Raw genomic sequence first — 57,671 nt, forward strand, 5'->3', positions numbered from 1 at the left:
GTGGCCGCCTGGATGCCTCGCGCAAGGAAACCGGGCCCGCAGACGCCCGGCGCGACTTGTTCGAGGCCATGAAACAGGTTTTGGAAACAGGCCAAGGCCCGACCGAACAAATCCCCAGCATGGGTTGCTCCATCAAATGGCGGGCTGAGGGATGACAAACCGGCCGGGGACCTATAAGGTCCCCCGGCTAACCGTTTCCCAATACGCCTGATACGAGGACCGTCCGTGGCCGAGAAAGAAAAAGACCCCGAACAGGACATGCTCTTTCGCGAAATCGATGAAGATCTGCGCGAGGAACAGCTTGCTACCTTCTGGAAGACCTGGGGCAACGTGATCATTGGAGCCGCCGTGGCTCTGGTGGTGGCCGTTGCCGGCTACCAGGGATGGCGCACCTACGACATCAACAGCCGCCATGCCGAGGGCGAGCGCTTTGCCAGTGCCTTGATTTTGGCGCGCACCGAGCAGACCGAACAGGCGATCAGTTCCTTTTCCCAGATGGGGCAGGATTCCCGCGATGGCTATGCCATGCTGGCCATGTTCCGCGAAGCGGGTCTGCTTTCCAAGAAGGGTGATCGCAAGGCCGCCTCCTTGGTGTTTGCCAAATTGGCCAACGATGGTCGGTTCCCGGATCTGTACCAGGACATGGCGATGGTGCTTTCCGTCCTCCATGACATGGACCAAGGGGATGCGGCGACCCTGGCACAGAATCTCGAACCGATTGCCGCCGACGACAATCCCTGGCGCCACAGCGCCCGCGAGTTGATTGCCGCTTTGGCTTTCAAGAGCGGCGACCGCGACCGAGCCCGGGACCTGTATAAGGGTCTCTCGGAAGAAGCGGGCACCCCCACGGGCGTGCGCAACCGCGCCACCGAAATGCTTGCCGTTCTGGACCGCTAGGAGCCTTCCCATGCGCCCTGCCCGTCTTTTTCGATCCTTGTCGGTTCTGGCTTTTTCGGCCTTGGCCTTGAGTGCTTGTGATACCTGGTTCGGCAAAGATGACGCTCCGCCCTTGGAAGGGGAACGAATCTCCGTGCTGCTGCACGAACGGACCATAGCGGCCGATAAGGATGCGGGAAAAATCGAAATCCTGCTGCCCCCGCCCAGCATCAACGAGGAATGGCCGCAATCCGGCGGCTACGCCAATCACGCCATGCATCACACCCTGAGCGCCGAGGTGCCGGTCCCCATCTGGACCGCCGACGTGGGTGCCGGTGCCGATGACACGGACCGCTTGGTATCCGAACCCATCATCGCCGACGGCAAGATCTTTACCCTGGATTCGGAATCCATGGTTACCGCCTTCGACGAAAAGACCGGTGAATACCTTTGGAGCCGCGAACTGACCCCTGATGATGAGGATGACGCTCACATCGCCGGGGGATTGGCCTACTATCGAGGCGGCCTTTTCGTCACCACCGGGTTCGCCGAGGTGTTTGCCATCAACGCCAAATCCGGCAAGGTATTCTGGCGCTATAACACCGGCGCCCCCATGCGCGCCGCCCCCGCCGCCCGCCATGGCAAGATTTTCGTCGTGACCATGGACAACCGTTTAATGGCCATCAGTGCCGCGACGGGAAAACTGGCCTGGACCTACGAGGCCTTGAGCGAGGAAGTAGGTCTTCTACGCTCGGCCACACCCGCGGTGGATCGGGGTATTGTCGTTGCCGCCTTTCTGTCTGGCGAATTGGTAGCCCTGCGCGCGGATAGCGGTCGTGAACTGTGGAATGAATCCCTGGCCTCGCGCCGCCAAGTGGGGGCTCTCTCCAACATGTTCCAGATCCGCGGCAACCCGGTGATTGATCGCGACCGCGTGTTTGCCATCAACCACGGCAGCCTTCTGGTTTCGGTGGATCTACGCACTGGACAACGAATTTGGGATCAGGAAATTGGCGGTGGCGAGATGCCCTGGGTCGCCGGGGATTTTATCTACGTGCTGACCAATGGCTCCGAACTTCTGTGTCTGTCGCGCAAAAATGGCGCCATCCTCTGGGTGCAGACGCTACCTCGATGGGAAGACTGGGAAGAGAAACTCGACGCCATTGTCTGGTCTGGACCTATTCTGGCCAGCGACCGACTGGTCATTGCCGGCTCCCATGGCATTGCCTTGGCTCTGTCGCCCTATGATGGACATATCCTTGGTCAGGTGGAATTGCCCGACCGGGTCACCATCCCCCCGGTGATCGCCAACGGCACCTTGTATTTCCTGGCCGACGACGCGACGCTGGTCGCCTACCGCTAAAAGGCCCCCCCCATGCCCCGCCCTTTTACCCTGGCCATTATCGGCCGCCCCAACGTGGGCAAGTCGACTCTGTTTAACCGCCTGGTTGGCAAGAAGCTGGCCTTGGTGGATGACACGCCGGGAGTCACCCGTGATCGCCGCGAAGGGGACGGCAGGCTGGCCGAGCTGCGCTTTCGGGTCCTGGACACGGCGGGCCTGGAAGACAAGCTAGACGATTCCATGGAAGGCCGCATGCGGCAGCAGACCGAAGCGGCCTTGGAAGAGGCCGATGTCATCTTGTTTCTGTTCGATGCCCGTGCCGGGATAACCCCTTTGGACGCCTACTTCGCCGACCATCTGCGTAGCCACAAGACACCGGTGATCCTGGTGGCTAACAAGTGCGAGGGCAAGGCCGTGCAGCCGGGTATTTACGAGGCCTACAATCTGGGCCTGGGCGACCCCCTGCCCTTTTCCGCCGAACATGGCGAGGGCATGAATGACCTGTATGAGTTTCTCGCCCCCTTGATCGAATCCGCGCCGGTGGAGGACGAACCGGCAATCGATCAGTTCGAGGCGTCCGTGGACGAGGAAGGCAATCTGGCCGACGGGGAAGAAGACGACAATCGCCCACTGCAAATGGTCATCGTCGGACGCCCCAACGTCGGCAAATCCACGCTGGTCAATCGCCTGCTGGGCGAGGAGCGCATGCTGACCGGGCCGGAGGCGGGCCTTACCCGGGATTCCATTGCCATCCCCTGGTCCCACGAGGGACGCCCCATCAAGCTTATCGATACCGCCGGGATTCGCCGCCGCGCCAAGGTGCAGCACAAGCTGGAGAAACTATCGGTGGCTGACAGCCTGCGCGCGGTTCGGTATGCGCAGATCGTGTTGTTGTTGATCGATGCCGAACGTCCCATGGACAAGCAGGACTTGACCATTGCCCGCCAAGTTATCGATGAAGGCCGGGCCCTGATTTTGGGTATTAACAAATGGGATGCGGTGGCCGACCGGACCGAGGCCATGGGCCGGGTGCGCGACAAACTGGAAACCTCCCTGCCCCAAGTGCGTGGCATACCGGTGGTCACCTTCTCCGCCAAGACCGGGCGCGGGGTTGATCGAATCATGCCGGCCGTGATCAAAGCCTATGGCACATGGAACCGGCGTATCGCCACCGCACCGCTCAATCACTGGCTGGCCGACATGACCGAAAACCATCCGCCGCCGCTGGTTAAGGGTCGTCGACTGAAACTGCGCTACATGACCCAGGCCAAGACCCGTCCGCCGACCTTCGTTGCCTTTGCCAGCCTGCCCGAAGACCTGCCGGAGTCCTATACCCGCTATCTGGTCAACGGCTTGCGGGAAGACTTCGATATGCCCGGCGTGCCGATCCGTTTTTTGATGCGCAAGGGGAAAAATCCCTACGCCAAGAAATGATCGCAGGGTCAACTTGACAGCCAACCACCATTGAGATGCATTCGCAGTAGCGCCCGGGCAAAATTCTGCGTACCTTGGGCATTATGCGCTAGTATAAGATGGAATCTTACTACCCGAACCAACGGGCAAAAAGACTCTTGCTGAGGAGCCCATGGCAAATTCAGCTTTTTACACAATTCACCACCCATTCTTGAGGGCCGGAATTGCAAAAACGGGTCGCCAAGTATAGTGAAATCCTGAGCCGGGGCTTCAATAGCCTTCGGACCGGCTTGGCGATTTTCGACGACGACGATCGACTGGTCTATTGCAATGAGCAGTTCCGGTTCTTTTTCGTTTCCTTTGAAGCCATCGACGACATCATCGGCTTTAGCTACGAGCAAATTCTGCGTCAAATTCTCCGCAACAAGGATATCCAAAATCAAGCGGCCTTGGCCGATCCCGAGCAATGGATTCAGCAGCAGTTGGCCCTGCACCGGGAATCTTTCAATGCCCGCACCGACCGTCTGGGTGATGGACGCTGGATCGATATCAAGGAGCGGAGAATCCCCAAGGGTGGCGCCATCGTGCAATGGACCGATGCCACCGACCGCATGCGCTATGATATTCGTCTGCGCAGCGCGGCCGAGAGCATTGCCGACGGGTTCGCCGTCTGGAATGCCGACGACCGCTTGGAACTGTTCAATGAGAACTATGCCAAGCACCATGCGCCCGGACTGGTCCTGCGCCCCGGCATCCAATACCGCGATGTCCTGGAAGTTCTGGCCCATTCCGGAGATCTCGTTTTGAAAACCAGACCGGATGAGTGGATCGCCCATCGACTGGCTCAGCGGCAGCTCTCCGTGAGCGAAGAGGTCTTTCAATACGTCGATGACCTCTATCTGGACGTCAAGGAACGGCGCTGCGAAGACGGCAGCGTGGTGGTGACCATGAATGATGTCTCGCTGCTGAAGCTGCAGGAGAAAGAGCTCATCTTTCGGGGCCAGACCCTGGAGAAGACCATCTACGACCTGGAAATGTCCAAGGACACCCTGGAAAGACAGGGTATCGAATTGGTCAATCTGAGCGAAGCCCTATCGCAAAGCCGCATCGAACTGGCCACGGTGAACGAGGACCTTGAAGACCGGATTCGAGAACGTACCGCTGACCTGGCCAAGAGCGAGGCCCGCTATCGACAGATGTTCGAAGGCAACCAAGCCGTGGCTTTGCTGGTGGATCCGGAAAGCAATCGGATTGTCGATGCCAATCAGGCCGCTGAATTGTTTTACGGCTGGACGCGGGATGAGTTGCTCTCTCTCGATATGTCGATGATCGATGCCCTTTCCCCCGCGGAAACCAATGCCGAGCACCTGCAATCCCAAGCTGAAGGCCGCGACCACAACTACCTCAAACATCGCCTGGCTTCGGGCGTGGAACGGGATGTGGAAGTTCATAGCGGCCCCATCGAGTTGGATGGTCGAACCCTTCTCTTCTGGATGATCCACGACATCACCGAACGTCGAGCGGCGGAACAGGAACTGACCGAAAAGAATGCCGAACTGGAACGCTCCAACGCCGAGTTGGAGGCCTTTGCCTACGTGGCCTCCCATGATCTGCGCGAGCCACTCCGCAACGTGACCAGTTTTTCGACCCTGTTGTCACGCAAACTGGCTGACCGCCTGGATGAAGACGAGCAGGAATACCTGCGCTTCATTCACGACGGGGCTTGGCGCATGGATCAGCTTGTGCGGGACCTGCTGGAACTCTCTCGTGTCGGGCGCGTCGGGGAACCCATCGGCGAAGTGCCCATGAAGGACGTGCTGGAAGCCGTGGCCGACCACATGCGCTCTCGCCTGGAAGAATTCCATGCGGAACTCGAGGTCCTCGGCGACATGCCCATCGTGATTACCAGCCGTGACGAGATAGAGCGGGTGCTGTTGAACCTGATTGGCAATGCCCTGAAGTACAGCTTTCCGGATCGGTCGCCCCGAATCACGGTGAGCGCGGAATTCGTGGATGGCGTGTGGCGGTTCTGTGTTGCCGACAATGGGATTGGCATCCAAAATGGGGAAGGCTACGAGGAACGTATTTTCAGGCTGTTCCAACGGCTGCATCTCCGTGACGAATACGGTGGCGGCACCGGCGTTGGCTTGGCCGTTTGCAAAAAAGTCATTGAGCGCCACGGGGGAAAGATCTGGGTCGAAAGCGAACAAGGAGAGGGAAGCCGTTTCTATTTCACCCTGCGAGGCCATATATAGCGATATGAATGATTTGCTCCGGTTCCAGAGATCGAACTCCACCGAACTTATGCTATATTGGTAAGATAAAACTGGAACATAAGATCCTCCAAGAGGCTCCGATCAGGTCATGGTGAACCAGGAAGACATAGCAACAAAACTGGCCCGTATTCAGGCTCGGATCGACCATATGGAGATAGATCCGGCAACCAGGGACAGCATCGCCGATACCCTTGATCAAGTTTTGCGGACTCTGCCTCTGTCCGATGGCGATAAAGAGTCCGTCCCCCTGCTGTTCGAAGACCTCTACAACAATGCACCGGATATGTTTGCCTCGGTCGATGCACGTACCAAGGTGATCTTGCAGTGCAATGACACCTTGTGCCGCAAACTTGGCTATGAAAAGAAGGAATTGATCGGACAACCGTTCACGATCATCTATCACCCTGACAGCTTGGAGAAGGTTTCGAAGACCTTCGCCAACTTCACGGTCACGGGCGAGGTCCATAACGCCGAGTTCATCCTGCGACGGCGTGACGGCCAGGTGATACCCGCTATTCTCAATGTCACCGCGGTGCGGGATGACACCGGCGCGATTGTCGCCAGCCGATCTATCTGGCGCGACATCAGCGGTATCGTTCTGGCGCGCGAAAACCTGGAAAAAAGAGAGCAGTATTTTCGCTCATTGTTCGAAAAAGCGCCGCTCGGATATCAATCGCTCAATGACGAGGGGAAGTTCATCGTTGTCAATCAGGCCTGGCTGGACATGCTGGGATATACCCGCGAAGACGTCATCGGGCGCCCTTTTCAAGACTTCCTCATTGATGAGGGGTTCGTTGAAACCAATTTGCCGGAGCTCAAGGCCAAAGGCGAGATCCAGCTTCCCGTCACCCGAATGAAATGTGCGGATGGGCAAGAGAAAATCGTCCATATCGACGGTCGGATCGGTTTCGATGAGGATGGAAATTTCCTCCAGACCCATTGCATGCTGACCGATGTCACCGAACAGAAAAAAGCCCGCGATGCCCTACTCAGAAGCGAATCCTTTGCCCAGTCAATCATCGAAAACGAGCCTGATTGCGTCAAGATCATCGGCACGGGCGGCAGACTCGAGTATATGAATCCTGCCGGTCTGGCGATGATCGAAGTGGACGACCTGAGCCAAGTGAAAGGCAAGTCGGTTTTTCCGATCATCACCGAGGAGTACCGCGAAGCTTTTGCGGATCTGACCCAGCGGATCCTGGCCGGTGAGGAAAAACTACGTCTGGAATTTCAAATTGTCGGCCTGAAAGGCACGCCCCGATGGCTGGCCACCCACGCGGTTCCCATCCGCGATGCCGACGGCCAGGTGGAGGCCCTACTCGGACTGACTCGCGATATTTCGGCGCAAAAAGAAGCTCAGGCCCAGGTGCAGAAAGCACTGACTGAACTCAAACGATCCAACGAGGAATTGGAGCAGTTTGCCTATGTCTCCTCGCACGACCTGCGTGAACCTCTGCGCATGGTCACCAGCTATCTCCAGTTTTTGCAGCGCAATCACGGCGAAAAGCTGGACGAGGAAGCCAACGAATACATAGGCTTTGCCATCGATGGCGCCCAGAGAATGGACTACCTGATCCGCGACCTGTTGGCCTATTCCCGCGTCAACACTCACACCAAGCCCGTGGAAAGGGTGGCAGCCAAGGCCGTAGCCGATCAGGCTGTGATCAACCTCAAACAGGTCATCGAGGATAAGGGCGCCACCATCGAGGTGGGCGAAATGCCAACCGTTATCGCCGACAAAAACCAATTGCTCAGCCTGTTCCAAAATTTGATCGGCAACGCCCTTAAGTATAGCTCAACGGAACGAGCCCCGGTCATTCGCGTCCAGGCGGAGCAACATGACGAGGAATGGCATTTTCAGGTCAGCGACAATGGCATCGGCATCGAACCGGCCTATTTCCAGCGGATTTTCGTCATTTTCCAGCGTCTGCACCAGCGCGAGCAATACGAAGGCACCGGGATCGGTCTGGCCATTTGCAAGAAAATCGTCGCTAATCACGGCGGAGAGATCTGGGTCAATAGCGACCCCGGACAGGGCACGACTTTTACCTTTACCATGCCTTTGCCGGACTAAAGCCTTTCGCGTTTCATATGACCCGTTGTGATGGTCTCCGGTGAGTCGAACCGCCAGGAAAGGTCCCGAAGGCGATGCGGCGCGCCACGCCTGCCCCTAAGGCAAAATGAGTCAGTCACAATGGGTCATATGAAACGCGAGAGACTTTAACACATCTAAGCAGGCAGGACAGCCGCCAGCCGGACTTCATCCGCGTGGTCATCGGCCACTTCCAGGGACACGTCCAACTCTTCGGCCAGACGCTGGGCAAAGTAACCCTGTACATTGCGGGCGGTCAGGTCGTCCAGAGTGGCCGCCGCGCTCATGGCCAAAGTCATGTCGTCTCGCACGCGGGCATTCTTGCCATGAGCGGAAATGGCCACGCCGAGACCTTCTTCGAGAAAACCAAACTGAACAGAGACCCTGCCCCCGGCAGGCAGACAATCAGCCGCCAATTGAATCATGTTGAGCATCAGGCGGGCCCCGCCTCGGGACACGTTGCCTTCACCACCGGGCCAATCCAGGCCGACCTTGCCGTCGGAGAGATAGCCATCAGCAAGCTTGCGGATATCGCCCAATCCGTGGCTGCCGTCCGCACTGCCCGCAAAACCAAAAGCCAGCCGATAGAATGACAAGCGCCGGGCGGCCATTTCGCCACTACGCCCGACGAGGCCCAGAGCCTCTTCGCGCAGTGCCAAGTCGCCCTCTTCAAGGAGTTCAATGCCGCTATTGACCGCGCCGACCGGGCTGATCAAGTCATGGCACAGGCGGGAACAAACCAGTTCCGTCACCTTCAGATCGACCATTACCGGCATGGCGCCCCGTCTCCTTTTTCCCACGCTTGATAAGGAATACCCTTGATTCAGTTACTAGATGATTAACGCAGAGATCGGATTTTGCCTTTTCAAATCAATTCATTAACCAGTATTTGCTGACCTGTTTTCACGCAATAGGTTGAAGAGCAAACCATTCCTCCGAAGATCCGGTCTTGGTCTCTCGCTAAACCCAATCATCAAAAGGTTTTTTTTGCCCCCTGTGATGCTTGTCACTTAGGGAAATGACGGCTACCTGCTAGGGTGCAGACAGCATTCAGGAAAGCGCCCTGGGACACAGGTCCCTTGGCAACCGGTAGACACACCACTTGGCATGGGATCGGAATTAGTCATATGAAAACCTTGGACATGGACTTCGGCGGCACTTCGGGCAACGGGAGCGCCTTTACCGCAACGGTCGACGCGGGCACCGAACAGGTTGTTCTGCCGACGGAATTCGGCATGGCCACGGCGGAATACGACCGCGAGGGCTCGGACCTGATCATGACCGGCAGCAACGGTGACAAGATGGTTCTGGTGGACTATTTCGCCCAGGACGAGGCGCCGGATCTGGCGACCGCCGACGGCGCGGTCATCACCGGCAGCGTGGCCAGCAAGCTGGCCGGGCCGCTGGCTCCGGGCCAGGTGGCGCAGAGTGAAATCGCCGCCATGGAGGGCATGGCCCCCATCGGCCAGGTGGATACCACCACCGGCACGGTGACCGTGACCCATGCGGACGGCACCAAGGAAACGCTTGCCAAGGGCGATTCCGTTTACCAGGGCGACATTCTTGAAACCGCTTCCGACGGCGCGGTGGGCGTCATTCTGGCGGACAATTCGGTATTCTCGCTGGGCGAAGGTGGCCGCATGGTGCTCGACGAGATGGTCTATGACCCGGGCAGCCAGGAAGGCTCGGCCTCCTTTGCCCTTCTGACCGGCGCCGCGACCTTCGTGTCGGGCCAGATCGCCAAGTTTGGCCAGGATGCCATGGTGGTGAACACCCCGGTGGCCACCATCGGCATTCGCGGCACCAAGGTATTCCTGGAAACCGATGGCGACTCCATTCAGGCAGTGAACCTGCCGGAGAGCACCCTGCGCGGCGAGACGGTGGGCGAGATCGTGCTGATGAGCCCCTCCGGCGACACCCTGGGCACCATCAACAACCTGGGCGGCGGCTGGAACTGGACGCCGTCGGCCTCGGCGACGCCGACCTCGTTCCAGATGGACTCTGCGCAAATTCAGAACATCGTCACCCAGGTGAGCACCATCCTGCCGCGCACCCTGGAAGAGAAAGCCCTGGACGTCATGGACCGGCTGCAGGAAATCCGCGCCAAGGCCCAGGAAGCCCGGGATAACGGCGACGAGGAAGCCGCACAGCAGTTGGAAGCCGAAGCCGAACAGGCGGCGGCGGAGCTGGAAGCAGCACTCCAGGAAGTCGAGGAAAACCTCGGTTACGACGTCAATATCGGCGAGGAAGTGGGCCTGGAAGAGGGCCTGGACGCCTTCGATACCGCCGCGGGCGGCGAAGAAGACGGTGGTCAGGGCGGAGACACCGCCGGCGGAACCGACGATTTGCCCATCGTGAACATAGGCGAGATTCCGCCGGCGCCAGCGGCTCCCGACATCCCGACAGAGACGGGTACATCGCAAACCCAAGGCGAATCAGAAGATGGGACCGATGGCGGCGAACGAGAAGAGACCGTCGAGGTCACGCCTCCCACGACCGAGCCCGTTGTTACCACCCTGGCCCTCTCCCAATATGCCTCCAAGGTCCTGGACTTCAGCACCGAATACGACCCCATGGACTGGGCGGCGCATCAGGTTCTGGGCGCTCCCAACACCTTCTACTACGATGACATCGAGACAGCCTGGGCCACCGAAAACTATAATGGTGACGGGACAGCGGCCGCTGATGAATTCGTCGCCGTTCAGTTCTTGAAGCCGGTTTACGCCACTGGCGCGACCATTCGCGAAACGCTGGGCAACGGGTTCGTCACCCAGATTGATGCCATTGATATCGACGGCAACTACCACACGGTTTGGGCCGGTACCGACACCAGTCCTTCCGGCACGCCCCATGACTTCACGGTCTCTTGGGCTGAAACCAGTTTCCTGACCACCGGTCTTAGAGTCCATGTCGATACCGACGCCGATCTCAATGACTGGGAGGAAATCGATAGCATCCAACTGCACGGCCAGTATGACTCCAGCCAAGGCATCCTGGATCTGACCGGCAGCGCCACCGACGATGTGCTCATGGGCTCGGATGTGGGAGATGTCATTGAAGGTCTGGGCGGCAACGACATCATATACGGCGGCACAGGCAACGACACCATGACCGGTGGCGATGGCACCGATATCTTCAGCTACGTAGCGAATGCGCTTGGCGACGAAGGGGGTGATACCATCACTGACTTCGATGTGGAGAATGATTTTCTGCTGTTTGAAATGGGAAGCGACCTGCAGTTCAACTCCGGGCTCATGTCGTTTGTCTCATCGCTGATGTATTCCAGCGAGAGTTCCGGTTATTACTATTCCTACTCATACAACACGGCCGCCGGCCAGTTCTATAATGCCGGGACCGGCATCAACGCCGGAAGCCTGGCCGACCAGTTCGACTACGGGTTTGGAGAAGGGCAAGCCATCTTCATGTTCGCGAGCGTTGGCGAGGACGACAGCCAAGGCACCCTCTATTACGGAACCTCCAGCTCCTACTCACAGGTCGCCACCATCCACTTTGGCAATGGTGGGAGTGCCGAAGACCTCAGTGCCGCCGATCTGGTGATACGTGGCTCTGGCGGTGGTGTTGGTGAACAGCTCTTTTAATCAACCGGTGACGGACGCCCTCCGGCCTCCGTCACCCCCCCTTGGCCATCGGTTGTTCAGCGACAATCCCCTGGGTCCCAGGGCCCGGGTACGATAGGATAAGGTCCTCGTTCCCAGTCGGACCCTTCCCATGCCAAAGTTCCTCTTTCTGGCGGCTTTTCTTATCTTCCACCTGAGCAGCCAGGGTCACGCGCTCCCCACACCGCCCGCCGATGTCCCCGCCTGCCCGGCCTATCACGATGGCCAGGGCATCTTCGTCCCCACTCTGCCGCCAAAGCCCTTGCCGGAAACCACCTTCGAGGGCTCATCGGGCCGACCGGTCTCGACCAGTCAACTGGTCGGGCGCCCGTTGCTGATCAATTTCTGGACCACCTGGTGCCCGCCCTGCCTGACCGAACTGCCGTCGCTGAACCGACTTCAAATCAAAGCGCGTGAGAGCGGTCTGCTGGTTTTGCCGCTTAATCGTGACAAGCCCACGTCCCAGGTGAAAACCTTCCTGGCCGACCGGGACCTAAAGCATTTGATTGTCGCCACCGACCGCTTCGGCAAGGCTTCCCACACCAATGATATTCCGTCAAAACTGCCGGTGACCCTTTTTGTCGATCGCCAAGGGTTGGAACGGGGGCGTCTGCTGGGCACCATCGCCTGGGACGAAGGCCCCCGCTTTGATCACCTGAAACGATGTCTGGACCTGCCATGAGCCTCGCCCTGCCCCGCCTTGCCCCCGCCGCCGTGATCTATACCGGGGATACGGTCGATACCAGCCTGCTGGCTCGGTTCGCCGCCGACCTGAAAGACAGGGGCTGGAGCGTGGGCGGCATCGTCCAGGAAAAGCTGACCGGAGAAGCCGGACAGGCCGTCGGTCGCGACCTGATCGACCTGACCGACGGACGGCGCATCCCCCTGGCCCGCCCCAGTCCCGGACAAATCGAAAGCGGTAGCTGCGCCATGGATGAATCCGCCTTGGCCGAGGCTGGCCCCTCCCTGCGCCGCTCCATGGACAACGGTGCCGATCTGCTCATCATCGAAAAGTTTGGCAGAATGGAACAAGAGCACGGCGGCCTGCTGGACGAGATCATGACCGCCATGGCCGAGGGCTTCCTGGTGCTGACCGCCGTTTCCGCCTCGGCGCTGGAACAATGGAGCCAATTGACCGGGGGCATGACCCGGCTTCTGGCCTGGACCGAAGCCGATCTGTGGCGCTGGTGGGGACCACACCGTTTGGCCCGCGAGTTGGAACTGTCGGTGGATCTTGACGCCGTCGCCGGGCGGGTGGTGCTGGGACGCAACTGGACCTTGGTGGAAGGCCCCGACGGCTGCGGCCTCGCCCAAACCCCCGAGCGGATGGGAAGCGCCGGACGCCCGCTGCGCGACGCCGGATTTCTTGGCGGTCGCAAACTGCGCGATCTGGCGGCCTGGATCCATTCCTGGGACCCGCTGGAGGCAGCGGTGGGCCTGGCGGCGATCAACGCCCATTGCAATCGCTATGACCTGCAAGGCCAGGACAGCGACGGCCTGGATCTGCTGGCCGAGACCGAAGGTACCGTGACCGCCATCGGGCGCTTTCCCGGACTGGCCACCCGATTGGGCCATCATCGCATTGTCGAGGACGATCCGCGCGATGGCGCTTATCCACCCGCCGCCGCCGGATGGCTGCTGCCCGATGGTCCGGCGGTGATCCATGCCTCGGCCCTGGTGGACCGGACCCTGCCCAATTTGCTGAGTGCCTGCCGCCAACCGGCTGTGCTGATGGGACCGGGAACCCCTCTAACACCTCGTCTGAAAGCCTATGGCATCGGTGCTCTGGCCGGGGTGGTGGTGACCGATTTGGAGAGGGTGGCTCAAGCGGTGGCCGAAGGGGGAAGCCTGCGCAGCCTGCGCCCCTTCTTGCGCAATGTATTAGTTTAAGGGACCATTATAATCCTTTGAGCTTCCGCAAGATCTTCCGGCGAATTGATGTTGAAAAACGGGTCTGGATCGCCGGAGAACCAGGTACTCTGGGCCCCTATTTCATCGACCCAGGCGGTCACCCGATGCTCGTCACGCTCCACCAGAAAATCCCGTAGTGCCTCGTGGCTCTCCAGCGGCCAGAGACCGACCACCGGATGCCGTCGCGCTCCCGACTGGGCCACCGCCGCCGGCGCCCCCGCCAAAATCGTCTCACGCAGGGTCGATACCAGATCGGTGGGAATGAACGGCGCATCGGTGGGCACCGAGACAATCCAGCGGGCAGCGGGCACATGACGCTCGGTCCACTCCATGGCGCTGAGCAGCCCCACCAGCGGCCCACCATATCCCGGCAGGCAGTCTGGAACGATATTAATATCTTTTGAAACAATAACTCCCAAAGGATTGTTAATGTTTAGTATCAGGTGAGAAACCTGCGGCTTCAGGCGTTCAGCGACCCGAGCCAGCAGCGGCTTTCCATCCAAACGCAGGCGCCCCTTGTCCTGACCGCCCATGCGCCGGGACAGGCCTCCGGCCAGCACCACGCCCACTACGTCATTGTCGTCGTACATCGCATTCGGACCTTGAATTGCGCCATCGGGACAGTATCACATGACCCTGTTGAGAACAGGGGCGAAATCCCCGGCCATTGGCGCTAAAGTACCACCATCATGCAAGACGCCTATCAACGTGCCATCACCTATCTGCGGGTCTCGGTCACAGATCGATGCGATCTGCGCTGCCGCTATTGCATGGCCGAGGATATGACCTTCCGGCCCCGGGATGAGTTGTTGTCCCTGGAAGAACTGGATCGGCTTTGCTCGGCCTTCGTGGGGCGCGGAGTGCGCAAGCTGCGTATCACCGGCGGCGAGCCGCTGGTCCGGCGCAACATCATCCATTTGTTCCGACGCCTGTCCCGGCACCTGGAAGCCGGATCCCTAGACGAATTGACCCTGACCACCAACGGCAGCCAACTGGCCCACCATGCCCGGGATCTGATGGACTGTGGCGTCAGGCGGGTGAATGTCTCGCTGGATACCCTCGACCCGGCGGAATTTGCCGACCTGACCCGCTTCGGGGACCTGAAAAAGGTGCTATATGGCATTGATACAGCTCGAAAAGCAGGCCTGAAGATCAAGATCAATGCGGTGGCCCAGCGCGGCCTGACCGAGCGCAGCGCCGACCGAATGGTTGAATGGTGCGGCGACCAGGGTTTCGATCTGACCTTCATTGAGACCATGCCCATGGGCGATATCGGCGGCACCCGCCAAGACAGCTACCTCCCCCTGTCGGCGCTGCGAACGCAATTGGACCGACGCTGGACTCTGACTCCGTCGGACCATGCCACCGGCGGCCCGTCACGCTATATGGACGTGGCGGAGACCGGACAGCGGATCGGGTTCATCACGCCACTGTCGGATCACTTCTGTGAAAGCTGCAATCGGGTGCGTCTGACCTGTACCGGAACCCTGTACATGTGCCTGGGTCAAGACGATGCCGCCGACCTGCGTGGTCCGCTGCGCGACCACCCGAGCGAGGATGGACCGCTGCTTCAGGCCATTGACGACGCCATCGCCCGCAAGCCCAAGGGCCACGAGTTTTTGATCGACGACACCCATGGCGATCCCGCTCTAACGCGCCATATGAGCGTTACCGGCGGATAGACTTCTCTGGCCTGGATCGATCCAGGGTCTATACTCATCCCAACCCGCATTGCAGGACGGAGGCCCACGTGCCCCACCCGGAATTCAAGATCGCCTTTGCCGCCGCCAGACAGGATCTGGCCCAGAAAGCCAAACGGGCCCTGGAAGACCTCTATTCCCACGTCCCTCAGGAAGAAGCGGAGATCATCGTCGCCTTGGGCGGTGACGGCTTCATGCTGCATGCCCTGCACAATCACATGGAGCGCAATATCCCCATCTATGGGATGAACAAGGGCACGGTGGGCTTCATGATGAATAGCTATCGGGTGGAAAACCTGATGGAACGGCTGGCCGCCGCCGAATCCTATCGCCTGCATCCATTGCGCATGCGGGTCCGCACCACTGACGGCCAAGAACAAGAAGCCCTGGCCATCAACGAAGTCTCTTTGCTGCGTCAATCGCGCATGGCGGCCAAGCTGCGTATCCATATCGACGGTGTGGCCCGCATGGAAGAACTGATCTGCGACGGCGCCATGGTCGCCACTCCAGCCGGCAGCACGGCCTATAACCTGTCGGTCTATGGGCCGATTCTGCCCCTGGGCAGCGATCTGCTGGCCTTGACTCCCATCAGCGCCTTTCGTCCCCGGCGCTGGCGAGGGGCGATTTTGCCGCGCACGGCCGTGGTCACCCTGGAAGTCCTGGATGCCGACCTGAGACCGGTCTCAGCAACCGCGGATTGGACCGAAGTGCGGCATGTAAGCGAGGTCCGAATCTTCGAGGACCCGGATACGCGGCCGATCTTGCTGTTCGATCCGGAGCACAATCTGGAAGAACGCATCCTCAAGGAACAGTTCCAGCCCTGAGGATCCGGGAAACATCTCAAAATTCGAATACAAGTAAAACTGAATATTCACCGAATCTTTTATAAACTAAATCTAATAAGTATTTTAATTACTTGACACTAAGGTACCAAAGAAATATATTTATTTTACACAGACACGGGGATTGCTCCTCCGAATTCCCCTAATTCCCGTGTCGGGATGAGGCCACAGCGAGTGGTTTCCTCCTCGTGCTCTTGGAACACACCCCTTAAACCGCGCAACGATTCCCCCTGTTGCGCGGTTTTTTTTGCCTATATTCGACCTAGTCTTGAGTTTGTCAGCGGCAATCGACACCAACGGCATCGCTCAACTTGGTGAAACCATCCGCGGTCAGTAGGTCCGACAGCTCCCGATTGATGCGCGCGGCCAGCCCCGGCCCCTCATAGATCATCGCCGAATAGATCTGGATCAGCGATGCCCCGGCACGGATGCGAGCATAGGCTTGTCGACCATTGGCGATTCCCCCTACCCCGATCAGCGGCAGCTTGCCTTCGGTCAGCTTGTACATATCCGAAAGCACCCGGGTCGCCAGATCGGTCAGCGGTTGACCGCTGAGGCCGCCGATTTCCGTGCGTGAGGCAGCAGACAGGCTATCGGGCCGGGTGATGGTGGTATTGGTGGCGATCAGGCCGTCTATGGCCAGATCCAGGACCACGGCGGCGGTATCCGCTTTGTCCTCGTCGGTCAGATCCGGGGCGATCTTGAGCAGCAGCGGCGGTTGAGTTTGCAGGCCATCCCGCGCCGCCTTGACCGCTGACAGCAAGTGGGACAGCTCCTCCCGCCCCTGCAAGGCTCTCAGGCCCGGCGTATTGGGTGATGAGACATTGACCACCAGATAGTCGGCCAAGGGCCCCAGAATCTCCACGCCGCGTATATAGTCGGCGGCTGCGTCGGGGCTCGTCTTGTTCTTGCCCAGATTCACCCCGACAATGCCGCGCCGCGGGCGGGCCGATAGGTTTTGCCGGGCTATTTCCAAGCCCTTACTGTTAAAGCCCATGCGGTTGATGACGCCTCGATCCTCGATCAGCCGGAACAGTCGCGGTTGCGGATTGCCCGGCTGCGGCTCGGGGGTAATGCTGCCCACCTCGGTAAAGCCGAACCCCAGGTCAAGCACCTGGTCGGGCACCTCACCGTCCTTGTCGAACCCGGCGGCCAGCCCCACCGGATTGGGGAAGTCGAGACCCCATAATGTCCTTTGTAGGTTCTCCGCGACCACCGCCGCCGGGCGGGGCGTCATGCCGCGCCGCAAAGCGCGCAACGCCATACCATGAGCCGATTCCGGGTTCAGTTGTCGCAACAGGGGCCAGGCAACGCTGTACCAGTCGGCCATCAGAAGTCCTCCGGAAAAAGATCCGCCGGAAAAAGGTGCCCGGCTTGGTCATTCAGCGGCAGCGGATCGACCCGCTGTACCAATTTGATACTTAGCGCCTCATAGAGGTGTGGAAATAAGGCACCGCCTCGAGACGGCTCCCATTGCAGGGCGCCCCCCAGGTCTTCGGCATGAACGGTCAGCAGCAACAGGTCGGCCTCCCCTGCCCGGTGCTTGCGGGCGCTTTCGCGGATCTGCTCAGGCGTGGAGAAATGCAGGAAGCCGTCAGCCCGGTCCTGAGCCGATCCTTCGTATCGGCCGGTCTGTTGAGCTTGGGCCCATTCCCCGGCCCGGGCCAGATGGTGGATGCGAGTCGTCATGGCGCCAGATTAGCGCACTGGCCAGCCGGACTCATCAGCAAATACCCTCAATAAAAAAAGTGTTTTCAGGGACTGCGAATGCATATTAGAAATATTCTCGATTGCTGATGTGCTCATCACTTTCAATTTCCAGAGCCGGGCGACCGGTTCTCCGTTCTCCCCCTGGGCCCCTTACGTGGGTCCATCCCTCGGTCCAAGATCCGACACCTGGCCGGGGGATTTTTTTATCTGTTTTCAGCGGAATGGCGGGGCATACATCAGCCCGCCTCGGGTCCAAAGGTCGTTCAGCCCCCGTTGCAAACCGACTTTGGTATTCGGACCGATATTGCGCTCGAAGATTTCGCCGTAATTGCCCACTTGTTTGATAATCCGATAAGCCCACTTGGGGTCCAGCCCAAGGGCCTCCCCCAGTTCGGCGGTTTCGCCCAGGAACCGGCGGTTGGCGACATCCTCGCCGGCCAGGAACGAATCGATGTTTTGCGATGTGATGCCCCGTTCTTCGGCCTCCACCGTCGCAAACAGAGTCCACTTGACGATATCGAACCATTGATCGTCGTCATTACGCACCACCGGACCCAGAGGTTCCTTGGAGATGGCCTTGGGCAAGATGACGTAGTCCCCAGGCACCGGCGCGTTGTAGGCGCGGATGGAAGCCAGCCCGGAAATATCCTCGGCATAGGCATCGCATTTACCCAAAAACACGTTGTTCTTAAGCACATCTTGGGAGGCGAACAGTCGGACCACGAAATCCAGATCATGGGTCTTCGAATACTCCACGACGTTCTTTGATCCGGTGGTATGGTCGGCGACGCAAACCACCCGCCCTTTGAGGTCGGCGACTTTTTCGGCGCCCAAGGACCGGGGCACCATGAAGCCCTGCCCGTCGTAGAAATTCACCCCGGCAAAATCGAGCCCCGGGAGAGAATCCCGCCCCAGGGTCCAGGTGGTGGTGCGATAAAGCACATCCACCTTGCCTTGCTGAACCATGGGCAGCCGCTGTTCGTTACTGACGGGGAAAAACCGGGCCCGCATAGCATCACCGAGAACCGCGGCGGCGATGGCGCGGCAGAAATCCACGTCAAAGCCTTCCCATTCACCTGCGCTGTTGCGTAGGACAAAACCCAGATGGCGCTCCCCGGCCCCGCATTTCACGTAGCCACGTTCGCGCACCGAGTCGAGAACCGCACCGGCGCTAGCCTGTGTCCCACCCAGGGTGGCGATCAAAGCGCAAAATAGCCATGTGATCAGGATGAGACGCATTGCAAAGTGAATCCTTTGTCTATCCGAGGTTAATGCTAAGGTATAGGATCCTTGCCCCGGAACACAAGGCGCAAATCACTAGGAAACATGGCGAAACACCAACAAACAAGCGTTGAATATCAAGTTCTTGGCGGTTTTTTGCTGGCCTTGGCGGCGGTCATCGTAGCGGGTTTTCTGGCCTATACGACCTTTCGGGATGTCCGCGAAGACCTGCGCGATATCACCGAAACAAGGATGGCCATCATTTCCGAATCCCTTGAGTTGGCCGAACAGGTTGGTTCCCTGGGCGCCTTGACTCCCTTGATGATCGAGGCCCGGGACTTTGGGCGTCAGGATCTGATCTATCAGACCATCCGCGACCGCACCCGTTTGATCGGTGATCATATTGCCCAACTGGAGAACCTGGGGGCGGAACACAAGTACCTGAACGAACTCCGCAATGATGCTGATTCCTTTGGCGGCATGGCTCAGGAGCTCCGGGGTTTGATCAGTGACCGCAATAAGATAGAGGAAGAAAAGGCGGCTCAATGGCGGGCACTTTTCAAGCTTTTGTCTCGCTCTTTGGATCGCGCGCCGAGTTCGCTTCAATCCAGTTCCGATCTACAACGCGATCTCAATGAAGCACTGGGCAAAACCATCGAAATTCAACAAGCCCCCACCATCTTCGATCACGAACGTTTGGCGACTCAGGTCCGTCAACATCTGAAGCGTTTAATGGAACGCATGAACGAGAAAACGCCTGAATCCATTCGGGAAACGGGCCGGGAACTTTCGGCGCTGGTGGCGACCGGTAGCCTATCGGCCCGTGAGAGGGAACTCAGCATCGCACGCCGGATCGATGCTCAGACCATGGCCTTCAAGCAAATGGGGGACCAGTTGATTTATGGCGCCAACGCCATCTATCGCAGCAGCAAGGACCGCGCTGAGGCGGTGGCCGAGACGACCCGGCGCGACATCGATACTCAGCTACCGCTGCTGGCGGCCGCCGTCATTTTTGTTCTCCTTGGGCTGACCGCCTCGTTCTACCTGATCCGCGTGCGGGTGACCCGACGAATCACCGGCCTGGCGCGGGCGGTCCATCTGCATACTCAGGGCCGCCGCCAGAGCTTTCTGGTCGGCGGAAGAGATGAGATTACTCAAGTAGCGGAAGCCTTGCGCGACCTGGTGGAAGCCAATGACAGCCGAGAGGCTTCAAAACAACGCGCCCTTGAGCAAGCCGAGGCCGCCAGTCTGGCCAAAACCCGTTTTCTCGCCGCGGCAAGCCATGACTTACGCCAGCCTCTTCAAGCGGCAACTCTTTTCCTCGCCACGCTGGGCGAACAGGATCAAGACCCGGCCCACCGCAAGATCGTCGAGAAAACAGGCGATTCCATCGCCAGCCTGCGATTCCTGCTCGACGGCATTCTCGACCTGTCAAAACTGGATGCGGGCTTGGTGGAAGTGCGCGAGGAGGTGTTTCCACTGGCCGACCTGTTCACCAAGCTGGGCAATGAGTTTTCTCAATTGGCCGAACACAAGGGTCTTAAGTTCAATATGGTTACGCCATCGGTTCTGGTTAGGACGGACCCGCGCCTGTTGGAAACGGTACTGCGCAATCTGCTGGACAACGCCATCAAATACACCGATTCCGGCGGGATTTTGCTGGGCTACCGCAAACGCGGTCCGGTTCTTCGCCTCGATGTGGTGGATAGCGGACAAGGCATTGCTCCGGAGGTGCAAAAGCGGATTTTCGAGGAATTTTACCAAGTGGGTAACCCGGAGCGCGATCGTCGCAAGGGCCTCGGCCTGGGCCTGGCCATCGTGCGCCGGATCACCCGGCTGCTACGCAGTGATTTAAGGATCGCTTCCGAGCATGGCCGCGGGTCCCGTTTCTCTCTGACGCTGCCGTTGGTAGCCAACCGGCCCCTGCCCCACACCACGGAAACGCAGCCCGCCCCCTTTGAACGACAGTCTACCATTTTGCTGATCGAAGATGATGGAGAGGTGCGCGATGCCACCGAGACCCTCCTGCGCAGTTGGGGGCATCATGTCTTTTCCGATTGTTGTGCCAATCCGGGAACACCGGCGTTCGCCGACCTTATCCAATCCGTGGATCGGGACCCAGACCTGCTGATCATCGATTTCCGGCTTCCCGACGAACGCACCGGCGTGCAGGCCGTCCAGGCCCTGCGGCAAGCCTGGGGCAAGACCATCCCGGCGCTCATCGTCACCGGCGAGACCAGCCCACAAAGACTCAACGAAATCGACGACAGCGGACTGCCTGTACTGTACAAGCCCGTGGACCCGGAACAACTGCGCCAGGCCATCCTTGACCTGGAAAAACAGCCCCGCTCAGAGTGAGGCCGCGGTCAGCGCCTTGGCCTGGCGACGGGCCAGTTCCCCCACATCGAAGTCGCCGATCAGCTCGTGGAACAGCTGATACCAGTTGATTTCCGCTTTCAGGTGCAAAAACACACTGCCCAGGCCAATGGCGGCCCGGTCCATGAGAACGAATTCGCGGGGCGGCTTGACCCCGCCCACCCGGCGCAATTCCCGGTGCACCTTGGCCGCCACTTCGGCGCCATAGACTCCAGAATTTGTTTCCTGGATCCGTCGCGACCGGTCTTCCATCAATGGTGCATAGACGAAGTTGGCCCACAGATTCAGCACGTCGATCACTTCCGAGCGCAGGTCCTTGAAGCCCCATGTCTCGTACGCATGCACGGCCAGCGCCGGATCGTCGTCTCGCAGTGCCTTGTAGAGATTGATGACACCTTCCACAAAACTCGGCTCGAACACGCGAATGCAGCCGAAATCCAGCAGGTTCACCGTGCCATCCGGACGCACGGTATAATTGCCCAAATGTGGATCCCCATGGATTACCCCATACTCGTAGAACGGCACATACCAGGCCCGAAACATATTGTAGGCCAGGGTGTTGCGCATGTCCTGATGGTGTTTGGTGAAAGACAGCAAGGGCTCGCCATCCAGCCAGCTCATGGTCAGCAGCCGGTCGGTTGTCAGCCCGTCCACCGGTTCCGGCACTTGCACTCCCGGCTCCTCGGCCAGCATGGCTTGGTATAGCCTCATGTGACGCGATTCCCGACGGTAATCCAGCTCTTCACGCAGGCGTTCCGACAGTTCCGCATGGATGTTCGAAGAATCCAGCGCCTTGTCGTAGCGGTGATAGATTCCCAGCACCAACTTCAGCTGTTTCAGGTCCGCCTCGACCACCGACGCCATGTCCGGATATTGCAGCTTGCAGGCCATCGCCCGCCCCTGCTCATCGGTCGCGCGATGCACCTGTCCCAGAGAGGCCGCCGAAACCGCCTCGCGGGTGAAGCTGGCGTAGCTGTTTTGCCAATCGCGTCCGAGTTCGGCGGCCATGCGCCGCTTGACGAACGGCCACCCCATGGCCGGAGCGTTGCTCTGCAATTGCGCCAATTGCAAAGCGTATTCCTCCGGCAAGGCATCGGGGATGGTGGTCAGAATCTGGGCCACCTTCATCAACGGCCCTTTGAGACCGCCCAGGGCCGCGGTCAGTTCCGCCGCGTGGATGCTCTGATCGGTTTGAATGCCGAAGATCTTCTTGCCGGCCATCTTGGCGGCCATGCCGCCCACCGCACCGCCGACCTTGGCATAGCGTTGCACCCGCCGCCCCAGGTTATCCTGTTCGGGGGTGCGTGCCATGGGATCAGGCCTCGGCTTCCAATTCGTCGATAAACCCGGCGATTACGTCCAATCCGCGCCGCCAGAAAGCCGGGTCACCGGCGTCCAGGCCAAACGGCGCCAGCAGATCCTTGTGTCGCAGAGTGCCCCCGGCCTTCAGCATCTCCATATATTTGGCCTGGAATCCCGGATGGCCATCTTGGAACACCGCATAAAGGGAATTCACCAGGCAATCGCCGAAGGCATAGGCATAGACATAGAACGGCGTATGGACGAAGTGCGGGATATAGGCCCAGAAATGCTTGTATTCGTCATGGAAGCGGAATGCCGGACCGAGGCTCTCGCGCTGCACATCCATCCAGATGCCGCCCAATTGCTCCACGGATAGTTCGCCCAATTGCCGCTCCCCATGCACCCGCTCCTCGAACTGATGGAACGCCACCTGACGCACCACCGTGTTCAGCATGTCCTCGACCTTCGACGCCAGCAAAATGCGCCGCCGGGCCGGGTCGGTCTCGTTGTCCAACAGAGCACGGAACACCAGCATTTCGCCGAACACCGAGGCGGTCTCGGCCAGGGTCAACGGCGTATCGGCCATCAAGGTGCCCTGATCCCCCGCCAGCACCTGATGCACCCCGTGGCCCAGTTCGTGGGCCAGGGTCATCACATCGCGTGACTTGCCATGGAAATTGAGCAACAGATAGGGATGGACCGAGGGTACCGTCGGATGGGCAAAGGCCCCCGGCGCCTTGCCCGGTCGGGGCGGCACATCAATCCACCTGTTGTCGAAAAACGGCTCGGCGACCTTGGCCAATTCCGGCGAGAAGGTGCCATAGGCCGTCATCACCGTCTCGCGGGCCTCGTCCCAGGAAAACAGCCGGTCGGCATCCCCGGGCACCGGCGCATTGCGGTCCCAGTAATCCATCTTGTCGAGTCCGAACCACTTGGCCTTCAAGGCATAGTAGCGGTGTCCGAGGCTGCCATAGGCTTTCTGTACCGACGTGACCAGCGCTTCGACAACTTCGTCCTCGACCAGATTGGCCAAATTGCGTTCCGCCGCCGGATGCGGGTATTGGCGCCAGCGGTCTTCAATCTCCTTATCCTTGGCCAGGGTGTTGGTCACATGGGCAAACAGGCGGATATTGTCGCCTAAGACCTTGCCCACTGATTGGGCCGCCGCCTTGCGTTTGGCGCCATCCTTGTCGGATAGAAGATTTAGCGCATCGGAAACCGGCAGTTCCACGCCATCCACGGGGAATCGTAGATGGGCCATGGTCTCCTCGAACAGCCGGGTCCAGGCGGAACGCCCGGCGACGGATTTCTGGTGCAGCATCTCTTCCAATTCATCGGACAACTGGTGGACACGAAACACCCGATTGTCCCGAATCCAGGAGGCATAGCGACCGGTACGCGGATCTTCCAGCTGCCTGTCGAGCACCGCATCGTCCAGCCGGTTCAGTTCGAGGGTGAAGAACAGGGTCTTGGAAGAAATGTCCGTGAGCTTCTCCTGCAGGGTCTGACGGAAGCGGCCGATATTGGCGTCAGACACATCCCCCGCGAATTGCAGGTCGGCATAACTGTAGAGCCGATGCATGATCTCGGTCAGGCGCTCGTAGTCCTCGATGGCGGCACCCAATTGGTCACCGGTGAGTTCGGCCAGTTTTCCTTTGAACGAGGAAGCAAAAGAATCGGCCATGGCGTCGATCCTGGCGAGGTCGGTCTGGATCTCCGGCGCCTCCATGGAGGGATAGAGATCGCTCAGGTCCCATTCGGGTAGGTGTTCGACAGCTTCCAGCGGCATCACTTGCTCCTTGAATATGAACGCCATATGGGGCTGGATAGACCTCAACGCAAGAACCGGCAAGTGCACATTCGGGGGAGAGCAAAGAAATGGCCACCTATCCCTGGCCCAATCTAGCGGCCATGTTCTTTGATCAGGCGCAACGCCTGGCCGATAAACCCTTCCTATGGGGAAAGCAGGACGGTGTCTATGTGGCGCTGACCTGGGGTGAATGCGCCCATCACGCCGAATCCCTGGCCCGTTCCCTGCGCGCCCATGGAATCGGGGATGGTGATCGCGTGATGCTGGCGGCTGAAAATCGCCCGGAATGGCTGATTGCCGATATCGCCATCATGGCCGCCGGAGGCATCACCACCCCGGCCTATGTGACCAACACGGTCGACGATCATTTGCATATCCTGACCAACAGCGGCGCCAAAGGGGTCATCGTCTCCACCCGCCGCCTGGCGGAGCGCGTGCTTCCCGCCGCCCATCAGGCGCCCGATGCCCGCTTTGTGGTCGCCATGGAAGAGCCGGTCATTGATCAATCCTTGTCCGTGGATGTCCTCGGCTGGGATCGTATGATTGCCGAAGGCACCGCTTCGGATTTCGACGTGGCGGCCCGGGTCGCCGCCCTGACATCCGAGGATACCGCCTGCATCATTTATACCTCTGGCACCGGCGGTCTGCCCAAGGGGGTCATGACCGCCCACCGGGCCATCTTGCATAACTGCATGGGTGCCCGCGACGCGCTGCTGGAGCTGGGTCTGGACGATGAAGTTTTTCTCTCGTTCCTGCCCCTATCCCATTCCTACGAGCATTCCGCCGGACTGCACTTCCCTGTCGCCATCGGCGCGCAGATCTATTACGCCGAGGGAGTCGAGCATCTGGGCCGCAACATGGTCGAGGCGCAACCGACCATCATGACCGCCGTCCCCCGGCTTTATGAGATGATGCATCAAAAGATCATGCGCGGAGTGGAAAAGAACGGCGGCTTTAAGGAAACGCTGTTTCACAAGACCGTTGCCCTGGGACTGGCCCGACAACGGGGCGACTCCCTGGGTCCGATCGGGTGGATCTTGGACAAGATCCTGGACAAACTGGTCCGGTCCAAGGTCAAGGCCAGCTTCGGCGGACGCCTGAAGGCCTTGGTGTCCGGTGGCGGGCCGCTCAATCCGGACATCGGGCGATTCTTTACCGCCCTGGGCCTGCGCATTCTGCAAGGCTACGGGCTGACCGAATCCGGTCCGGTGATCAGCGTCAACCGCCCGCGCAAAGTGAAAATGGATACCGTCGGTCCGGTGGTCCTGGGCACCGACTTCCGTCTGGCCGAGGATGGGGAAATCTGTTGTCGCGGCGATTTGGTCATGCAGGGCTATTGGCGCAATGATGAAGCCACCGCCGAGTCCCTCAAGGACGGCTGGCTGCATACGGGCGACATCGGCGAAATAGACGAGGACTGCTACATCCGTATCACCGACCGAAAGAAGGACATCATTGTCAATTCCGGTGGCGATAATATTTCGCCGCAACGGGTGGAGGGTCTTTTGACCTTGGAGCGGGAAATTGCCCAGGCCATGGTCTATGGCGACAAGCATCCGCATCTGGTGGCGCTGATCGTCCCCGACGAGGACTGGCTGAAAACATGGGCTGGTGCCAATGGCAAGCCGGCGGACTTGAAACAACTCACCGCCGACGAGGATTTGCACGACGCCCTGCGCCCGGCCTTTGACCGGGTCAACGCCCAGCTTTCAAACATCGAGAAGGTACGTCGCTTCTGTCTGGCCCGCGAGCCCTTTGGGATCGACAATTCCCAGATGACTCCGACCATGAAGATCCGCCGCCATGTGATCCGCGAGGTCTATGGCGCACGGCTGGAGGGACTGTACGGATAAGGCTCCCCTACTCCACCCAGGGAATATGCAGGGTATTGGTGGCGCCCGGCGTGCCAAAGGGAATGCCGGCCATCACCACCAGACGCTCGCCCGCCTCGGCGAAACCTTCGTCCTTTGCGATGGACACCGACTTCTGGATCATCTCTTTCAGATTGAGGATATCCGCCGTTAGCACCGGATGGATGCCCCAGACAAGTGCCAACCGGCGCGCCACGGTGACATTGGGTGTCAGCCCCAAGATCGGCGCTTCGGGCCGTTCCCGGGCCGCGCGCAAAGCGGTGGAACCGGAAAAGGTAAAGCTGACAATCGCCGAGGCGGTAATGGTCCGGGCCACCTGGGCGGCGGCCGCGCTGATGGCATCGGCGGCGGTGGCTTCGGGTGCGGAATGGTCGCGGTGCACATGGCCGGGTTTGTAATGATCCCGTTCCACCCGCTGGATAATACGATCCATCATACTCACCGATTCCACCGGGTAGTCACCCACCGCGGTTTCAGCCGACAGCATCATGGCGTCGGCGCCGTCATAGACCGCCGTGGCCACATCCGAAGCCTCGGCCCGGGTCGGTGCCGGAGCACGGACCATGGAATCGAGCATCTGTGTGGCCACCACCACCGGCTTGCCCGCTTTGCGGCAGGCGCGGATGATCTGTTTTTGCAAGGCCGGGACTTCCTCTGGCGGAAATTCCACGCCCAGGTCGCCACGGGCGATCATCAATCCATCGGACAGATCAATGATTTCGTCCAGGTATTCAATGGCCGTGGGCTTTTCCAACTTTGCCATGACGGCGGCACGACCCGCGACGATCTTGCGCACCTCGGCAATATCCTCGGGCTTTTGCACGAAGCTCAGCGCCACCCAATCCACGCCCATCTTCAAGCCATAGTCCAGATCCTTGCGATCCTTGTCGGTCAGCGCCGACAGGTTCAGCATGGCATCGGGGACATTCACCCCTTTGTTGTCTGACAGCTCGCCCGGCGTAATCACCTGGGTATCGACGAAGTCGTCGCCCCTATGCATGACCCGCAGGCGAACCTTGCCGTCATCCAGCAGCAAATCATGGCCTTCTTTCAAAACCTCGAAGATTTCCGGATGCGGCAGCATGACACGGCGCTGGTTGCCCGGTTCCGGCAGCAGGTCGAGACGGAATGGCGAGCCGGTCTGCAACCGAACGGCGCCGTGGCCGAACTTGCCGACACGCAGCTTCGGTCCCTGCAAGTCCATCAAGATGGAAATGGGGCGGTTGTTTTCTTGCTCGGCCTGGCGCAGCAGGTCATAGCGGCGTTGATGATCCTCATAGCTGCCATGGCTGAAATTGAGCCGGAACACATCCGCTCCGGCATCAATCAGTTCCTGAAGACGGGGACGAGTTGAGGTCGTCGGCCCCAGGGTGGCGAGGATTTTGGCTTGGCGTTTTCTTCTCATGATGGCCCGAGGTATAGAAGCAAACGGTCCATTTCGCCATAAGTTTTCCCATCATCACTAAAAATTCACTCCTGGCGCCATAGGGTTGCGGCTTGATACACTGCTCTGCCCCCAACGGATTGTCCTCGGTTATGGCCTTTCTCAGCGACGCCCTGCTTAGTCTATTCATGGAAAAGGAAGCCCGCCGCGAATTGCGCAAGGTGCGGGCCCGCCAGGATATCGCCCGCCGCCTGCGCAGCGTTGGACTCGTGGATCGGGAAACGCAAATCGCTCAATTGCGCGCCCAAGGCGGTCAAAAGGCCCAGGAAAGCCGCAGCAACCTGATCGCCCAGGCCAAGAAAATCCGCAACAAGCGCCAAGATGTATTCAACGAGCTTTCCCCGGAACAAAAGGAAAAGCTGCGGACACTTGCCCAAACCATGATGGGTGTCGGCGGCGAGGACAAAGGATAATTGCCTTTCCCCCCGCTGGGCGGGTAAGGTCGCTTCCCGTATCGATCCAGTCCCGAACAATCGAGTGAGGACCATGCTGAACCGTTTTTTCCGCCTGTTTGCCATTGCCATGCTAATGATGGGAGCCCTGACATTGACCCAGGACGCCACCGCCGCCGATCCCGAAAACACCCTGATTCTTGAACTGCGCGACGGCAAGGTCACCATCGACCTGCGCCCCGATCTCGCGCCGCGCCATGTGGCCCGCATCAAGGAGCTGGTGCGCCAAAACTTTTATGACAACCTCACCTTCCACCGGGTGATCCGCGGCTTCATGGCCCAGACCGGCGACCCCAGTGGTGACGGCACCGGCGGTTCCGGGGTTAAGTTGGCCGCTGAATTCTCCGACGCCTCTTTCGAGCGCGGGACGATCGGCATGGCCCGCAGTTCCAATCCCAACAGCGCCGATTCCCAATGGTTCATCTGCCTTGGGCGCGCCGGTCACCTGGACGGCCAGTACACCGTCTGGGGGCAGGTTTCCTCGGGCATGGAATTCGTCGACAACATCAAGAAGGGCGCCAGCCACGCCAACGGCAAGGTGCGCAATCCCGACCGCATCATCACCCTGCGTGTCGCCGCCGACGTCAAATAAGGACAAGACACCCCTTAAGGGGTTATTGGGCCGGTCCCGCTTCAGGGGCCGGCTTTTCCTTTTGCCAGATCACCTCGTGACCGGGTTTCGGCAACGCTGGAACCAGCAATGACAGCCCCAGGGACAAAACCGCCATCCCGGCGCCGATCAAGAACACATAGCTGGGCGAGACCAGCCAGATCAGACCGAAGGTGGCGGGGATCACCACCGCCGCGATATGATTGATGGAGAAGCTGACCCCGGCGGTGGAAGCCATGTCCGCCGGATCGGCAATCTTTTGGAAATAGGTCTTGATGGCGATAACCATGGCGAAAAACAGGTGGTCGATCACATAGAGCCCCACCGCAATCCAGGCCGTATCCACAAAGGCATAAGCGGTAAACACGCAGGCCAGCCCGGTGTATTCCAAGATCAACGCCCGGCGTTCTCCCCAATGGGCGATGAACTTGCCGATCTTCGGCGCGATAATCGTGTTCAGGGCATGGTTGGCCAGCAGCATGAGGGTCATCTCGGCGACCGTGAAGCCGAACTTCTCGACCATCAGGAATCCGGCGAACACCACGAAAATTTGGCGCCGGGCGCCGGACATGAAGGTCAGGGCGTAAAAGAGCCAATAGCGCCGCCGCAGGATCAGCGTTTTGTGTTGCTCCACCGCCTCGGGGAATTTCGGGAACCAGACCCAGGCCAACAGGGTGACAACAAGGGTCGCGCCGCCGCCCAGCAGATAGACCCACTGCATCGGCAGGCCACCGAAATCCACCGCCAGATAGATCAATCCGAAAGCCATCAGCGTGGCCAGGGATGCCACCGACATCAACCGCCCCATGACCACCGGCGCCCGTTCCTTGCCGATCCATTGCAGGGTCAGGGACTGGCGCACGGTCTCGAAATAATGAAAGCCGATGGACATCAATACCGTGGTGGCATAGAGCCCGTATTCGGTCGGAAAATAACCGGTCATGGCCGTGCCGATGCCAAGCAGCAACAGCGACACCAAGGCCAACCGTTGTTCTCGCAGGATCAGCAGCACGAACACCACGCCGAAAGAGAGAAACCCGGGAATTTCGCGCAAGGACTGCAAGATGCCGATCTCGCGCCCGGTGAATTGCGCTTGCTCGATGGTGAAATTATTCAGCAAGGCCATCCAGGTGGCAAAAGCCAACGGCATGGCGATGGAGACCAAAATCAAAAAGCCCTCGGGAGACCGCTCGGTCAGGGCCTTTCGCATCAGGTTGCGGCCAGGGCGGCTTCGATAGCCGCCAAAGCTTCGCCTCCCTTGGATCCGTCGGGCCCGCCCGCCTGGGCCATATCCGGGCGACCGCCACCGCCCTTGCCGCCCACCGCCGCCGATCCGGCGCGCACCAGATCCACGGCACTGATCTTGCCAGTCAGGTCGTCACTAACCGCGACCACCAGGGATGCCTTGCCGTCATTGGCGGCCACCAGGGCCACCACGCCGGAACCGATCTGCTTCTTCACCTCGTCGGCCATACCCTTGAGTTCCTTGGCCGGGACCCCATCCAACAGGCGCGGGGCAAAGGCAATGCCGCCCACATCCTTGCTGTCGCCGCCGCCGCCCCCGGACGCCCCGCCCGTGGCCAGCTTCTTGCGCAGGTCAGTGATTTCCTTTTCCAAGCGCCGCCGGTCCTCGACCAGGGTCTCGACGCGGCCCGCCACATCGCCTGGCGCCACTCTCAACAAAGCGGCGGTTTGCAGCAACAGGGCTTCTTGTTCTTCCATATGGGCCACAGCGGCCGCGCCGGTCAGCGCCTCCACCCGGCGCACCCCGGCGGCCACGGCGCCCTCGGAAACCACCTTGAACAGGCCGATATCCCCCGTACGGCGCACATGAGTACCGCCGCAGAGTTCCGTCGAATAGACAGAGCCATCGGCGTCGGCGCCCATGGAAACAACGCGAACCTCGTCGCCATATTTCTCGCCAAACAGCGCCATGGCACCCTGCTCAATGGCTTCATCGGGGGTCATCAGGCGGGTCACCACGTCGGCATTGCGGCGTACCTGATCATTGACCCAGCTCTCCACCTCGGCCATTTCCTCGTTGGCCACCGGTTTGGGATGGCTGACATCGAAGCGCAATCGATCGCCGGACACCATGGAGCCTTTCTGGGTCACATGATCGCCCAGACGGCGGCGAAGGGCCTCGTGCAACAGATGGGTCGCCGAATGATTGGCCCGCAAAGCGGCACGACGGACCGCATCCACCGTCAGACGCACATCATCGCCCACCGCCACCCGGCCTTCCGCGACAGTGCCCATATGCACATGCATATCGCCGAGCTTTTTCTGGCAATCGGTGACCTGCACGCGGCCACCACCGGCCAACTCGATCACCCCATGATCGCCCATCTGGCCGCCGGATTCGCCATAAAAGGGCGTTTGGTTGACCACGATGGCCACCTCGGTTCCGACTTCGGCCACCGTCACTCGGGCGCCATCCACCACCAGCGCGGTAACCACGCCTTCGGCGCTTTCATTCTTATAGCCCAGGAACTCGGTGGCACCGATTTCCTCGCGGGTCTCGAACCAGATCTTGTCGGTGGCGGCATCACCGGAGCCTGACCAGGCAGCACGGGCTTCGGCTTTTTGCCTTTCCATGGCCGAATCGAATCCGGCCTCGTCCACGGCGATACCGCGCGGCTTGAGGGCGTCCTGAGTCAGATCCAGAGGGAAGCCATAGGTATCATAGAGCTTGAAAGCGACCTCGCCGGACAGTTCGGCGCCCGTCTCCATGCCCCTGGTTTCCTCGTCCAGCAGGCCGAGGCCGCGATCGAGCAACTTCTTAAAGCGGGTTTCCTCCAACTTCATGGTCTCTTCGATCAACGGCTGCGCCCTGTTCAGTTCCGGAAAGGCCTGGCCCATTTTGGCGGTCAGGGCCGGAACCAGACGCCATAGCAACGGGTCGGTCGCGCCCATCATGTGGGCATGACGCATGGCCCGCCGCATGATCCGGCGCAATACATAGCCGCGCCCCTCGTTGGAGGGCAGCACCCCATCGGCGATGAGAAACGAACAGGCCCGCAGATGATCGGCAATGACCCGGTGGGAAATCTTGTGATCCCCGTCGGGGTCGGTGTTCGAGGCTTCCGCCGAGGCCTCTATCAAGGCCCGTAGCAGGTCCACATTGTAATTGTCGTGGGTGCCTTGAAGCAAGGCGGCGATGCGCTCCAGACCCATGCCGGTGTCGATGGAGGGACGCGGCAGATCCTGACGGTCGTCCGCCGTGATCTGTTCGTACTGCATGAACACCAGATTCCAGATTTCGATGAATCGGTCGCCGTCCTCGTCCGGCGAACCGGGAGGCCCCCCGGGAATATGATCGCCGTGATCGTAAAAAATCTCGGAACAGGGGCCGCAAGGGCCGGTATCACCCATGGCCCAGAAGTTGTCGGAAGTGGGAATACGGATGATCTTGCTGTCCGATAGCCCGGCGATCTTCTTCCACAGGTCGAAGGCCTGATCATCCTCGGCATAGACCGTGACCAACAGCTTTTCAGCGGGCAGGCCATATTCCTTGGTCACCAGATTCCAGGCCAGTTCGATGGCCCGGTCCTTGAAATAGTCACCAAAGGAGAAATTGCCCAGCATCTCGAAGAAGGTATGGTGGCGGGCCGTGCGCCCGACATTTTCCAGATCGTTATGCTTGCCCCCGGCCCGCACGCATTTCTGCGAGGTGGTCGCCGTGGAATAGGGCCGGGATTCATTGCCGGTGAACACATTCTTGAACTGTACCATGCCCGCGTTGGTGAACATCAACGTTGGATCGTTGAGCGGCACAAGGGGGCTGGAGTCGACGATCTCGTGACCGTTCTTATGAAAGAACTCAAGGAACGTGCGGCGGATATCGTTGGCGGTCTGCATGGCGGAATCCCGGCAAAGCCTCAATGTTTCGAAAAGCAGGAAACGCTTTTACCGCGCCCGCGAAGACCTGTCCAGCGGACCGGACCTTGCCCCTGGGCCCCGATCCGACCAATATGGCCGAATTCCGACATCAAGGAGGTCATCCCATGAGCAGCGGTTGGGGCTGTCCGCACGAATACAAAGGCCAATGCACCAAGGTCCATGGCCACCCCTGCGACCCGGCCATGAAAGGCTGTGTGCTGTTCGGAAAGTTCAAGACCGCCAATCCGGAAAAGGCCAAGCCGAAGGGGTTGAAGCTAAAGCGGGCAAATGCCCGCCCGGCCCCCTCGGATCCAAAAGAATAGCCAAAATGGAAAACGGGGAGCCAAGCCCCCCGCATCCAGGTCACAAGCCTGACCGATTTCGAGCGCCCTACTCCGCCGCCGGAGGCTCGTCGGTCTCTTTGTCGGCATCCATCTCGCCCGGACCGGCCATCATGGCTTCCGACAGGATGCCCGCCGACTGGCGGATGGCGGTTTCGACCTCGTCGGCGATTTCCGGATTGTCGCGCAGGAAGCCCTTGGCATTCTCGCGGCCCTGGCCAATGCGTTGATCGCCGTAGGAGAACCAGGAGCCGGATTTCTCGACGATTCCCGCCTTGACGCCCAGGTCCAGCAGTTCGCCGTTTTTGGAGAAGCCTTCGCCATACATGATGTCGAACTCGGCCTGCTTGAACGGTGGCGCGACCTTGTTCTTGACCACCTTGACCCGGGTTGAGTTGCCCACCACTTCGTCCCGGTCCTTGATTTGGCCGGTGCGGCGGATTTCCAGGCGAACCGAGGCGTAGAATTTCAAAGCATTGCCGCCGGTGGTGGTTTCCGGATTGCCGAACATCACGCCGATCTTCATGCGGATCTGGTTGATGAAGATGATCAGGGTATTGGAGCGCGCCACCGAGGCGGTCAACTTGCGCAACGCCTGACTCATCAGGCGGGCCTGCAAACCCACATGGGTATCGCCCATCTCGCCTTCCAATTCCGCCCGGGGCACCAAGGCAGCCACAGAATCGATCACCAACACGTCCACGGCACCGGAACGCACCAGGGTATCGGCGATCTCCAGCGCCTGTTCCCCGGCATCCGGCTGGGAAATCAGCAGGTCATCCAGATTCACGCCCAATTTGCGCGCATAGCCCGGATCCATGGCATGTTCCGCATCGACAAAAGCACAGGTACCGCCAGCCTTTTGCGACTCGGCCACCACATGCAGGGCCAGGGTCGTTTTGCCAGAGCTTTCCGGCCCATAGATCTCGACCACCCGCCCTTTGGGCAAGCCGCCAATACCCAAAGCGATATCCAGCCCCAGTGAACCGGTCGAAATGGACTCGATATCCACCGCGCTTTGCCGCTGGCCGAGCTTCATGATCGACCCCTTGCCGAACGACCGCTCAATCTGAGCGACGGCGGCCTCCAATGCCTTATTTCTATCCATAGTATCCTTATCCACCAGGCGAAGTGCTGTCTGACTCATGTCATCGACCCCTTATTTCACGCGGTTCATTGCGATGCAAGCTAACACCAAATGTACCGTCTTTGTTCCATTCTGTAAAGGGCTTTTATTTTGTTTAATTACAGCATATTAGATCACTTATTCGCAAAACGTTCTCCACACCTATTATGGGTGTTATTCAGAACCATTGAAATCTTGTGGTGCCGCAAAAAAGGGGAATCAATCGGCCGCCGGGCCTTCCATCACATCCTTGACCTTGGCTGCCAGCTGTTTGAGGCTGAAGGGCTTGGGCAGGAAGTGAATGCTCGGGTCGCGCCCGATTTCCTCGGGGATGGCGTCTTCCGCATAGCCGGAAATGAGAATGGTTTTGACCGACGGCATTTCGTGGCGGACCAGCTTGATCAGAGTCTGACCATCCATGCCCGGCATCACCACATCGGAGATAATCATATCCAAAGGTTCGTCCAGTCCCTGGACGATCTCCAATGCCTGCTCCCCGTCGGCGGCTTCGAGCACATCATAGCCCTTGAGGCTCAGTGCCCGAGCCCCGAACAACCGCACCGCTTCTTCATCCTCCACCAGTAACACCCGTCCGACCCCGCTCAGGTCGGCTTCCTCCACTTCCACCATGCGGCGGCGCAGGGGCACGCCGGACCCGGCGACAGGCGCTTCGAGCAGTTGTTGTTCGTCTTCGGTTTCCGGCTCGAAACGAGGCAGGTAGATGATAAAGGAGGTTCCCTCCCCTTGCGCTGAATCGACAAAGATGAACCCGGCGGTCTGACAAACGATGCCATAGACCGTGGAGAGTCCCAGGCCGGTCCCCTTGCCCACTTCCTTGGTGGAGAAGAACGGCTCGAAGATCCGCCCAACATCTTCCTTGGTGATACCGGTCCCGGTATCCACCACTTCCACCACCACATAGGGCCCGGCGGGCATGATCTCATGGCCGCGCGCCACCGGTTCGTCGAAGTCCACCGTCTTGGTACGGATGATCAGATTGCCGCCGCCGGGCATGGCGTCGCGGGCATTGACCACCAAATTGACCACCACCTGATCGAACTGCCCCGGATCAACCCGCACCAGAGCCGGCGCCACGCTGGGTTCCAACACCAGCTCGATGGTCTCGCCCAACAGACGCCGCAGCATCTTGGACAGTTCCGACAGGCCGTCGTTGATGTTCATCAGCCGGGGCTGCAAGGTCTGACGACGGGAGAACGCCAGCAGCTGACGCACCAGATCCGTGGCCCGATTGGCGTTTTGTTTGATTTGCATGATGTCTTTGAACGACGCATCGCCGGGCCCATGACGGGTCAGCAGCAAGTCGCAGAAGCCGATCATGGCGGTGAGCAAATTGTTGAAATCATGCGCCACGCCCCCGGCCAACTGGCCAACGGCCTGCATTTTCTGAGACTGGTTGAATTGTTGTTCCAGAACTTTTTGCTCGGTGGTGTCGATGAAATGCAGCACCGCGCCCATAGGATCCCCCTCGGCATCGACCATCTGGCTGGCATAGACCGCCGCGGAAACCTCCCGTTCGTTGAGGCCGGGCATGCGCACTTCGAAATGGGTCGCCTTCATGGTTCCCATGACCAGCTTGGAGAGTTGCGCGGCCATGTCGCCTTGGTCCTCGCGAACAATCCGATCCGACAAAGGCCAGCCCACCACCGCCTCGCGATGCAGGCCGATCAACCGGCGGAATGCCCGGTTACAGTCGAGCACCTGTCCACCGTGATCAATGAGCACAATGCCCACCGGCGCATCCAGAAACAGCCACCGCTGACCCTCGCGCAGATGGCGGAAAGCGAAACCCGCTTCCTCGTCGTCGCTGGCTTCCACGGTTTTGGCCTGCAAGGACCCGCGCGGCACCAGATCCTTCAAAGCGACCGACCGGCTGTAGACGAAGTTGCCGTCCTCGGCCTCCCGGCTGGATTGATGCAGATAAATCTGGAACCGGTCACCCGTGGCACCTTGCAGGGTTACTTCGCCATGCTGACCTTCGCCTTGCTCGCCATCGTAGCTGCGCTGCCCCAGGGATTCTTCGGAGATATAGCCCGCCAGGCCAGAGGGGTCCTCCAACAACGTCCGCACCGGCCGCCCCAGCCAGTCGGCCATGGTGGAATTCACGTAGCGGAATCGTCCATCATCGCCGATGGAAAACACCCCCACCGGCAGATTGTCCAAAAGGTCTCGGCGCAGGGCTCGGGCGCCGCTGTCTTCAGTATCCAGTTCAACCGGCGGCGCTGGGCGTTCCCGCACGGGGGCAACCCGCCACAAGGCGTAGCCCGGAAAACCGCTCTCGGGCGGCAAAGGAGTCACTGTCAGTCGTCGCCCTTCGACGGCACCGCCCGGCGCGCGCACCCGCATTTCCGTTTCCCCGGCCCGGCCTTCATCGATCCCTTCGGCCAGACGATTGAAGGCGGCCAGCGATGTGGCATCGGCAGCCAGTCTTTCGGCCACGGTGTCCATGGGAACGTCCGGATCATCTTCATCCTCGGGACGGCTGCTGGGGAACAATTGCTCGAAAGCCAAATTGGCATGCAAGATCCGCCCTTCCGGATCGACCACTCCCCAGCCTTCGCGCTCAGCCTCCGCGGCCGCCAGCAAAAGATCCGATGGCGACGGTCGAGACGGGTCGGAGACAGGACCGGCCGACACAAGCACCAGGATTCGGGCCAACAGCCCAAAGGCCAGCACACCGGGGATAGCCGCCGCCATCCAGGTATTGCGCGCGGAGGGCTCGTATCCCGCCTGCTCCAGAATGGGTTCTGGATATAACAGCACCGCCGCCGCGGCCAACCCCAAGATCATGAACCCCAGGGTCCAAGGCCATAGGGACGGGGCTTTGTCCTTAGCGACCACCTCGGGTGTCACTTCCAACCAGGGGTAGGTCTTTGCCTCTTCCCCGCCGTTCTGCTCCAAACCGTTTCCCCCGTCCTTGCGGACCACATTCACGATACAGGTCCCTCCGCCGACGCTGCCGCAGGCTGGGCTCCCTTCATTCTCATAACATATCCGATAACTTCAGCCACAGCCTTGTAATGTTCGGGCGGCACTTCCTCATCCAATTCCACGGTGGCATACAGGGCCTGGGCCAAAGGCGCGTTTTCTATCAAGGGCACATCGTTTTCCTCGGCTACCTCCCTGATACGCAAGGCAACTTCGTCGATTCCCTTGGCCACCACCACGGGGGCGGCCATATCTTCCATATCGTATTTCATGGCCACCGAATAATGAGTCGGGTTGGTAATCACCACGTCTGCCTGCGGCACCGCAGCCATCATTCGTTCCCGCGCCCGCTGCATGCGCAGACTGCGAATCTTGGATTTGACCTTGGGATCGCCTTCGGTCTGTTTGTGCTCGTCTTTGACCTCCTGCTGCGACATGCGCAGCCCCTTCAGGTAAGACCAGCGCTGAAAAGTATAGTCCAGAGCCGCGATAACAGCCGTCACCACGACCGTCGCCCCAAGCATGGTCAATGCCAGTTCTTTCAGGCGGTCCAATAGAATGGGCAACGGCATGGAAGGAATGACTGCCATATCGGTCACCATGGGCACGACGAAAATGACCGATACGAATGTCACCACCCCGATCTTGAACACGCCCTTGACCAGTTCCATTACCGCCTTCAAAGAGAACAATCGCTTGAACCCGGCGATGGGGGAAATGGTGCTGAGCTTCGGTTGGATCTTCTTCGGCGCCCAAATCAAACCGGTTTGGACGAGATTCACGGCCAAGGCAACCAGAACCAGAATGATGAAAAGCGGCCAAACGGCTCCCACGACTTCCTGACCCGTGCGCACCAGCATCAAATGGATATGGGGGAAATCAAGGGGAATGCTGGAAGAGGATTCGATGAACTTCCGCAAGACCTCCTTAATGTCGTCGAACATGCCCGGGGCGACGGTCATCATCAATAGGGTTCCGGCCGCCAAAATGCCCCAGCTTTTGATTTCCTGGGACGATGCGGTTTGGCCTTCTTCGCGGGCCCGACTGAGTTTTCGGTCTGTCGGTTCTTCTGATTTTTCTGAGTCGTCTTCGGCCATTTCGGATTCCCTATGCCGCGACCCTTAAGATAGCACGTTATGGCTCCATAAAGGCGGTGAAGGTTGCCTGAAACTCCGGCAGATAAACCAGCATAATTCCCGGCAACACGACCATCATCAAGAAGATCGACCCCAACAATTGCAGCGGCATGGCGACAAAGAACACCGGCAAGGACGGCATCAAGCGGGTCATCAACCCAAGCCCCAGGTTATAGGTGATACTGAGCACCAAATAAGGCCCCGCCAATCGCACGCCAAGCACAAAGGCCTCGGCGACCTTGTCGGTAACCAAATTGGCCATATCGCCAACCGATGGGGTCACTCCTGGCAGAAACAGCGTATAGCTATCGACGACCGCAATCAGCATCAAATGGTGCAAATCCGTCACGAAGATCAAGGTCATGGCCACGGTCATCAGGAAACTGGTCACGATGGCGCCCTGCTCTGCCGTAACCGCATCCATGGTAAAGGCATTGGCCATGGCCGACGTCAGCGAGACAATCGTGCCCGCTGTCTGCAACGCGCCGATGATGATCCGGGACATTACCCCCATGAAAACCCCCGCCAGCAATTCGATTCCCAACAGCCGAAACATCTCTCCGGGGCGATTGGGCAGCGGTGGCAGTAGATCCGAGACCGAGAAAACCACCACCAGACTGATCATCAATGTGACCAGAACCCGCACACGCATGGGCACATAGGTGGCACTAAAGCCGGGGAATAACATGATCGCGCCGCCAATGCGGGCCGCAACCATGAAGAAATGAAAGATATTAAGAGATATTAGAACGTCGAGCATGAAAAGTCCGGCGCTCCGGTGAGGACGGCGCTATAGCGAGATAATGATATCGAAAATCTTGTTCCCGAACTCGATCATGGTGGTCATCATGAACGGCAAAAACATGACCAAGGCTGCAAAAATCACGACAATCTTCGGCACGAATGTCAGGGTCATTTCCTGCAAAGAGGTCAGTGCCTGAAACAGAGCAATCACCAACCCGATGCCCATGCCCGCCAGCATAATGGGCAGCGCCAGTTTGAAGATCACGTACATGGAGTCCCGACCCAGTTCCAGGACAGCAGTTTGGGTCACGGCCCGGCCTCCTTTACCAAATTCGGCCCCTACATGGGCGTCCGAAGGATTTCCTTGTAGGCCTCGACCATCTTGTCGCGTACCGAAACAACGGTCTTCAGGGTCACTTCGGCCTCGGCAACTGCCGTCACCACCTGATTGACATCAGCCTTGTTAAAAGCCGCGGCGACAGACAGTTGTTCCGTCTGTTTGCTTTCATGCACCGCCTCGCGAATGGCACTCTTGACCAAGGATGAAAAGTCATCCTGCCCCATTTCAGCAGCGGAGCCCCCGCTCGCAGGCGCGGCGTCGCGGATGGACTGAGCCTTGTTACCGTATGCGCTGATGGCATTGCTCATGGCGGTGGGATCGATCGGCATAATCTTCTCCTTTTATTTTCCGGCTTTCTGCTAGCGGAGAATATCTAGTGTGTTGTTCAACATGCGGCGCGACGACTTAATGACGTTCAGATTGGCGTCGTATGACCGTTGCGCTTCGCGCATGTCCATCATTTCAATTAAGGTATTGACGTTCGGCACCTTGTGGTAGCCATTCTCATCGGCTGCCGGATGCTGCGGATCGTACTTCAATTTGAATTCCCCACGGTCCTCGTGGATCCGATCCACCTGCACCATGTGGGCGTTCATATCCCTGTCGAGTTCGTTCTTGAACGTGACCAGTTTGCGACGATAGGGTTCGTCGCCAGGATGAGTCCCATGGGAGTTGACGTTCGCGACGTTTTCCGACACCACCCGCAGCCGCGTGCCTTGGGCTTTCATGCCTGCCGCGGATATATTCATGGATTTGAGGAGATCATCCGCCATCATCAACCACCCTTGCCTGCTGCCGTCTTAATCATCATCAGATGCTTGCGATACAGCTGCGACGACATTTTTTGCGTGAATTGGTTTTGCCCCATCTTCATCATCTGCTCTTCGAGCAGAACCTGGTTGCCGTCTGGCGAGGTTTCATAGGGCTGCTGCTCTTCGGCGCGGTAACGGCTGCTTCCCAAAGTACCCTGCATATGGTTGGAATTGGTCTGCTGCACCGGCGTGATCTGCAACTTGTTGCGCACCATGTCCTCGAATTCCATGGGCTTGAGGTCTTTGGGACGATATTCGGGCGTGTCCGCATTGGCAATGTTCTGCGACAGCAAAGATTGCCGACTGGCAGCCCATTTCATGCGCTCCTTCAAGGCCTTGAAGGTCGTTATCCCGTTCAATCCAAGGGTGACGTCCGCCATTGGGACTCCTCGCACAGTCAATCATCCATTTCCGAGTATGCCCGAAACCCTCTTAAAGAACAATGAATCTCTTTCCGGCAAGGAAACGAGTGCATTTAAGATTCGTTTAATGTCATCCTCTTACACTGAGATATTGGACCGGTTTCAATGGACGGTAAGGACCGCGTCGCCATGGCAGACGAAAATGCCCCCCATCCCGGCGAAGAAAAAGCGCTGCCCATAGCTGTGGCGCTCAAGCATGATCGTTGGAACGACCGCGCACCGACGGTGATTGCCAGCGGCCAGGGAGCGGTGGCCGAACAGATCTTGGAAATCGCTTTTGCCGAAGGGGTGAAAGTCCGCGAGGATCCGGATCTGGTCCAGCTTCTCGCCCTGGTGGACGTGGACAGCGAGATCCCCTTGGAAGCCTTTGCCGCCGTTGCCGAGATCTTGGCTTATGTCTATCGAGCCAACGGAGATTCTCCGCCTTTGTCGGGCTTAAAACCGGGCACGGCGCCTCCCCTGACGGAGACTCTCGACCCATGAGCGAATCCCCCAACGAAATGGAACAGGCGCTTGACGCGGTGAAGACCCTGTTGGAAGCTGTGCGCCAGGAAATCGCTGATGGCAAACGGGTCACCCTGAAAACCATGGAAGACATGGTCCTTGATGCCTGTCGCATGCTACAGGATGGCGACCGGGAACAAGCCAAGGCCCTGCGCGGTGACGTGGAAGCCATTATCGCCACCCTGGATGAACTGGAAAACATGTTGCTCAGGCAGCTCGAAGGGAACGACAAGGCGTGAATATCGAAGAATACATCCAGTTTGGCGCTGCCTTGGTCTTCGTGCTTGGTCTGATTGGCCTGCTTGCCCTCATCGCCCGCAAGTTTGGCATGGGCAACAAGGTGCCATCGCGCGGCGCCGGACGCCGCAAGCGGCTTTCCTTGGTGGAAGTCATGCCATTGGATGCCCGGCGGCGGTTGGTTTTGATTCGGCGCGATGACCGAGACCATTTGATCTTGCTGGGTCCCGCCAATGGCACGGACCTGCTCATTGAGCGAAATATCCCGGTCCAGGGCATGTCCAGCCCGCCAAAACCCGCCGAGGACGCCAACAAACCGCTTCCCATCGGCGCACGCAAGGAACCGTCCTTATGATCCGCCATTTCGCCCTTGGGCTTCCGGTGCTTGCGATTGCCCTGACCACGACCTTCGACCCGGCTTGGGCCCAGTCGTTCAATTTCGACCTGGGCCAGGGTGGCGGCAGCGCCACCAACCGCATCGTCCAGTTGCTCGTCTTGATCACCACACTCAGCGTCGCGCCGTCGCTGTTGCTGATGGTCACCTCGTTCACCCGCATCGTCATCGTGCTGTCGCTGGTCAAGATGGCGATGGGCACCCAGCAGACTCCGCCGGCCCAGGTTTTGGCCGCGTTGGCCTTGTTCCTGACCATGTTCATCATGGCGCCGACGTTCGAACAGGCTTGGGAAGCGGGCATCGAACCCCTGATCAACGAAGATATCGAAGAAGTTGAAGCGCTGGAACGGGCAGCCCAGCCATTCCGGGATTTCATGCTTAAGCATACCCGCGAAGAAGATCTGATGCTGTTCATGGACATGGCCAAGCTCAGCGAAGAGGAAGTGCGTGAATTACCCCCCTATCGGATCGTCGTTCCGGCATTCATGATCAGTGAACTGAGGCGGGCATTCGAGATCGGCTTCCTGTTGTTTCTGCCGTTCCTGGTCATTGACATGGTGGTCGCATCGGTCCTGATGGCCATGGGCATGATGATGCTGCCGCCCATTATCGTGGCGCTGCCATTCAAGATCATCTTTTTCGTGCTGGTGGATGGCTGGCACATCTTGGTGGGCAGCCTGGTACGCGGTTTTGGAATTGAATAATTCCGGTTAGAGGCAGATTTAGAAGTATCCTTTAGATATCAAGGCAGTAGATTTTTGATCTGGCCAGGAAAGGCCGACGACACGGGGCGGCGCCCCGTTAGGAGGTCTTGACGCCGCCAGAGCGGAAATATACGCCCTTGAGATCAAAGGAATACTTTTGAATCCGCCTCTTAGGCTTGGTCCATCATATCGGTGATGTAGGGCGGCAAGTGCAAGCTGCCCCAATGGATGCCCGGCGTGTAATAGCGCGTCGTGATCCCGGACGCCACAAAGCGCTCCACCAGATCCTCCACCGGTTGATGACGCAAGGACGGATCATCGGTGGCCCAGGCAAGGGTCATCATGCCTCCCACATAGGTCGGCACCGGTGTCTGGAAGAACCACACATCCTCGAAAATGGGATTCAGGCGGCCATAGGTGGTGGTGACCTCCTCCGGCTGGAAGAATGGCACGCCATTTTGCGTTGCCAGCAGTCCGCCGGGCTTCAAACAGCGCTTGCAGTCCCGATAGAACGATTCGGAGAACAGCACTTCGCCCGGGCCCACGGGATCGGTGGAATCGACGATGATGATATCGAACCGCTTGTCTGTCTCGGCCACGTATTTCAGCCCGTCGGCAATCACCAGATCACAGCGCGGATCATCGAAGGCCCCGGCACTGACCGAGGGCATATACTTGACACAAAGATCCACCACCGCTTGGTCGATTTCCACCAGGGTCGCCTGAACGCCGGGATGGCGCAGCACCTCCTTGAGGGTGCCGCCGTCACCGCCGCCAATGATCAGCACCTCGGTCACCGCCCCATGGGCGATGATGGGCAGATGGGCAAGCATTTCGTGGTAGAAGAAATTGTCGGCTTCAGTCACCTGAACAATATTGTCCAGGGCCAGCACCCGCCCATGAGAGGGCGATTGAAAGATGACCAAGTGTTGCAGGTCGTTCTTTTCCTCGAACAGCACCTCTTCCACTTCGAAACTCTGCCAATAGCCTTTGTGCAGCAGTTCGTCGAAGCGGGTCACTTGACGATGCCTCGGCGCTCCTCGCCGATCAGCATTTCCGCCGGCTTGAAGGCGGCTTCCAGCACCGGCAGGGTATCATGCGGATCACAGTCGCCGCACATGAAGATATCCAAGGCTGCAAAGTCCCGTTCCGGCCATGTATGAATGCTGATATGAGACTCGGCCAATACCAGGACGCCGGAAATCCCGCCGTTGGGGGTGAAGTGATGCAGGTGGCAATGCAAGATGGTGGCGCCAGCGGCCATGGCCGCGTCGCACAAGGCCTTCTCGATATGCTTCAAGTCGTTCAGGTGGCTGGCGCCCCACAGATCGACGAGCAAGTGCAGGCCCGCAAATTTCTGACCATCCACTTCAATGAAATAGTCTTTGTCATTGTCGAATGAGCCGGTCGAACAGGCACCGCCGGATTCATCACGGTGATCCTTGGCTTGTTCCTGAGTCCGCGTTCCCCAGTCGGTTAGGGCGTCAAAGGACATTCGTTCCCTCCAAACCAGCAGATGAAGGCGCGTTTTCTAAGTCCTGCTCGTCATGAAGGCAAGGGAAATTCGACTATTTGTGACGAAAAAATTTCAGTGTGAATTTTTATCTTTTTATTTCAACAAATTAGGTTGAGAAAGATAACACTCAGATAACGTCAAATCAGTTGATTTCGCTCAGTTCGCCCTGCTTCAAACGTTCCTTGTAGGACGCCATGAACGCTTGAAAATTCTGCCCCTCTTGCACCTTGTCGGCGATGGTCCGGTAGTCCACCAAACCTTCCGGATCGGGCGATGTAATCAGCCGGAAGGCATCCTTGAAGGAGCTGATATCCATGGCTTCTTGGAAATTCTCCCGGCTGCGCTCCAAGGCCCTTTCATTGCCGCCTAGATTCAGGGCGACGGCCAAATTGAGAACAGTCCGGGCATCCTCTTCAGGCAGAACCTCCGGTCGTCCCCGGACCCCCTTGGCCACCAGGACCTCCTGCAACGACTTGGCCACAGAGGCCCAGCGACGGGTTTCCCAATGGATGGCCGCCCTAAGCAAAGAAGCTTGGATGGATTTATCATCCACCAGGAGATTGAGCGCTTCTTCGGTCTCGCCCTGGTCCGACATGGCACGGGCTCGCAGATGCAGGCGTTGAGCCGCGACCTCCGGCGACAACTTGGACATACCGCTTTTGTTCAGGGTCTCCAAGGCTCTCTCCGGCTGCTTGGAGAGGATGTATACCAACGCCAGGCGGGCCCCGACTTTGGCTTTTTCCTCGCCCTTCAAGCGATATTGAACCTGGCTTTCCAACAGTTCCGCCGCCCGATCCAAAAGGTCGACGGCCGCCAGACGGTCGGCCAGACGACGGATCATTTCATCGCCCTTCGGGCCCGCGGGGGTGAGCTCCTTGAATTCATCGAACAGGGCAATGGCCGCAACCGGCGGCATGGTATCGGCCTTGTCCTCCAGATACAGCGCCTCGAAGGCATCGGCCATTTCCTTGGTGACGTCCTTGGTCTTGGGATTCTCACGGAAATACGTGGCCAATTGCCGCAGAGTACGCAACCCATTGCGGTAGTCATCAATCCCCATGTAGAGCTGCCCCAGGCGCTGCAACAGATTGTATTCAAAGGAATCACCGCGCCAGGCGAAACGAAGATTCTCCATCTCGTCAATCGCTTCCTGGGGCGTTATTTTCTCGGTCTTCAGCAACAGTTCCGCCCGACCAAAGGCGGCATGGGCCCGCACCTTGCGCAAACCTGCCGCCTCCGCCGCCTCGAAGCTGCCGATGGCCTTGTCATAAGCGCCCGACATCTCCATCAGCTTGCCCTCAAGCAGATCCAGCTGTGCTTTGTCGCGTTCGGAAGGCTCTTCGGTCTTCAACAGATTGATAAACCGGCGGGCTTGCTCTGGTCGTCCGGCAAGAATACCCCCTTCTGCCGCCATGAGCCCAAGGCGCATCTTCAACCGCTTGGGATAGGGCCGCAATACGCCGCCGATTTGAGGCAGATTGGTCACGGCTTCGTCGGCTCGTTCCTGGGCCACATGCAGTACACCGCGCCAAAACAGCGCTTCATCGTTCTCGTCCAGGCTCGCATCATCCAAGTCGCGGGCCGCGTCGTCATAGTGAGCCATCAAGAGGTTCGCCCCGCCGCGCAGCAACCGCAATTCCGCCGGGAACGTTTCCCCCTCCTCCACGTCCTCCGCCAACAAGGTGATGACCCCCAAAGCCTCGGCACCGAATCCCTGGGACAGATAGAAGCGGGCCAGATCCAGCCGGGCAGCCCGGCGCGGCTTGCGGGCCCGGGTTTGGGAAACCTTGTCGAGCAGGCGCCCCTTGGTCTCGTTGTATTGGTCCAGACCACCGCGCCAGGGACTGAAATCAAACATCCGCACCAAAGGCCGAGACGATTCCAGCTTCATGGCCGCTTTCAGTTTTTCATCGACACTGGACAGCCTGAGAGTACTGGCCGCCGTCAATTCCACGCCTTGGCGCAAGGGGCGGACGCGCAAATCATCGATCCAGGGCTTGACCACCACGCCCTGTGCCGTGGCCAGCAGCGAGACCTGCGGATAGTCCACCTGCCCGGGCACGCCATAATCCAAGGGAATGATCGGCACGACAATGATGTTGTCGCCTACCGCCGGATCAAGGACCGCCATGGCCAATCCCGGTTCAGCCACCGGCAAAAACAGCCGCGCTCCGGCAGCGGAATTGGGTTCCGCCCGCACATCGATCCGAAGCTTTGCGTCCAAGCCCTGCCGTCCCAGATCAACGATCCAGGCCAGACCATCCCGGCGCAGAGAGGGGTTGACCCCCGGCGGAGTCAGCATGCGCAGGACCAAGCCCTTTTCATGGGGAACCTGTTCGATATCGCGGATCATGCTCTTGCCCATTTCCCGCAGCAGCGGAATATCCGCCGCATGGGGTCGGTCAAAGACCAGCCAGACGGTTCCGGCGCGGCGGAACAGCGCTGCCGCCACCGGTTCATTCCATTCGAAGCGCAAGCTTTCCATGCCAGGCAAAGGACCGGAGCCGATCGCCGCGGGCATGCTGTCAGCGGCCATGGATCCCGGCTGAGTCAGTGGCGTGGGTTGCTCTTCCGCGGGAACTTCGGGGGCTTTCACCGTCTCGGTCGGCACCAAGGGTGTCGGCTTGGCTTCTTCCGCAGGCGTGCCGGCGACTTCAGAGGCGGGTTCGGGGGCGGGTTCGGTCTCAGGCATGGTGGTGGGAGCCGGCGTTACGCTCTCGGCGGGTTGCTCGGCGGGTTGCTCGACGGCTGGCTCGGCAGCGGGCGCCTCGGCATCCGGTTGTGGCGCTTTCGGTGCTTCGGCGACTATTTCCGGCTCCGGTTTCGGCGCGGACTCGGGTGCGGGCTCGGGTGGCTTTTCTGCTTGGGCCTCAACGGGGCTCAAGGGCGGCAGACCCGGTGCGATATCCAACACGACCTTGGGTCCGGAGAGGAAATGCTTAATCCCCACATTGTCGGCCAGGGTGAGAGTGACGCTACTGGCGTCGCCGTCGGTGGTCGCCTTGGCGCCCTTCACATGACGCGGCGGGTCTCGGCGCAGGGCATTCAGATCCAGGTTGGCGGCCCGTTCGAAGCGCAAGGTTACCTGGCTGCCCGAGCCATCGACCTGATAGTTCACCGCACGCGGCCAGTCAAACACCACCCGGCTAAAATCCTTGTGCTCGCCCACGCGAACACCGATACGGGGTGCGGTGGTCCGCGCCGAGGCCGCCGGGGCCGCCGCGACGGGTTCATCCTCTTCGCCATCGTCCAACAGATCGACAACGATGGAACTCCCCAAATGGAAGCTGCGCAGTCCCGGGGCCCCTTTCAGACCGAAACGAACCGAAAGGCCGCCCTCTCCTGGGGTCGCATTGCGCAAGTACTTGCCCAATCGACGCACCACCGGGCCATAGTCCACGTTGACCGGCTGCCCGAACTGGAGGAATAAACTGCCGCCTTCCATACTGGATTCATAAGGAATGGGAAAATCGGCGGTGATTACCATACGGCCATAGCCGTCATGCATGGCTGATTTGATCGTCACTTCCTGGGCATGGGCTCCAGGCAGCGCGATGACCCATCCAAGCAAAAACACAATCAGCGGGAATATCGACCGGCGCATCAGTCTTCTCCCACATTGGGCATGATGACAATATCCACCCGGCGGGCCAGCTTGCGCTTTTCCACGTCGGGCAGGTCGGGCAAGAGATTATAGCGCGAAGAGGCGAAGCCCTGGGCCGGAATCTCTTCGGTGTAGCCCGCCCGGCGCAATGCGTTGGCCACCGCCACCGCGCGCCCGATGGAAAGCTCCCAATTCGAGGCATATTGCCCACCTTGCGGCGGTACCGGGTCGGAATGGCCTTGCACCATCACCTGATTGTTGATGTTGCGCAATACACCGCCCAATTCGAACAAGGCCTCGCGGGCCTTTTCGGACAACAGCGCGCTATTGGGGCCGAACAACAGATCCCCCGGCAGCGACACGATCACCCGATCCGACAAATGCAGGAGTCGGCTGCTGGACAGCAAGTGATCCTCGGCCATTTTCTCTTCCAACACCGCCATCAGGTAGTCCAGATTGATCGCCCGTTCGCGCAGCACCATGCGGATGTTGTAGGTGGAGGTCGGCTTGATGGTCTGTACTTCACGGGTGGGGTTGAGGGTTTGGCTAAGGGTGTCGATCATCTCCTCCCATTTGTCCACTTGCACGCTGGACATGGAAAAAAGCATGACAAAAAAGGTCAGCATCAACGACACCAGATCGGTGAAGGTTACCATCCAGGCCTGGCTATTTTCTTCCTTGTGAGCCGCCACGGGGGCCAGTTCATCGACGGGAACGCGATAGGTCATGGCGCGCCCTCCTCGACTTGATTGGTGGGAGCGGCGGCATCGCGAACCACTTGCTCATCATTAAAGCGAACCTGCGCTTCATTGCGGCCCCGTACATAGAACCAGATAACTACCTGATCCGGATTACCCGGCTTCAACCCCACCGACAGGCTATCGGGCGGCACGCCCCGACCGAGCATGGCGCGGGCCAATTCTCCGGCCCGGCGCATGGACAGGGTCTGACCGATGGGCAGCGAGGTGCCGTCGGTGTATTTGCTGCCAATCAAGAAATCCATATCGAAGCGCAAGGCTTGCGGACGCCCGCTCAAAGAAGAAACCAACCGGTCCAGCAAGGCCCCCTGGGCCCGTCGGATCACCGGCTCGTCTGGCATGAACAGTTCCTCGGCATCCATGGACAAACGCATGGACTTGCCCGGCTGGACAATCTCGACCTTCACGGCTTTGATATGGGTGGTGAACACCCCCTCGATCTCCCCTTGAAACTCTTCAGCGCCAATCACATAGCCTGTCTTTGACGTCAGATCCGTCAGATCCATGTCCGGCGGCAGAATGGTGGCAAAGGTGGATGTCAGGCTATCCATCACGGCCTTGGATTTGACTTCCTCGATGGTGGAAATGCTGACCAGGATAATGAAAAAGGCCAAGACCAGCAGATACAGGCCCAAAAACAGCGCAATAGAGCCCTGCCCGCCGCCTTTGGCGGCCATCACCCGCATCACATCATAGTCGTCCTGTTCCCGCACCGGCCGCCTCACATTGGTTCCGGATCCACCTCAACCGAGGCTCCAATCTCCATGATGGCCTGAAAACCTTAAAATTCTCCAATCACACTGGCCATTTTTCCGCGCAGGGTCTCGGCGTTGAAAGGCTTGACGATATAATTGGAAACACCGGCCTGCTTGGCGGTGACCACATTCTCCGTCTTGCTCTCGGCGGTGACCATGATGAAGGGAATATGTTTCAGGTTGTCATCGGCGCGCACCTCGCGCAGCAACTGAAGGCCCGTCATGGGCTCCATGTTCCAATCGGAAATGATCAGGCCGCAATCATCATGCTGATGCAGATACTGCAATGCCTGGGACCCGTCGGAAGCTTCGTGGATATTCTTGAAGCCAAGCTGCGTCAAAAGGTTGCGGATGATTCGGAGCATGGTTTTGTAATCATCGACGATCAGGACGTTCATGTTCTTATCGACGGACATCAATCACTCCAAACTCTGCCGCGCCAGGCCCAAAGGGGACCCGGTCCTACTTGGTATCTTGTTGATAATCCACCAGCGCCCCTTAAAGCAATACTAAAGCCTTTTGCATTTAATATGACCCATGCTGATGGCCTCCGGTGAGTCGAACCGCCAGGAAAGGTGCCGAAAGCGATGCAGCGCATCGGTGAGGGAGCTTGACGCCGCGGGCGGCCACCGGAGACCACCCTGCGGGCCGATCCTTTTGCCTAAGGGGAGCGTCGCGACCCTTGATCGTAGCCCCGCTACGCCCTGCGCGCCGCTCCTGCCCCTGCGGCAAAATGATTCGGTCAGAATGGGTCATATTAAATGCAAAAGGCTTTAATACCCTATCTCGGTGAGGGTTTTAGAGCTCGTTTTATGAAGTTCACTTCACCATCGGGGCGACCGTTTAGCATCCTATGGAATTGAATGGAAGACGTGGAATGCGTTGATTCTAAAGCCTTTCCCGTTGGACTGAATTCGAACGGACGACAGGTGATCTCGGCCGCTGACTCACAAAACGGATGCAACTGCATTCGCTCTCTTCATCCGAGGACGCACCATGGCGGGTGCGCAAGGCACTGTTTTTATGAGTTTATTGCCTAACCACCCAGTTGATCACCGGTGCGCGGCAGTTGCCGCAGGCGATAAAGCTCCTCGGTCATCTCCCGTGCCTTGCCCGGCGTCATTTTGGCCATGATCGCCGCCAACTTCCGTTCCTTCATGCGCTCGGCCACCAGCAACAGGGTATCCATTTCAAGTTGCTCGAAGATTTTAGAGGCATCCTTGGGCTTCATGTTTTCATAGATCTTCACAAGACTAATCAGCTTCTCGTCTTGTTGCTGATCATACTTCTTGATGAGATCCTCAATGGTGGCCTTAAGGGTTTGCAGTTGGTCCACCTTGGTGCCGATCTTGGTCTCGGCGGCCTTCATCATGGCCTCGCGCTGATCGAGCTCCATTTCGCGATTATCCAACTGGTCACGACGTTCCGCCAGTTGCTGCAACAGATCAATCTCGGCTTGAGTAAACAGAGTAGGATCGTCGGCGAGAGACGGACGACGACGTCGAATTTCCTGGGCTGCTTCGTCCGCGGCCGCGGCCTGAGCCTCGGCGGCCTGTGCATTGGCCTCGTCCTCGCTGGCGGCCATATCGGCCTCGTCTTCCGCCGGTGTCTCGGCACCGGCATCAGCGGCGGTATCGGCCTCGGCGGGTGGCTGGCCCTGTTGCTCTTGAGCCTCTGCCCCGGTCACCGCGATGGGGGCGCTGCCAAGACCATCCACGCCATCGAGGATATCTCCGACACGCACGGTCAGCATCAGAGCCGCCGCGAATATGGTAATCGGCAGCAGCCTTAAGCGGGGAAAGTTACTGGTCTCGGCCATGGTTCTCACCTATGTGTTATTTGACCGATTGCAAGGCCTTCAACAATTCCAATTCAGCCTCGGATCGGGCCGGGACTTCTTCTTCCTCTGGCAACCCGGCCGGTTCAACACCGACCATTTCTTCATCCGGATCCATTTCCGGCAAGGGATCCTGAGGCATATCCTTTCGGGTCGTCCGCACCGACGATTCCAGCTTGTCGGCCACGGAATTGGCCCGGTCGATCAGATAGTCCAGGTCTTCCTTCAAGCCCTGGGCCTTGCTGATCCGGGTATCCATCATGGCGCCCAGTTCATCGGCCGTTCCCTTCAGGCGCCGCACGCCTTCATCGGCCCGGACGGTGGCACTGGCGAATTCCGCCGCCAACCGTTCCAACTCATCCCGGTCCTGGCGCAACACGGCCAAACGCCGGTTGAGTACCACGGCATACCCGATGGTCATGACCAACAGGATCGCCACAATGATATCAAGAAACAGCGAAATGGGCACGGCTAACGTTTATCCTTTCGCATTCGACCATCGATTTTGATGGCAATGTGGTCGCCCTTGCGACCCATTTTCCCACGATACAGCGGAATCTCCCCGCAGAGAAGCGATACGGGAGAATCAGGCGTGGCGTTCAACATAATCCGCGACCCGACCTGCAAATCAAAAACTTCCGTCAGACGCATGGTCTGCGAATCGAGCACCGCTTCCAGATCCAGATCGGTCAACCAAAGCTCTTCCGCCAAGTGAGTTTCCCAGATGGAATCCCGACCGAACTTTTCACCCAGAAACATCTGCAGCAGCAGTTCGCGAACCGGTTCCAGGGTCGCATAGGGGATCAGCAGTTCCAAGCGCCCGCCGCGATCCTCCATATCGATCCGCAGCTTGGCCACGATGGCGGCGTTGGAAGGCCGCGAAATGGTGGCAAAGCGCGGGTTGGTCTCCAAACGATCAAAGCGGAAGGTCACCGGGCTCAACGGCTCGAACGCCGCCGACAAATCGCCCAGCATCACATGGATCATCCGCTCGACCAGATTGCGTTCGATGGTCGTATAAGGGCGTCCCTCGATGCGCATGGCCGCTGTCCCGCGGCGTCCGCCAAGAAGCACATCCACGATGGAATAAATCAGGGAGGAATCGACGGTGATCAGACCGTAGTTGTCCCATTCTTCCGCCTTGAACACCGACAGCATGGCCGGCAGCGGAATGGAATTCAGGTAGTCACCGAAACGCAGCGAAACGATATTATCGAGCGATACTTCCACGTTGTCCGACGTGAAGTTACGCAAGGAAGTGGACATCATGCGAACCAGGCGGTCAAAGACCACCTCCAGCATGGGCAGGCGTTCGTAGGAGACCAAAGCACTGTTGAGGATCGCCTGAATCCCGGACTTTTCGCCCATGTCATCATGGTCTTCGTCGAAGCCCAACAGGCTGTCGATTTCGTCCTGATTAAGGACGCGCGTGGATTCATGGCCGCCACCGCCGCCTTCCTCATCCTCGCCGCCGCCAATCATGGCCTCCCATTCGGCGGCCAGGCCGTCGTCATCCTCACCGCCACCGCCGCCCGCGGCAGCGTCATCCTCGCCGGAAAGCGCGGCGTCCCATTCGGCAGACAGATCGTCGTCGCCCGGACTTGTCATACTTTTTCGCCTTTCGCGCGCTGGGTCTTCATTTCCATTGTATCACCCCGGTGCTGGATGGGGACCGGTTATTGGACCAGCATCTCCTTGAATAGCACGTCCTTGACCTTGATCGGCGCCACGGCGGCGTTGACCCGGGTCATTAGTTCCTCTTCCAGACGGTACATTCCCGCCGAGCCCTGCAAATCGTCCATGCGCAGTTCGCGAAGATAGACCTGGAAGCTGTCCACCACGCGGGGGGTCAGGCTTTCCAGTTGCGTCTGCTCGGCCAGGGTCTCCACTTCAAGGCTGATGCGCATCTTAAGATAGACCGCGCGACGCCCTTGGCTATTCAGGTTAACCAGTAGTTCCGGCAGATCGAAAAACACCGCCTGATCGGCCATGGGCGCGCCGCCTTCGGCACCCTCTGCCCCTTCCTCGCCGTCAGCCGCGGGATCCTCGCCGGTCACCATGGCAACCACCGGGTCAAGCAGCCCCAGGAAATAGGCCGCCGCGCCCCCACCGATCAACAATAACAGGGGAATGGCAATAATGATGATCAGCTTCTTGCTGCCACCGCCGCCACCGCCGCCGCCTTCACCATCATCGTCTTCGGCATCTTCTTCGTCTTCAAGGTCTTCGTCAGCCATGATCTCTTATCCAAATGTGGTCTGGCATCGGCACTTAAGGCCGCCGTATGCGGAACAGTCCTCGGACCAGACTAACAGCCCGGGGGTTAACAACAGGTTTCATCCGCCACGAGCCTACAAAGACTGCCGCCGCCGGGCAACAGTTGCCCGGCAAAGGGCGGCACTTTCCCACCTAATCGCCCCATGCAATAGACATAACAAATTGATTTATAAAACATAAATAATCTGGCACGCCAAATGCAAGGATCTGTCCGGCTTGAACACGAACAAACGGAAAATACGATGGAAACAACATCATACATCGTCTTATCACGAGAAAGCGGGCTTCGGCGCGAGATGTCCGTGATCGCCCATAACCTAGCGAACATGAACACCCACGGCTTCAAGGCCGAACGCATGATGCATGTTGACCACCATGTCCGGTCCAAAAGCAGCGACAGCATGCTGGGCAGCAAACATGCCTATGTCCGCGACGTTGCCTCCTATCACGTACCCGAGGAAGGCCCGTTGCAGGAAACCGGCAACCCGCTGGATGTCGCCCTGCATAGCGGAGGCTACTTCGTCATCGATACGGACGCCGGTCCCCGCTATACCCGAAACGGCCATTTTCGCCTCGACGACACGGGGCAATTGGTGGCGTCGAACGGTGCACCGGTGATGGGTCAAGGTGGCCAGCCGATCGTGTTCGCCCCCGATGACTCCGAAATCCGAATTTCCCAGGACGGAACCATTTCCACCAACAACGGCGACGTGGCCAAGTTGCAGGTTGCGACCTTTGCCAATCCGCACAAGTTGGAGCGGGAAACGGGCTCCACCTACACCAGCAAGGAACCGCCGGAGGAAACCGCCAATCCGATGGTAATTCAGGGCATGATCGAAGGGTCCAACGTCAATCCGATCCTGGAAATGGTCCGCATGATCGACGTAAGCCGGGCTTATCAGAGCGCCCAGAAATTCATCCAACGGGAAGACGAGCGGATCAAAAAGCTCGGTTCCGCCCTCGTTGGCCAGGCGTAGAAAGAGGAGATCGAACCATGAGGTCTTTGTATATCGGAGCCACCGGGATGCTCGCTCAAGAGCAGAACGTCGAGGTTATCTCCAACAACATCGCCAACATGAACACCACCGGCTACAAGCGTCGGCGCACCGAATTCCATGACTTGCTGTATCAGAACCTGCGCCGCGTCGGTTCCGCATCGTCCGATTCCGGCACCATCGTGCCAACGGGCGTGCAACTGGGCTTGGGCGTGAAACTGGCGGCGGTTTATCGCATTCACGGTCAGGGCAACCTGACCGCCACCGACAACGTGCTCGATCTGGCCATTCAGGGTAAAGGCTTCTTCCAAGTGTTGATGCCCGACGGCCAGACCGCCTATACCCGCGACGGTACCTTCCAGATGTCCTCTGACGGGACCCTGGTCACCCACGACGGGTATCAGTTGCAGCCCAACATTGCTGTCCCCTCCAATGCCGTCGATGTGACCGTGAACTCCTCGGGAGAAGTTCTGGTGAAGGTTGCGGGCCAGACAGCGTCGCAGAATGTCGGGCAGTTGACACTGGCCTCCTTCCCCAATCCCGCGGGCTTGGATGCCATCGGCGACAACTACCTGCTGCAAACCACCGCGTCGGGCTCCCCTGTTACAGCGACCCCGGGCGCCACGGGCATGGGCACCTTGCTCCAAGGCTTCTTGGAAACCTCCAACGTCAACGCCGTGGAGGAAGTGGGCAACCTGATCTCCGCCCAGCGTGCCTATGAAATGAATTCCAAAGTCATCTCCACTTCGGACGAGATGATGTCCACCGTCAACCAGTTGAAGTAGGGAGGAACCAATGAAACACCTATTCTCCTTTCTCACCACTGGCCTGGTGAGTCTGACCCTGAGCTTTCCCGTGGTCGCCTCCGATCTCATCACGCATGTAATCGTCACCGACGATCAGGTGCGCATCGGCGATATCTGGACCGACGCTGGCGAGAACGCCGGTGCCGTGGTCGGATACTCCCCCAAGGTCGGCGAAGAGGCGGTGCTCAACACCCGCTGGCTGCGCCGCGTCGCGAAGGCCTACAAAGTCGATTGGAAGCCGGTGACCAACATCGAACGGGCGATTGTCGAACGGTCCAGCTACTTCGTCGGTCGCGAAGAAATCGCCGAGGAAATTCTCACCGCTTTGGTGGAACAAGGGGCCAGCCCCGATGTCATCGTCGATCTTGGCAAGCGCACCCTTGAGGTTCAGGTGGACAAGCCGGAAAACGCCACCATCGAAGTGGCCGACCTGGTCTATAATCATGCCTCGGGACGCTTCTCGGCCAATCTGCGCATCCCCGCCGATAGCCCCAAGGCCAAGCGGCTGCGGATCACCGGTCGGACCCATAAGGTTCTGGAAGTCCCCGTGCTGATCCGCCGGATGGCCAAGGACGACATTGTCGGTCCGGATGACATCCGCTGGATCAAGCTGCGCACCGACCGTATGCACCCCTCGACCATTACGGACAGCAGTGAATTGGTGGGCATGTCGCCGCGCCGCCCCTTGGCCGCCGATGAACCGATCCGCCATACGCAGGTTCAGCGCCCCCTGGACGTCAAAAAGGGCTCATTGGTAACCCTGTTGCTGCGTACCAAGCTGATGACCCTCACGACCCAGGGAAAGTCCCTGCAACAGGGATCCGAGGGGGACATCGTGCGGGTTCTCAACACGCAGAGCAACAAGATCTTACAGGCGACCATCGTTGGCCCGGGCCGGGTTCTGGTGCAGTCCGCCGATCAATTGGCCATGAACTAGGAGGCCGATCATGAAAAAATCCATCCAACGCACCGCCCTCAAGGCTCTGGTTATCGCGACCGTCGCCGCCAGTGCCACGGCATGCAATACCATCAGCCGAATCTCAACCATCGGAGACGGTCCGGAGCTGAGTGAAATTCAGAACCCCACCGCCCGTCGAGACTATCAACCGGTCAGCATGCCCATGCCGGCCCCGAAATTGGCCACCAGCAATCCCAACTCCCTATGGCGCGCCGGTGCCCGGGCCTTTTTCAAGGACCAGCGGGCCAAGGAAGTGGGCGACATTCTGACCCTCGCCCTCGCCCTGGACGACAGCGCGTCCATATCCAATACCACCGAACGGGAAAGAGCCGATACCGAGGATACGGATGTCACCAACCTGCTGGGTCTGGAAGCGGAATTCACCAATTATCTGCCAGAAGGCCTGAATGCCGCTTCGGTCATGAGCTTCGGCAATGCCCACAAGACCAAGGGTGATGGCTCTTTGGATCGTTCGGAAGAGATCAACCTGACCCTGGCCGCCGTGATTACCCAGGTGCTGCCCAACGGCAATCTCGTGATTTTCGGGCGCCAGGAAATGAAGGTGAACTTCGAAATGCGGGAACTGGCCGTCACCGGCATCATCCGCCCCGAAGACATCGACTACGCCAACAGCGTTTCCCATGAGAAGATCGCCGAGATGCGCGTTGCCTATGGCGGCCGCGGAACCCTCAGCGACCTGCAGCAACCGCGCTGGGGCACGCAACTCTGGGATATCGTTTTCCCGTTCTAGTTCAAGCCTGACACTGGAACAAAACTTAGGCCGGATCCGACAAGGGGTCCGGCCTTTTTTTCCGTGCCATCGGGAACCCATTGATCAGACCGCAGATTCATAAATACGGGCTCGGTATCAATAGAGTCGCGGCGGTTTACCGGGTTCGATGGAACCCTGCGGGCGAAGAATGAATCATTGTTATGAGTTTACGACCTAGTCGTCGCGGTGGGTTCGTTCCATCCGCTCGTGGCGCTCTTGGGCCTCGATGCTCATGGTAGCGATGGGTCTGGCTTCCAACCGGCGCACGCCGATGGGCTCGTGAGTCTCCTCGCAGTAGCCGTAAGATCCCTCGTCCAATCGCTCCAAAGCCTCGTCGATCTTGGAGATCAGCTTGCGCGCCCGATCCCGGGTCCGTAACTCCAAGGAACGATCCGTCTCAATGGTCGCGCGGTCGGCAATATCCGGCTCCAGGATGCCGCCTTCTTGCAAGTGACTCAGCGTTTCCTGCGAGGCTTCGAGAAGCTCGTTCCGCCATTTCATGAGCTTCACACGGAAGTATTCTTCCATGGTCGGGTTCATGAATTCCTCGTCATCCGAGGGTCTATAATCCGGGGGCAGAGTAACGTTCATGCCTTAACACAACCTCCCAAGATGCCCGTCTTCCATTTTGGCGGCATATATACGGAGGCTCGTGCCAGCCCGCAAGCAATGATTTGCCGAAAGCGACCAAGAACGGCTATCGCACGCAACAATTTCGGAACTTGCTGATGATTCAGGATGTGCGGGTGTACTTGGCAATTTCCACTTGGACCCGCAATTCGATTTCGTCCATGATCTCGATCAGCATCGGATCAGACACCTGGGGCCGCTTCTCGCGCAGGGCATGAGCCAGTTGTGCCAGCTCGTCCTTGGATAGGCGGCCGCTCAATAACTGGATACGGATCCGCTCCAGCCGGTCGAGAAGATTCTCCCCCCGTCG

54 protein-coding genes (2 of these 54 only partly in view) are annotated in these 57,671 nt (G+C 59.1%); 24 read left to right on the plus strand and 30 right to left on the minus strand.

What is annotated here, in order from left to right; translation table 11 throughout:
• From MGMAQ_RS10520 to MGMAQ_RS19595, 6 genes are all read left to right on the plus strand, one after another.
• Positions 1–155: the 3' end of a thioredoxin family protein gene (locus tag MGMAQ_RS10520; protein ID WP_046021514.1), read on the plus strand. It extends 403 nt beyond the left edge of the window; 155 of the gene's 558 nt are visible here — the last part of the coding sequence; its start codon lies beyond the left edge, outside the window; it ends in the stop codon at positions 153–155.
• Positions 156–225: 70 nt separating this feature from the next.
• Positions 226–897 carry a tetratricopeptide repeat protein gene (locus tag MGMAQ_RS10525; protein ID WP_046021515.1) on the plus strand — a complete coding sequence of 224 codons (672 nt, stop codon included), beginning with the start codon at positions 226–228 and terminating at the stop codon, positions 895–897.
• A gap of 10 nt (positions 898–907) precedes the next feature.
• Positions 908–2,239: a PQQ-like beta-propeller repeat protein gene (locus MGMAQ_RS10530; RefSeq protein WP_046021516.1), complete on the plus strand. Its 1,332-nt coding sequence runs from the start codon at positions 908–910 to the stop codon at positions 2,237–2,239.
• A gap of 12 nt (positions 2,240–2,251) precedes the next feature.
• Positions 2,252–3,652 carry a ribosome biogenesis GTPase Der gene (gene der / locus MGMAQ_RS10535; RefSeq protein ID WP_046021517.1) on the plus strand — a complete coding sequence of 467 codons (1,401 nt, stop codon included), beginning with the start codon at positions 2,252–2,254 and terminating at the stop codon, positions 3,650–3,652.
• Between the two features lie 203 nt (positions 3,653–3,855).
• The gene (locus tag MGMAQ_RS19590; protein ID WP_052716309.1) at positions 3,856–5,886 is read left to right on the plus strand and encodes a PAS-domain containing protein; all 2,031 of its coding nucleotides are present in this window, start codon (positions 3,856–3,858) and stop codon (positions 5,884–5,886) included.
• 109 nt (positions 5,887–5,995) lie between these two features.
• The gene (locus MGMAQ_RS19595) at positions 5,996–7,981 is read left to right on the plus strand and encodes a PAS domain S-box protein (protein WP_052716310.1); all 1,986 of its coding nucleotides are present in this window, start codon (positions 5,996–5,998) and stop codon (positions 7,979–7,981) included.
• 155 nt (positions 7,982–8,136) lie between these two features.
• Here MGMAQ_RS19595 and MGMAQ_RS10550 read toward each other — a convergent pair whose 3' ends face one another.
• Complete coding sequence (locus tag MGMAQ_RS10550; protein WP_052716311.1) at positions 8,137–8,775, minus strand: histidine phosphotransferase family protein; 639 nt, start codon at positions 8,773–8,775, stop codon at positions 8,137–8,139.
• 351 nt (positions 8,776–9,126) lie between these two features.
• Here MGMAQ_RS10550 and MGMAQ_RS10555 point away from each other — a divergent pair, with 351 nt between their 5' ends.
• From MGMAQ_RS10555 to MGMAQ_RS10565, 3 genes are all read left to right on the plus strand, one after another.
• Complete coding sequence (locus MGMAQ_RS10555; RefSeq protein WP_046021518.1) at positions 9,127–11,598, plus strand: FecR domain-containing protein; 2,472 nt, start codon at positions 9,127–9,129, stop codon at positions 11,596–11,598.
• 130 nt (positions 11,599–11,728) lie between these two features.
• Positions 11,729–12,298 (plus strand): TlpA disulfide reductase family protein, encoded by a 570-nt coding sequence (locus MGMAQ_RS10560; RefSeq protein ID WP_052716312.1) that lies wholly within the window; start codon positions 11,729–11,731, stop codon positions 12,296–12,298.
• A complete protein-coding gene (locus MGMAQ_RS10565) occupies positions 12,295–13,506 on the plus strand; it encodes a DUF2478 domain-containing protein (protein WP_052716313.1) in 1,212 nt (403 codons plus the stop codon). The genes MGMAQ_RS10560 and MGMAQ_RS10565 overlap by 4 nt, the downstream gene beginning before the upstream one ends.
• On the opposite strand, the gene mobA is transcribed toward MGMAQ_RS10565, so the two are convergent.
• Positions 13,503–14,117: a molybdenum cofactor guanylyltransferase MobA gene (mobA, locus tag MGMAQ_RS10570; protein ID WP_046021520.1), complete on the minus strand. Its 615-nt coding sequence runs from the start codon at positions 14,115–14,117 to the stop codon at positions 13,503–13,505. The genes MGMAQ_RS10565 and mobA overlap by 4 nt on opposite strands.
• Positions 14,118–14,216: 99 nt before the next feature.
• Here mobA and moaA point away from each other — a divergent pair, with 99 nt between their 5' ends.
• Together moaA and MGMAQ_RS10580 are read left to right on the plus strand one after the other, a co-directional pair.
• Complete coding sequence (gene moaA / locus MGMAQ_RS10575; RefSeq protein WP_046021521.1) at positions 14,217–15,209, plus strand: GTP 3',8-cyclase MoaA; 993 nt, start codon at positions 14,217–14,219, stop codon at positions 15,207–15,209.
• Positions 15,210–15,277: 68 nt separating this feature from the next.
• Positions 15,278–16,051 carry an NAD kinase gene (locus tag MGMAQ_RS10580; protein WP_046021522.1) on the plus strand — a complete coding sequence of 258 codons (774 nt, stop codon included), beginning with the start codon at positions 15,278–15,280 and terminating at the stop codon, positions 16,049–16,051.
• A 295-nt stretch (positions 16,052–16,346) separates the two neighbouring features.
• Here the strand turns inward: MGMAQ_RS10580 and MGMAQ_RS10585 are convergent, their stop codons facing one another.
• The 3 genes from MGMAQ_RS10585 to MGMAQ_RS10595 form a co-directional block, all read right to left on the minus strand.
• Complete coding sequence (locus tag MGMAQ_RS10585) at positions 16,347–17,399, minus strand: quinone-dependent dihydroorotate dehydrogenase (protein ID WP_046021523.1); 1,053 nt, start codon at positions 17,397–17,399, stop codon at positions 16,347–16,349.
• Positions 17,399–17,758: a DUF952 domain-containing protein gene (locus MGMAQ_RS10590; RefSeq protein ID WP_046021524.1), complete on the minus strand. Its 360-nt coding sequence runs from the start codon at positions 17,756–17,758 to the stop codon at positions 17,399–17,401. The genes MGMAQ_RS10585 and MGMAQ_RS10590 overlap by 1 nt, the downstream gene beginning before the upstream one ends.
• A gap of 234 nt (positions 17,759–17,992) precedes the next feature.
• Positions 17,993–19,018 (minus strand): amino acid ABC transporter substrate-binding protein, encoded by a 1,026-nt coding sequence (locus MGMAQ_RS10595; protein ID WP_082085376.1) that lies wholly within the window; start codon positions 19,016–19,018, stop codon positions 17,993–17,995.
• Between the two features lie 87 nt (positions 19,019–19,105).
• On the opposite strand from MGMAQ_RS10595, the gene MGMAQ_RS19600 reads away from it, so the two are divergent.
• Positions 19,106–21,358 (plus strand): hybrid sensor histidine kinase/response regulator, encoded by a 2,253-nt coding sequence (locus MGMAQ_RS19600; RefSeq protein ID WP_052716314.1) that lies wholly within the window; start codon positions 19,106–19,108, stop codon positions 21,356–21,358.
• On the opposite strand, the gene MGMAQ_RS10605 is transcribed toward MGMAQ_RS19600, so the two are convergent.
• A complete protein-coding gene (locus tag MGMAQ_RS10605) occupies positions 21,350–22,687 on the minus strand; it encodes an AarF/ABC1/UbiB kinase family protein (protein ID WP_046021525.1) in 1,338 nt (445 codons plus the stop codon). The genes MGMAQ_RS19600 and MGMAQ_RS10605 overlap by 9 nt on opposite strands.
• Positions 22,688–22,691: 4 nt before the next feature.
• The gene (locus tag MGMAQ_RS10610; protein ID WP_173427173.1) at positions 22,692–24,494 is read right to left on the minus strand and encodes a M3 family oligoendopeptidase; all 1,803 of its coding nucleotides are present in this window, start codon (positions 24,492–24,494) and stop codon (positions 22,692–22,694) included.
• A 62-nt stretch (positions 24,495–24,556) separates the two neighbouring features.
• Here MGMAQ_RS10610 and MGMAQ_RS10615 point away from each other — a divergent pair, with 62 nt between their 5' ends.
• Complete coding sequence (locus MGMAQ_RS10615) at positions 24,557–26,341, plus strand: long-chain fatty acid--CoA ligase (RefSeq protein ID WP_046021526.1); 1,785 nt, start codon at positions 24,557–24,559, stop codon at positions 26,339–26,341.
• Positions 26,342–26,348: 7 nt separating this feature from the next.
• Here MGMAQ_RS10615 and pyk read toward each other — a convergent pair whose 3' ends face one another.
• Positions 26,349–27,764 (minus strand): pyruvate kinase, encoded by a 1,416-nt coding sequence (pyk, locus tag MGMAQ_RS10620; RefSeq protein WP_046021527.1) that lies wholly within the window; start codon positions 27,762–27,764, stop codon positions 26,349–26,351.
• 131 nt (positions 27,765–27,895) lie between these two features.
• Here pyk and MGMAQ_RS10625 point away from each other — a divergent pair, with 131 nt between their 5' ends.
• Both MGMAQ_RS10625 and MGMAQ_RS10630 read left to right on the plus strand, forming a co-directional pair.
• A complete protein-coding gene (locus MGMAQ_RS10625) occupies positions 27,896–28,216 on the plus strand; it encodes a hypothetical protein (protein ID WP_046021528.1) in 321 nt (106 codons plus the stop codon).
• A gap of 73 nt (positions 28,217–28,289) precedes the next feature.
• Positions 28,290–28,847: a peptidylprolyl isomerase gene (locus MGMAQ_RS10630; RefSeq protein WP_046021529.1), complete on the plus strand. Its 558-nt coding sequence runs from the start codon at positions 28,290–28,292 to the stop codon at positions 28,845–28,847.
• 22 nt (positions 28,848–28,869) lie between these two features.
• On the opposite strand, the gene MGMAQ_RS10635 is transcribed toward MGMAQ_RS10630, so the two are convergent.
• The gene (locus MGMAQ_RS10635) at positions 28,870–30,075 is read right to left on the minus strand and encodes an MFS transporter (protein ID WP_046021530.1); all 1,206 of its coding nucleotides are present in this window, start codon (positions 30,073–30,075) and stop codon (positions 28,870–28,872) included.
• On the minus strand, positions 30,075–32,726 hold the full coding sequence (gene alaS, locus MGMAQ_RS10640) for an alanine--tRNA ligase (protein ID WP_046021531.1): 2,652 nt from the start codon (positions 32,724–32,726) through the stop codon (positions 30,075–30,077). The genes MGMAQ_RS10635 and alaS overlap by 1 nt, the downstream gene beginning before the upstream one ends.
• A gap of 146 nt (positions 32,727–32,872) precedes the next feature.
• Between alaS and MGMAQ_RS10645 the strand changes: the two genes are divergently transcribed.
• On the plus strand, positions 32,873–33,070 hold the full coding sequence (locus MGMAQ_RS10645) for a hypothetical protein (protein ID WP_046023215.1): 198 nt from the start codon (positions 32,873–32,875) through the stop codon (positions 33,068–33,070).
• 67 nt (positions 33,071–33,137) lie between these two features.
• Here MGMAQ_RS10645 and recA read toward each other — a convergent pair whose 3' ends face one another.
• From recA to flgB, 8 genes are all read right to left on the minus strand, one after another.
• On the minus strand, positions 33,138–34,235 hold the full coding sequence (gene recA / locus MGMAQ_RS10650) for a recombinase RecA (RefSeq protein ID WP_046021532.1): 1,098 nt from the start codon (positions 34,233–34,235) through the stop codon (positions 33,138–33,140).
• Positions 34,236–34,433: 198 nt separating this feature from the next.
• A complete protein-coding gene (locus MGMAQ_RS10655; RefSeq protein WP_052716315.1) occupies positions 34,434–37,166 on the minus strand; it encodes a PAS domain-containing sensor histidine kinase in 2,733 nt (910 codons plus the stop codon).
• Positions 37,163–38,257, minus strand: coding sequence for a flagellar biosynthesis protein FlhB (flhB, locus tag MGMAQ_RS10660; protein WP_046021533.1), 1,095 nt, complete (start codon positions 38,255–38,257; stop codon positions 37,163–37,165). Before flhB ends, MGMAQ_RS10655 begins: the two co-directional genes overlap by 4 nt.
• A 37-nt stretch (positions 38,258–38,294) precedes the next feature.
• Complete coding sequence (locus MGMAQ_RS10665) at positions 38,295–39,056, minus strand: flagellar biosynthetic protein FliR (protein ID WP_046021534.1); 762 nt, start codon at positions 39,054–39,056, stop codon at positions 38,295–38,297.
• Positions 39,057–39,086: 30 nt separating this feature from the next.
• Positions 39,087–39,350, minus strand: a complete 264-nt coding sequence (gene fliQ / locus MGMAQ_RS10670; RefSeq protein WP_046021535.1) for a flagellar biosynthesis protein FliQ — start codon at positions 39,348–39,350, stop codon at positions 39,087–39,089.
• Positions 39,351–39,379: 29 nt separating this feature from the next.
• Entirely contained in the window at positions 39,380–39,709 is a 330-nt protein-coding gene (fliE, locus tag MGMAQ_RS10675; protein WP_052716316.1) for a flagellar hook-basal body complex protein FliE, read from the minus strand.
• Between the two features lie 30 nt (positions 39,710–39,739).
• Entirely contained in the window at positions 39,740–40,153 is a 414-nt protein-coding gene (gene flgC / locus MGMAQ_RS10680) for a flagellar basal body rod protein FlgC (protein WP_046023218.1), read from the minus strand.
• A 2-nt stretch (positions 40,154–40,155) separates the two neighbouring features.
• On the minus strand, positions 40,156–40,572 hold the full coding sequence (gene flgB, locus MGMAQ_RS10685; protein ID WP_046021536.1) for a flagellar basal body rod protein FlgB: 417 nt from the start codon (positions 40,570–40,572) through the stop codon (positions 40,156–40,158).
• 171 nt (positions 40,573–40,743) lie between these two features.
• Here flgB and MGMAQ_RS10690 point away from each other — a divergent pair, with 171 nt between their 5' ends.
• From MGMAQ_RS10690 to fliP, 4 genes are read left to right on the plus strand one after another with little or no spacing between them, the layout of a single operon-like run.
• Entirely contained in the window at positions 40,744–41,097 is a 354-nt protein-coding gene (locus tag MGMAQ_RS10690; protein ID WP_046023219.1) for an EscU/YscU/HrcU family type III secretion system export apparatus switch protein, read from the plus strand.
• On the plus strand, positions 41,094–41,357 hold the full coding sequence (locus MGMAQ_RS10695; protein WP_046021537.1) for a hypothetical protein: 264 nt from the start codon (positions 41,094–41,096) through the stop codon (positions 41,355–41,357). The genes MGMAQ_RS10690 and MGMAQ_RS10695 overlap by 4 nt, the downstream gene beginning before the upstream one ends.
• Complete coding sequence (locus MGMAQ_RS10700) at positions 41,354–41,710, plus strand: flagellar biosynthetic protein FliO (protein WP_046021538.1); 357 nt, start codon at positions 41,354–41,356, stop codon at positions 41,708–41,710. Before MGMAQ_RS10695 ends, MGMAQ_RS10700 begins: the two co-directional genes overlap by 4 nt.
• The gene (gene fliP / locus MGMAQ_RS10705) at positions 41,707–42,453 is read left to right on the plus strand and encodes a flagellar type III secretion system pore protein FliP (protein ID WP_052716318.1); all 747 of its coding nucleotides are present in this window, start codon (positions 41,707–41,709) and stop codon (positions 42,451–42,453) included. Before MGMAQ_RS10700 ends, fliP begins: the two co-directional genes overlap by 4 nt.
• Positions 42,454–42,623: 170 nt before the next feature.
• Here fliP and speE read toward each other — a convergent pair whose 3' ends face one another.
• The 10 genes from speE to MGMAQ_RS10755 all read right to left on the minus strand — a co-directional run bounded on the left by speE (position 42,624) and on the right by MGMAQ_RS10755 (position 53,160).
• Positions 42,624–43,472, minus strand: a complete 849-nt coding sequence (gene speE / locus MGMAQ_RS10710; protein ID WP_046021539.1) for a polyamine aminopropyltransferase — start codon at positions 43,470–43,472, stop codon at positions 42,624–42,626.
• Positions 43,469–43,948, minus strand: a complete 480-nt coding sequence (gene speD / locus MGMAQ_RS10715) for an adenosylmethionine decarboxylase (RefSeq protein ID WP_082085377.1) — start codon at positions 43,946–43,948, stop codon at positions 43,469–43,471. Before speD ends, speE begins: the two co-directional genes overlap by 4 nt.
• A gap of 163 nt (positions 43,949–44,111) precedes the next feature.
• Positions 44,112–47,573: a hypothetical protein gene (locus MGMAQ_RS10720; RefSeq protein WP_046021540.1), complete on the minus strand. Its 3,462-nt coding sequence runs from the start codon at positions 47,571–47,573 to the stop codon at positions 44,112–44,114.
• Complete coding sequence (locus MGMAQ_RS10725) at positions 47,573–48,301, minus strand: flagellar motor protein MotB (protein WP_082085378.1); 729 nt, start codon at positions 48,299–48,301, stop codon at positions 47,573–47,575. Before MGMAQ_RS10725 ends, MGMAQ_RS10720 begins: the two co-directional genes overlap by 1 nt.
• A complete protein-coding gene (locus MGMAQ_RS10730; protein WP_148560924.1) occupies positions 48,298–49,044 on the minus strand; it encodes a flagellar motor protein MotB in 747 nt (248 codons plus the stop codon). The genes MGMAQ_RS10725 and MGMAQ_RS10730 overlap by 4 nt, the downstream gene beginning before the upstream one ends.
• 68 nt (positions 49,045–49,112) lie before the next feature.
• Positions 49,113–49,502 carry a response regulator gene (locus MGMAQ_RS10735; protein WP_046021541.1) on the minus strand — a complete coding sequence of 130 codons (390 nt, stop codon included), beginning with the start codon at positions 49,500–49,502 and terminating at the stop codon, positions 49,113–49,115.
• 620 nt (positions 49,503–50,122) lie between these two features.
• A complete protein-coding gene (locus tag MGMAQ_RS10740) occupies positions 50,123–50,905 on the minus strand; it encodes a MotE family protein (RefSeq protein WP_046021542.1) in 783 nt (260 codons plus the stop codon).
• A 16-nt stretch (positions 50,906–50,921) separates the two neighbouring features.
• A complete protein-coding gene (locus MGMAQ_RS19605) occupies positions 50,922–51,392 on the minus strand; it encodes a DUF6468 domain-containing protein (RefSeq protein WP_052716320.1) in 471 nt (156 codons plus the stop codon).
• A gap of 2 nt (positions 51,393–51,394) precedes the next feature.
• Positions 51,395–52,531, minus strand: coding sequence for a flagellar motor switch protein FliM (gene fliM / locus MGMAQ_RS10750; protein ID WP_046021543.1), 1,137 nt, complete (start codon positions 52,529–52,531; stop codon positions 51,395–51,397).
• Between the two features lie 68 nt (positions 52,532–52,599).
• Positions 52,600–53,160, minus strand: a complete 561-nt coding sequence (locus tag MGMAQ_RS10755; protein ID WP_046021544.1) for a flagellar basal body-associated FliL family protein — start codon at positions 53,158–53,160, stop codon at positions 52,600–52,602.
• A 282-nt stretch (positions 53,161–53,442) separates the two neighbouring features.
• Between MGMAQ_RS10755 and flgF the strand changes: the two genes are divergently transcribed.
• From flgF to flgH, 4 genes are read left to right on the plus strand one after another with little or no spacing between them, the layout of a single operon-like run.
• Complete coding sequence (flgF, locus tag MGMAQ_RS10760) at positions 53,443–54,177, plus strand: flagellar basal-body rod protein FlgF (protein ID WP_046021545.1); 735 nt, start codon at positions 53,443–53,445, stop codon at positions 54,175–54,177.
• Between the two features lie 17 nt (positions 54,178–54,194).
• Positions 54,195–54,980, plus strand: a complete 786-nt coding sequence (gene flgG / locus MGMAQ_RS10765) for a flagellar basal-body rod protein FlgG (protein ID WP_046021546.1) — start codon at positions 54,195–54,197, stop codon at positions 54,978–54,980.
• Positions 54,981–54,990: 10 nt separating this feature from the next.
• Positions 54,991–55,938 carry a flagellar basal body P-ring formation chaperone FlgA gene (flgA, locus tag MGMAQ_RS19610; protein WP_052716322.1) on the plus strand — a complete coding sequence of 316 codons (948 nt, stop codon included), beginning with the start codon at positions 54,991–54,993 and terminating at the stop codon, positions 55,936–55,938.
• Between the two features lie 10 nt (positions 55,939–55,948).
• Positions 55,949–56,710, plus strand: coding sequence for a flagellar basal body L-ring protein FlgH (flgH, locus tag MGMAQ_RS10775; protein WP_046021547.1), 762 nt, complete (start codon positions 55,949–55,951; stop codon positions 56,708–56,710).
• Positions 56,711–56,905: 195 nt separating this feature from the next.
• Here flgH and dksA read toward each other — a convergent pair whose 3' ends face one another.
• Both dksA and MGMAQ_RS10785 read right to left on the minus strand, forming a co-directional pair.
• A complete protein-coding gene (gene dksA / locus MGMAQ_RS10780; protein WP_046021548.1) occupies positions 56,906–57,322 on the minus strand; it encodes an RNA polymerase-binding protein DksA in 417 nt (138 codons plus the stop codon).
• Positions 57,323–57,464: 142 nt separating this feature from the next.
• Positions 57,465–57,671, minus strand: the final stretch of a protein-coding gene (locus MGMAQ_RS10785) for a flagellar assembly protein FliX (protein WP_046021549.1). 228 nt of this gene lie beyond the right edge of the window; 207 of the gene's 435 nt are visible here — the last part of the coding sequence; its start codon lies beyond the right edge, outside the window; its stop codon occupies positions 57,465–57,467.

Source organism: Magnetospira sp. QH-2 (assembly GCF_000968135.1).
In the GTDB taxonomy this organism is placed as follows: Bacteria; Pseudomonadota; Alphaproteobacteria; order Rhodospirillales; family Magnetospiraceae; genus Magnetospira.

Coding starts and splice junctions, on each gene's coding strand:
- MGMAQ_RS10530 (WP_046021516.1), top strand. CDS start 908: ATGCGCCCTGCCCGTCTTTTTCGATCCTTGTCGGTTCTGGCTTTTTCG.
- der (WP_046021517.1), top strand. CDS start 2,252: ATGCCCCGCCCTTTTACCCTGGCCATTATCGGCCGCCCCAACGTGGGC.
- MGMAQ_RS19595 (WP_052716310.1), top strand. CDS start 5,996: ATGGTGAACCAGGAAGACATAGCAACAAAACTGGCCCGTATTCAGGCT.
- MGMAQ_RS10550 (WP_052716311.1), bottom strand. CDS start 8,775: ATGCCGGTAATGGTCGATCTGAAGGTGACGGAACTGGTTTGTTCCCGC.
- MGMAQ_RS10555 (WP_046021518.1), top strand. CDS start 9,127: ATGAAAACCTTGGACATGGACTTCGGCGGCACTTCGGGCAACGGGAGC.
- MGMAQ_RS10560 (WP_052716312.1), top strand. CDS start 11,729: ATGCCAAAGTTCCTCTTTCTGGCGGCTTTTCTTATCTTCCACCTGAGC.
- MGMAQ_RS10565 (WP_052716313.1), top strand. CDS start 12,295: ATGAGCCTCGCCCTGCCCCGCCTTGCCCCCGCCGCCGTGATCTATACC.
- mobA (WP_046021520.1), bottom strand. CDS start 14,117: ATGTACGACGACAATGACGTAGTGGGCGTGGTGCTGGCCGGAGGCCTG.
- moaA (WP_046021521.1), top strand. CDS start 14,217: ATGCAAGACGCCTATCAACGTGCCATCACCTATCTGCGGGTCTCGGTC.
- MGMAQ_RS10585 (WP_046021523.1), bottom strand. CDS start 17,399: ATGGCCGACTGGTACAGCGTTGCCTGGCCCCTGTTGCGACAACTGAAC.
- MGMAQ_RS10590 (WP_046021524.1), bottom strand. CDS start 17,758: ATGACGACTCGCATCCACCATCTGGCCCGGGCCGGGGAATGGGCCCAA.
- MGMAQ_RS10595 (WP_082085376.1), bottom strand. CDS start 19,018: ATGCGTCTCATCCTGATCACATGGCTATTTTGCGCTTTGATCGCCACC.
- MGMAQ_RS19600 (WP_052716314.1), top strand. CDS start 19,106: ATGGCGAAACACCAACAAACAAGCGTTGAATATCAAGTTCTTGGCGGT.
- MGMAQ_RS10605 (WP_046021525.1), bottom strand. CDS start 22,687: ATGGCACGCACCCCCGAACAGGATAACCTGGGGCGGCGGGTGCAACGC.
- MGMAQ_RS10610 (WP_173427173.1), bottom strand. CDS start 24,494: ATGGCGTTCATATTCAAGGAGCAAGTGATGCCGCTGGAAGCTGTCGAA.
- MGMAQ_RS10615 (WP_046021526.1), top strand. CDS start 24,557: ATGGCCACCTATCCCTGGCCCAATCTAGCGGCCATGTTCTTTGATCAG.
- pyk (WP_046021527.1), bottom strand. CDS start 27,764: ATGAGAAGAAAACGCCAAGCCAAAATCCTCGCCACCCTGGGGCCGACG.
- MGMAQ_RS10625 (WP_046021528.1), top strand. CDS start 27,896: ATGGCCTTTCTCAGCGACGCCCTGCTTAGTCTATTCATGGAAAAGGAA.
- MGMAQ_RS10630 (WP_046021529.1), top strand. CDS start 28,290: ATGCTGAACCGTTTTTTCCGCCTGTTTGCCATTGCCATGCTAATGATG.
- MGMAQ_RS10635 (WP_046021530.1), bottom strand. CDS start 30,075: ATGCGAAAGGCCCTGACCGAGCGGTCTCCCGAGGGCTTTTTGATTTTG.
- alaS (WP_046021531.1), bottom strand. CDS start 32,726: ATGCAGACCGCCAACGATATCCGCCGCACGTTCCTTGAGTTCTTTCAT.
- MGMAQ_RS10645 (WP_046023215.1), top strand. CDS start 32,873: ATGAGCAGCGGTTGGGGCTGTCCGCACGAATACAAAGGCCAATGCACC.
- recA (WP_046021532.1), bottom strand. CDS start 34,235: ATGAGTCAGACAGCACTTCGCCTGGTGGATAAGGATACTATGGATAGA.
- flhB (WP_046021533.1), bottom strand. CDS start 38,257: ATGGCCGAAGACGACTCAGAAAAATCAGAAGAACCGACAGACCGAAAA.
- MGMAQ_RS10665 (WP_046021534.1), bottom strand. CDS start 39,056: ATGCTCGACGTTCTAATATCTCTTAATATCTTTCATTTCTTCATGGTT.
- fliE (WP_052716316.1), bottom strand. CDS start 39,709: ATGCCGATCGATCCCACCGCCATGAGCAATGCCATCAGCGCATACGGT.
- flgC (WP_046023218.1), bottom strand. CDS start 40,153: ATGGCGGATGATCTCCTCAAATCCATGAATATATCCGCGGCAGGCATG.
- flgB (WP_046021536.1), bottom strand. CDS start 40,572: ATGGCGGACGTCACCCTTGGATTGAACGGGATAACGACCTTCAAGGCC.
- MGMAQ_RS10690 (WP_046023219.1), top strand. CDS start 40,744: ATGGCAGACGAAAATGCCCCCCATCCCGGCGAAGAAAAAGCGCTGCCC.
- MGMAQ_RS10695 (WP_046021537.1), top strand. CDS start 41,094: ATGAGCGAATCCCCCAACGAAATGGAACAGGCGCTTGACGCGGTGAAG.
- fliP (WP_052716318.1), top strand. CDS start 41,707: ATGATCCGCCATTTCGCCCTTGGGCTTCCGGTGCTTGCGATTGCCCTG.
- speD (WP_082085377.1), bottom strand. CDS start 43,948: ATGTCCTTTGACGCCCTAACCGACTGGGGAACGCGGACTCAGGAACAA.
- MGMAQ_RS10720 (WP_046021540.1), bottom strand. CDS start 47,573: ATGCGCCGGTCGATATTCCCGCTGATTGTGTTTTTGCTTGGATGGGTC.
- MGMAQ_RS10725 (WP_082085378.1), bottom strand. CDS start 48,301: ATGACCTATCGCGTTCCCGTCGATGAACTGGCCCCCGTGGCGGCTCAC.
- MGMAQ_RS10735 (WP_046021541.1), bottom strand. CDS start 49,502: ATGTCCGTCGATAAGAACATGAACGTCCTGATCGTCGATGATTACAAA.
- MGMAQ_RS10740 (WP_046021542.1), bottom strand. CDS start 50,905: ATGGCCGAGACCAGTAACTTTCCCCGCTTAAGGCTGCTGCCGATTACC.
- fliM (WP_046021543.1), bottom strand. CDS start 52,531: ATGACAAGTCCGGGCGACGACGATCTGTCTGCCGAATGGGACGCCGCG.
- MGMAQ_RS10755 (WP_046021544.1), bottom strand. CDS start 53,160: ATGGCTGACGAAGACCTTGAAGACGAAGAAGATGCCGAAGACGATGAT.
- flgF (WP_046021545.1), top strand. CDS start 53,443: ATGGAAACAACATCATACATCGTCTTATCACGAGAAAGCGGGCTTCGG.
- flgG (WP_046021546.1), top strand. CDS start 54,195: ATGAGGTCTTTGTATATCGGAGCCACCGGGATGCTCGCTCAAGAGCAG.
- flgA (WP_052716322.1), top strand. CDS start 54,991: ATGAAACACCTATTCTCCTTTCTCACCACTGGCCTGGTGAGTCTGACC.
- flgH (WP_046021547.1), top strand. CDS start 55,949: ATGAAAAAATCCATCCAACGCACCGCCCTCAAGGCTCTGGTTATCGCG.
- dksA (WP_046021548.1), bottom strand. CDS start 57,322: ATGAACGTTACTCTGCCCCCGGATTATAGACCCTCGGATGACGAGGAA.